This is a genomic window from Rhizobium sp. 01T437, from assembly GCF_056398505.1.
The window spans coordinates 395,964-442,500 of the sequence record NZ_JBFTPM010000004.1; the positions used below are offsets into that span (position 1 = coordinate 395,964).

Below are 46,537 nucleotides of genomic sequence, written 5' to 3' on the forward strand. Positions count from 1 at the left end.
TCGCGTCCTGCGCGGAGGGTTATTCCTTTCCGACCAATCTCGATCGCGACCCGCCACTCGGCGGCCTCGCGCCGAAGACACAGGCCCAGCTGATGCACGAGGCGCTCGCCGAAAACTGGAGCGACCACACATTCACCAAGGCACTTGCCGAACAGGCAGCCAGGAAGCTGAGCTGACACTGCCATCACAACACCATCATCCCAGAGCCCCTTACCGCCGGTAAGGGGCCATTCGCATATCATCAGGAGGAAAAGACACATGAGCACGGATTACGCCCGCCTCGACGGCAAGATCGCCATCGTCACCGGCGGCACACAGGGCCTCGGGGCCACCATCGCCCGCCTCTTTGCCGAACGCGGCGCCAAGGGCATCGTCATCTGCGGCCGCAACGAAGCCAAGGGCAAGGCGAAAGCCGAGGAGATTTCGTCAAAGACGGGCGCGAAGGCAGTCTACGTCAAGGCCGATCTCGGCAAGGTCGAGGATGCGCAAAATGTCGTCCATGTCTGCGATCAGACCTTCGGCCGCGTCGACGCGCTGGTCAATGCCGCTGCCATCACCGACCGCGGGACGATCCTCGATACCAGCCCCGAACTCTTCGACGCCATGTTTGCCATCAATGTCCGCGCGCCCTTCTTCCTGATGCAGGAAACAGTAAAAGTCATGCGCCGCGAGAAGATCGAAGGCACCATCGTCAATATCGGCTCCATGTCCGCCAAGGCCGGCCAGCCCTTCATCGCCGCCTATTGCGCCTCCAAGGGTGCGCTGGAAACGCTGACCAAGAACACCGCCTATGCGCTGTTGCGCAATCGCATTCGCGTCAATGGCCTCAACATCGGCTGGATGGCGTCCGAGGGCGAGGACCGCATCCAGAGAGAGTTTCACAAGGCTTCGGATGACTGGCTCGCCAAGGCCGCCGTAAGTCAGCCTTTCGGCCGGCTTGTCGACCCGGAAGAAGTGGCTCGGGCCTGCGCCTATCTCTCGTCAGCCGAATCCGGCCTCATGACCGGCTCCGTCATCTGCTTCGATCAGTCGATCTGGGGCGCCTATGACGGTTCGCCGCATCCTGTTGCCGCGCTTTGAAAATTCACGAGCAATTCCAGCAAAACTGTGCAGCGGCTTTGCGTTCGGAGTTGCGTAAAAACACCCATAGCCCGACGCTTTCTGCCGTCGGGCTATGGCAGATTCAATCGTTTGCCGCTACGAAGATGCAATATCGATCTGGGAGGAATCGGGCATGGCTGGCAGCGAGCTTTATGACGTCAGAGACGAGCGCTTCGGGGCGCTGATCGCCGGTAGCGCGGTACTGGAAGAACTGTACAGAGGCTGCCGCTGGGCCGAGGGACCGGTCTGGTTTTCCGATCTGAACTGCCTGATCTGGAGCGATATTCCGAACGAGCGCRTGATGCGCTGGGTGCCGGATGGAACAGTCTCTGTCTTCCGCTCGCCTTCTAACTACGTCAACGGCAATACCCGTGACCGGCAGGGCCGTCTCGTTTCCTGCGAGCACGGCGGACGCCGTGTGACCCGCACGGAGCCTGATGGACGCATTACCGTTCTCGCCGACAGCTATAACGGCAAGCGGCTGAATTCGCCGAACGACGTCGTGGTCAAATCCGACGGGTCGATCTGGTTCACAGATCCAAGCTACGGCATCATGTCGGATTACGAAGGCCACAAATCCCCGGAAGAGCAGGAAAGCCGCAACGTCTACCGCATCGACGCCGCAACCGGCGAGATCGAAGCCGTCGTGACCGATTTCATCCAGCCGAACGGCCTTGCCTTCTCGCCGGACGAACGCCAACTCTTCATCGCCGATTCCGGCTCCTCCAATCATGAAGTCCCGCGCCATATCCGCGTCTTCGATGTCGTGGATAGCCGCAAGCTGACGAACAGCCGCTATTTCTGCTCCATCGACAGCGGCGTGCCGGATGGTTTCCGTTTTGACGTCTCGGGAAATCTCTGGACGAGCGCGGCCGATGGCGTGCACTGCTTTGCGCCAGATGGAACCCTGATCGGCAAGATCAAGGTGCCGCAGACCGTCTCCAACATCACCTTCGGCGGCCCGAAGAAGAACCGCCTCTTCATTACCGCAACGCAATCGCTCTACTCGATCTATACGACGACGAACGGCGCGCAGTACCCGTAAGCCTATCCCTTGCGGGCGGCAGCCCTGAGACCCTGCTGGAAAACCTGCTTCATCTCGGCAAAACCGTCAAAGCCGAGATGACGCGCGAAGCGGATGACGCTGGTCTGCGACACATTGCAGCGCTCGGCAATCTTCTGGCTGCTTTCGAAGGCGAAGACATCGGGCCGCTCGGCGGCGAGCCGTGCCAGCGCATCGAGCCGCTGCGGCAGATCGCGATGGATGGAAACCCAGAATGCCTTGCTGAAAAAGGCATCTCCATCCGCCCTCATCGAAACAGTCTGCATTTCTGCCTCCATCGTTTACCCCTCGCGGAGGCCGAAGCCATCATGACCCCAGCCCCCGCGGAGGAACTGTTTAAGCCTTCACCTTGCCCGGCCGGCCATGCAGCGGCTCCTTGCGGTGCCAGTTTTCGAGGATGCGTCCGTCCGTATGCTTCTGCTGTGCCCAGCGGATGCCGTTCGAGATGACCTTGTGCACGGTCTTGTCGTGATAGATTGGATAGGTCTCATGGCCGGGGCTGAAGAAGAAGATGCGCCCGCGACCGCGCTGGAAGGTGCAGCCGCTGCGGAACACCTCGCCGCCGGAATACCAGGAGATGAAGACCAACTCGTCCGGCTGCGGAATATCGAAGGGCTCGCCATACATTTCCGAGGCGTTGATCTCGAAATAGGGCGGCAGGCCTTCGGCAATCGGATGCGAGGGATTGACCACCCACACACGCTCGAGGTCGCCTTCCGGCGTTTCGCGCCAGGAGAGGTTGGCATTGGTGCCCATCAGCCGGCGGAAGAGCTTGGAGTGGTGGCCGGAATGCAGCACCAGCAGGCCCATGCCTTTCAACACCCGCTGCTGTACACGGTCGATCAGCCCGTCGCTGACCTCTTCGTGCGCCATATGCCCCCACCACAGCAGCACGTCGGTATCGTTGAGCACCGAATCCGGCAGGCCTTCATCCGGATCGTCGAGCGTGCCGCGGCGGATCTCGAAATCGGGATGGGCGATACCGGCGGCGATCGCGCCGTCGATACGGTCGGGATAGATATCCTGAACTTCCTTATGGACCTGCTCGTGGCGTCCTTCGTTCCAGATCGTGACCTTGATTGTCATGTCATTCCTCAATGTGTTTCAAGCAGTTGCCGAACGGATAACCCGGCCGGCGGAATCGAACAGATGGCAGCCGGCGCGCTCCGCCGTCAGCGACACGCGATCGCCGGGACGGATGGTCATGTCGCCTTCTGTGCGCACGACGATCGGCTGCTGCTGCGAACCGACCGTCAGATAGGTCTCGACGCCGAGCCGCTCGACGATGACGACCTCGGCCGAAAAATCGCCCTGCCCTTGCTGTGCGAGCTTCAGATGCTCCGGCCGGATGCCGAGCTTCGCCTCGCCCTGCGGCACGGAACCGTTGGCATCGGAGAGATCGATGGCGAGGCCGAGCGGGCTTTCCAGATGCACCTTGCCGGCATCCCGGCGCGTCGCCGTCATCGGCAGCACATTCATTTTCGGCGAGCCGATAAAGGTCGCGACGAACTCGTTTTCCGGCTGGTGATACAGCTCCATCGGCGCGCCCTGCTGGGCGACGACGCCCTTGTTGAGCACCACGATGCGGTCGGCCATCGTCATCGCCTCGACCTGATCGTGCGTGACATAGACGACGGTTGCCTTCAGCTCGCGATGCAGGCGCTGCAGCTCGGCGCGCATCTGCACGCGCAGCGCCGAATCGAGGTTCGACAGCGGCTCGTCAAACAGGATCAGCGACGGCTTCTTGATGATGGCGCGGCCGATCGCCACGCGCTGACGCTGGCCGCCGGAAAGCGCTCCCGGCTTGCGACCGAGGTAGTCCGTCAGCTGTAAAATCTCGGCGACGCCTTCCACCTGCTTCTTGATATCCGCTTCCGGCACCTTCTTAAGGCTGAGCGAAAAGCCGATATTCTCCGCGACCGTCATATGCGGATAAAGCGCATAGGACTGGAACACCATGGCGATGCCGCGTTTATCCGGCGGCACGTCGTTGATGCGCTGGCCGTTCAGCACCAGATCACCCTCGTCGATGCCTTCGAGGCCGGCGATCATGCGCAGGAGCGTGGACTTGCCGCAGCCGGAGGGGCCGACGAACACGGCGAATTCGCCGTCTTCCACCGTGATGTCGACGCCCTTGATGACTTCCAGCGCGCCGTAGAATTTGCGAACGTTTCTGAGATTGATCATTCGTTTCTCTTTCTTGATCTCAGCCCTTCACACCGCCCGAGAAGGTCTGGACGAGGAAGCGCCGCGCAAAGCCGAAGGCGACGACGGCAGGCAGCAGGTAAATGAAGGCGAGAGCCGTCAGCAGGCCGTAATCGATCTCGTTGATGCGCAGGAAGGCGCGGAAGAGACCGAGCGGCAGCGTCTGCAACTCCGGCGACGACAGGAAGATCAGCGGCAGCAGGAAATCGCCCCAGGCCGACATGAAGGCAAAGAGGCCGGCAGCCGCAAGCCCCGGCATAGCAAGCGGGATCAGCACGCGGCGGATGCGTTGCATCATCGTCGCCCCGTCCATGACGGCCGCTTCCTCATAGTCGCGCGGCAAGCCGTCGAAGAAGGTCTTCATGATCCAGAGCCCCAGCGGCAACTGCATGGTCGCAAGCACCAGCATGATACCGAGATAGCCGTCGATGAAGCCCGTCCAGCGCATGATGTCGCGGGCATAGCTGCCGAAGATAGGCCGCAGGATTGCAGCTTCCGCATTGTTGAGCGTCAGCAAAAACTTGTAGAGCGGCACGACGAGTGCAGTAGGCGGCAACACGCGGATCAAAAGGATCGCGTAGAGGAAAGGCAGCTTCCACCAGGCCCGCGTGCGCGACAGCGCATAGCCGCCGAGCCCCGCCAGAACCATGACGATAAGGGTCGCGCCGCCGACAACGAAGAGCGAGTTGAACAGCCATTTCGCCCCGTCCTCCTTGGTGAAGACCCGCACATAGTTTGCGAACGTCCACTGCTCCGGCCAGCGCAGGAAGAGCTGTGCATTACCGTCGAAGGAGGCAAGCAGCACCCAGAAGAAGGGCACGGCGCAGAAGATCGAGATGATCGACAACGTCACATAGGCAAGCAGGTCGGAGCGGGTCTTGTTGGCCCCTTCGCTCGGGGAAATAACGGCCATGTCAGACCTCCACTTTCATGGCGCGCACATAGCCGATGCCGAGGATCAGCGAGATGAGGAGCGCGACGACCGCGACCGCAGCGCCGTAACCGAGCTGGAAGGCCGTAAACGACTGGTTATAGATGTAGATGCTGACGACCTCCGTCGCTCCGCCAGGCCCACCGCGCGTCAGCGCATAGACGAGACCGAAGACAGCGATTGTGGAGACGGCCGAGATCAGCATGTAGAGCAGGATCGTCGGCATCATCAGCGGCAGGGTGATGCGGCGGAACATCTGCGAGGGTGTCGCGCCATCCATGCGCGCCGCTTCGTAGATCTCCGAGGGAATAGTGCTGAGGCCGGCCGTCAGCAGGATCATCGCTGTCGCGATGCCGCGCCAGGTATTGACGATGATGATCATCGACAGCGGGAAAGCATTCAGCCAGTCGGCAGGATCAATGCCGAAGAAGGCGACGATGCGCGACAGCGTGGCATGCTCGCCGCCAGCCAGCATCGAGATCCACATAAAGCCGGCAACGACCTCAGGTGCCGCGTTCGGCAGCAGGATAATTGAGGAGAAAAACTGCCGGAACCGAATCGGCCGGCGCAAGGCCATCGCCGAAATCAGCCCGAGCACGAACTGCCCGATGACGGCCGAACCCATGACGAAGACGAAGGTGACAAACAGCGAATTCCAGAACTTCGCATCGTTGAGGAGCCGCGTGTAATTGCGGATACCGACGAAACGCGGCCGCAGCGCCGCAGCACCCGTCAGTGCCTCGTTGGTGAAGCTCAGATAGACGGAATAGAGGGCGGGATAGATCACAAAGGCCAGAAGCAGGATCAGCGACGGCAGCAGAACCAGCAGGAGTTGGCGCTCGGTTCGCTTTTCATGAGAGTTTCGGGCCATTGAAGCTCACAACCTTATCGAATGAATCCGGCTTATCGAATGAAAGCGGGAAGACGCGGCGCTAATGCCGCGTCCCCGTCTTGGGCGGGAAAAGAAGGCCGTGGCTTACTTGACCATGTCGTCGCCGAGCGTTTCCTTGACGTAGTCGACAAGGATCTTCTGGGCGCCGGCTGCATCTGTTTCCTTGCGCAGCAGGGCTTCGGTGGCGCGCGCCACACCCTCGGCAACCGTGCCGAAGCCGGAAGCCTGCTTCAGGAAGACGCCGTTTCCGGCAGCAGCATGGATCGGAACCAGTTCCGTCAGCTTCTGGAATTCAGGATCCTTGGCAGCATCCTTGCTGGCCGGAATGTTGCCGATGCGCGCGGCATAGGAAACCTGCGTTTCGACCGAGCCGATTTCCATCAGCGCCTTCTTGGCAAGTTCCACATTGGCCGACTTGGAGTTGACAGCCCACGGAGCAGCGAGATTGGCAAGCACATACTGGCCGCCGCTCTGGCCCGGAACCGTCCAGGTGCCGACGATCTTGGTCACGTCAGGGATCGGGTTCTTGCTCTCGCGACCCCAGTCGAAGATGTAGCACCAGGAGCCGCAGGTGGTGGCGGCAAGCTTGCCGGCCGGGAACATCTCGTACTTCGGCACGACCCAGGGCTCCGGTCCGAGCAGCGGCTGTACCGGCATCAGATCCTTGTCGATCAGCGTCTTGTAGACGTTGAAGACATCCTTCACGCCTTCGCCATTCAGATCGAGCTTGCCGTCGGCATCGACCAACTGCGGCGTCTTGGAGCCGACGAGCAGGTGCTGGAAGCCTTCGTCGAAGGCGCCGCTGCCCCAGGAAACGCCGGCCGGGAAGAGCAGGCCGTAAGAACCGGTCTTCTGCTTGACCTCGGCGGCGCGGTCGAGGAGTTCCTGCCAGGTCTTCGGCTGCTCGGTGGAAATGCCGGCCTTTTCGAGAACGTCCTTGCGGAAATAGATTTCCTGGATGCCGAGCATGAACGGCATCACATAGGTTTCACCGTCAGGGCTGACGGCGAGCTGCTTGGCGACGTCGTAGAAATTGGCATAGCCGTCCCAGGCCTTGAACTCGGCGGTAACGGGCGCGAGGTAACCGGCTTCCACCATGTCGGCAACGGCAGCCGTCGTCGGGATAGAGAAGAGGTCGGGCGCATTGCCGGCACCGAGCTCGGTCAGAAGCTTGGTGAGATAGTCCTTGTCCGGCGCCGGATATTCGACGACCTCGACCGTCACGCCGTATTTTTTCTCGATCCGCTCGACGGTCGACTTCATGGCGTCGATGCCGGCCTGACCGTGATTGGCAATGCGAATTGTTTCAGCATGAGCCAGCGTCGAAACCGCGCTGAGCAGGATGGCGCACAAGCCACCGATAACCGTCTTCTTCAACGGAAGTCCTCCCTTTAATTAGAGCCACGGCGCCCTCCAGCACCGGTGAGGAAAATGTACACGCATTCTGAATGCTGACAAGATGATTTTTAAATCGCTGACCGGCATAAAACTATATAGTTGATTTTGCTGCTTTATTTATGGCTTGCATCAAATGTATCGTTTGTGTAATCGTTTGCACAACGATATCAGGGAGGATTTCGATGTCTCAGAAATTGCGCCTCGGCGTCATCGGCGCCGGCTTGAAAGCGGCTGAATATGCAGAGAGCTGGGCAAGGATGCCGGAAATTGAATTCGTGGCGCTTGCCGACACTAGCGAAACCTCCCGCAAGCGCCTGATTGACGTCTGCACGGCGGCCGGTGCGCCGGAGCCGAAGGGCTTCGCCGATTACCGGGATCTGCTCACAAAATGCCGCGACGAACTCGACATCATCTATATCTCCACCCCTCACGCTTCTCATGCCGAGCAGGCGACGGCCGTCGCCGAAGCCGGCCTCGACCTCTTCCTCGAAAAGCCGATGGTGACCACCGTTGCCGAGGCACAAACGCTGATCGCGGCACAGAAGAAGAGCGGCGTCACCATCGTCACCGCCTTCCAGGGCGGCCTCTCGCCGCTCGTGCTCGACACCCGCAAACGCGCGCTGTCGGGTGAATTCGGCGACCTCATCGCCATCTCAGGCATGATCTGGGAAAGCTGGTCTTCGAACTATGAGGGCCACTGGAAGCAGCAGCCTGAAATCTCCGGCGGCGGCTTCATGTTCGATACCGGCGCGCACATGATGAACACCGTCTGCCTGCTTGCCAATTCCGATTTCGACAGCGTTTCCGCCTATATGAACAACCACGGAAAGAAGGTGGATATTGCCACCGCTGTCTCCGCCCGCCTGAAGAATGGCGCGCTCGCGACGCTGACAGCCGCCGGCGAAGGCCCTCCCGGCTGCGCCTCCTACATCACCTTCTTTTATTCGAAGGCGATCGTGCGCATCGACGCCTGGGGCGGCTGGCGCGAAATCAGCGTCGGACGCACCAGCGAACCGCGCGAGGAAGCCGAGATTCTCGGCAATCCGATGAAGAATTTCCTCGCCATCCGTGCCGGAACGATGGAAAACTCCGGCTCCGTTGAAATGGGTCTCAGATTCGCTAGGCTCTGGGATGCAATCAAGGAATCGGCAGCAGCCGACGGCACCCCCGTCAGGATTGCCGGATAGGCGCAAAAATAATGAGCGGAACGAACAGACGGCGGATCACCTCGAAGGAACTGGCGAAACTCGCCGGTGTGTCCTCCGCGACGATTTCGAGGGCTTTCTCGCCGGATTCGCGGATCGGCAGCGCCACGCGCGACCGCATCCTCGCCGTTGCCCGTGAATATGGCTACCAGCCGAATGCGATCGCCCGCTCTCTGAACAACCAGCGTTCGCGCCTCGTCGCCCTCGTCGTCAACGCCATCGGCAACCCCTGCGAGGCCGAGGAGCAGCAGCTCCTCGTCCATCGCCTGCAGGCCCGTCAGCTCCTGCCCATCATTCTCTGCTGCGCCGATCATTCGGATCGCCTGCAGTTGATGCGGCTCGCCTCCACCTATCAGGTCGATCACGTCGTCATCTTCTCCGACATGGTATCGATGCAGGACGCCGTCGACATCTTCCATACCACGAAGCCGATTATCGTTTCCTTCGAGCCGCTTGAGAACGAGGATGTTTCCAACATCCGCATCGATGGCGCCGTCGGCGCCGGCGAGATCATCGACAAGATCGTCGGCGACGGCAAACGGCGCTTCGCCTATCTCTCCGGCACCAAGTCGAGCTGGATCGACAAGCTGCGCCGCAAGTGGTTTGCCGACGCTCTGGCGCGTCACGGCCTTGCCTTCGAAGCGGAAGCCTTCGGCGATTATTCCTACGATTCCGGCTTCAAGGAGGCCGTTCTCTTGCTGCACCGTTCCAAGGTCGATGCCATCATCTGCGGCAACGATGTGATGGCGATCGGCGCGCGCGACGCTGCCCGCCGCGTGCTCGGAAAGAATACGCCTGAGGATATTGCCATCGTCGGCCAGGATGGCATTGCCATGGCCGCCTGGGACTGCAACGACCTGACGACGCTGAGCCTTGACCACGTGGCCTTTATGGACGCGGTCGTCGAGGTGATCGAACGCCATGAGGCCGGCGACGAAGGTCCGCACAGCATTACGCTTGCCTGCACACCCCGCTGGGGTTCGACCGCCTGAGGGGCGACTCCAGTCATTCGCATCGAGGAGGAATATCGATGATCACCCTTTCACGCGCCGCTGCCAGGCGCCGCCTCTCCCCTGCCGCCTGCCGGGGAGCCTGAGATGCGTTCCGTCGTTTCCCTCAATGAATCCTGGAGCTTCCACGAAGGTTTTGGCGAGCGCCTGACCGAGGCTTTCGACGGCGACCATATGGTCAGCCTGCCGCACACGGCTGTCGAGCTGCCCTTCAACTATTTCGACGAGAAACGCTATCAGCGCGCCTTCACCTATCAGAAGGTGCTGCGCTGGCTGCCGGAATTCGAAGGCCGCGAAGTCTCCATCCTCTTCGATGGTGCCATGGCCGACAGCGTCGTCTATCTGAACGGCGAAGAGATCATTGCTCATAAGGACGGCTATACGCCCTTCGAAGCCCGCCTGACCGGCAAACTGATCAAGGGCGAGAACCTGATCACGGTCAAGATCGACGGCAATGAGAACCCCGCCATCCCGCCCTTCGGCGGTCGCATCGACTACCTCACCTATGCCGGCATCTATCGCGACGTCTGGCTGAAGGTCACCGACAAGGTCTCCATCCGCAATCTCAAGATCGAGACACATGACGTTCTGTCCGACATGAAGTCGGCGACGGTCCGCATTGATGTCGCCAATCCACAGAGCCTGACCTATGCCGCGACCATTACGGCCTCGCTGAAGGGTGCCGATGGTATCGTGCTCGCAAGTGCTGCCGGTGAAACGATCGGCTCCGTGACGACGCTCTCGTTCGGCGGACTGACGGGCATAGAACTGTGGGACCTGTCAAACCCGGCGCTCTACGAAATTGTCGTCGATCTCAGAACCGAACATGGCTCGGACAGGGCATCCGCCCATTTTGGCTTCCGCACAGCCAAATTCACGCCGGAAGGTTTCCTGCTCAACGGCCGGCCCGTGAAGCTTCAGGGCCTCAACCGCCATCAGGCTTACCCCTATATCGGTTACGCAGCCGGCCGCTCCGCACAGGAGCGTGACGCCGACATCATGAAAAAAGTGCTTAAGTGCAATATCGTGCGTACTTCGCACTATCCGCAGTCGAAATGGTTCCTCGACCAGTGCGACCGCATCGGCCTGCTCGTCTTCGAAGAAATCCCCGGCTGGCAGCATATCGGCGATCTCGATTGGCAGAGGGAGTCCATCGAAAACGTTCGCCGCATGATCGAGCGCGACTGGAATCATCCCTCGATCATCATCTGGGGCGTGCGCATCAACGAGTCGCTCGACAGCCACGACTTCTATACCGCGACCAACCGGCTGGCCCATGAGCTCGATTCCACGCGCCAGACCGGCGGCGTTCGCTACCTGACCGAAAGCGAGCTTCTGGAAGACGTCTATACGATGAACGACTTCATCCTCGGCAATGAGGAATTGCCGGGCGCCAATCGCCCACGCACGGCGCTTCGCAGGCAGCAGGAAAATACCGGCCTCTCCTACAAGGTCCCCTACATCATCACCGAGTTCAACGGCCACATGCATCCCACCAAGATGTATGATGCCGAGCAGCGCCAGGCCGAGCATGTGCGCCGCCATCTGGAAGTGCTGAACGCTGCTTACGGCGACCCCGATATTTCGGGCGCGATCGGCTGGTGCATGTTCGACTACAACACCCACAAGGATTTCGGCTCCGGCGACCGCATCTGCTATCACGGCGTCATGGACATGTTCCGCGAACCGAAATTCGCGGCCTACGCCTATGCCAGCCAGTGCGACCCTTCGGATGAGATCATCATGAAGCCGGTCACCTTCTGGGCGCGCGGCGAACGCAGCATCGGCGGTGTGCTGCCGCTGATCATCCTGACCAACTGTGACGAGGTTGAGCTGAAATACGGCTCGCTGACGAAGCGCATCGGTCCGGATCGCGAGAACTATCCGCACTTGCCGCATCCGCCCGTCGTGCTCGACCACCGCCATTTCACCCAGGATGAACTCGGCCGCTGGGGGCTGGAATGGATCGACGGTGAATTCACCGGCTTCATCAATGGCGAGCCCGTGGCCAGACTGACGCTGGCAGCCGATCCGCTGCCGACCACACTGGAAGTCGCGCCCGACAGCACCACGCTGAAGGCCCGCGAACGCGACACGACCCGCGTCGTCATCCGCGCGCTCGACCAGCGCGGCCAGCGCCTGCCCTTCCTGAACGATGCTGTAACGCTGACCGTCAAAGGCCCTGCAAAGATTGTCGGCCCGACGACCGTACCGCTCCAGGGCGGCACGACGGGCTTCTGGCTGGAAGCAACCGGCTTGACAGGGGAAATCACGGTCGAAGCGACATCGAGCCACTTCGCACCGGTAACACTCTCGGTGGCGGCCGTCTGACGGCCGACAGAGCATTTCCGTTTTTCTTCGAATACGGAAATGCTCTATCTCTTTGTTTTCACGCAATTCCGGACCAAAACCGCTGCACACTTTTGCTGGAATTGCTCTATGCAATCCTGAGCTGGCTGGCGGGATCGAAGAACACCGCCTTGTCGAGATTGAAGGCAAGGCGGGTGTTCTGACCAGGCAGAATGCCGGTATCGGCCCCAAGGCGCGCCACCACCGACTTGCCGCCGAGCTTGGTGACGGCAAACGTATCCGAACCCGCCGGTTCCACGACTTCGATGGCGCAGTCGCCATGAACGACCGACTTCGCCTTGCGGTCGGCCCCGTCAGGGTCCGTCAATGCTTCGGGACGAATGCCGAAGATCACCTGCTTGCCCGCATAACCGGTCAGGCTGTTACTGCCAGAATTGACCGGTAGCTTCAACGGCTCGGCATTGGGACGCTCCAGCGAGACCTGCAACCCGCCGTCGCCGTTTTCGACGGTCGCGTTGAGCAGGTTCATCGCAGGCGAGCCCATGAAGTCTGCCACGAAGACATTGGACGGGCTGTTGTAGATTTCCGCCGGCGTACCGAACTGCTGCAGCACGCCGTCCTTCAGCACGGCGATCTTCGTCGCCAGTGTCATCGCCTCGATCTGGTCATGGGTGACGTAGACGATCGTCGTTCCCATGCGCTGGTGCAGGCGCTTGATTTCGGTGCGCATGTCGACGCGCAGCTTCGCATCCAGGTTGGAGAGCGGCTCGTCGAACAGGAACACTTGCGGATTGCGCACCAGCGCACGGCCCATCGCCACGCGCTGCCGCTGGCCACCGGAAAGCTGCGAAGGCTTTCGATCCAGGAGATGGCCGATCTGCAGCATGTCGGAGACCTGCTTGATCGCCTTCTCGCGCTCATCCTTCGGCACACCGCGAATTTCCATGCCGAAGGCGATATTGCCGGCAACGGTCATGTTCGGATAAAGCGCGTAGCTCTGGAACACCATGGCGATATCGCGCTTGGACGGGTGCAAGCCGTTGATGGAGCGGCCATCGATGCGGATCTCACCCGAAGTGATCGCTTCCAGCCCGGCGATGGTGTTGAGCAGCGTGGACTTACCGCAGCCGGACGGGCCGACCAGCACCAGGAAGCCACCCTTTTCGAGTTCCAGGTCGATCCCCTTGAGAATGTCGACGGCGCCGAAGCGCTTTTTGAGACCGGAAATTTCAAGGAAAGCCATGGATCACCCTTTGACGGCGCCCGCCATCAGACCGCGCACGAAATAGCGGCCGGCGAGGATATAGACGATGAGCGTAGGAACGGCCGCGATCATCGCCGCAGCCATGTTGACATTATATTCGACCACGCCGGTCGAGGTATTGACGACATTATTGAGCGCCACCGTCATCGGCATGGAGTCACCCGTACCGGCATAGGCCGAGGCGAAGAGGAAGTCGTTCCAGATATTGGTGAACTGGTAGATGACCGTCACCACGATGATCGGCAGCGAATTCGGCAGCATGATACGGCGAAAGATCTGAAAGAAGCTCGCGCCATCGACCTGCGCGGCCTTCACGAGTTCAGTCGGAAAGGCCTCATAGAAATTACGGAAGAACAGCGTCGTGAAGCCGAGACCATAGACAACGTGCACGAAAACGAGGTTCACAGTCGGATTGCCGAAACCGAAGCTGAAACCGGTCGCGTTCTGAAGCGTCATACCGAAACGGCCGAGCGTACCGAGAATGGTCGCCATCGGCAGCAGCACCGACTGGAACGGAATGAAGCAGGCAAAGAGCATCAACCCAAAGACCAGCGTATGGCCGGGAAAACGCCATTTGGTCAGCACGTAACCATTGAGCGCACCCATGATGGTCGAGATGGCAACCGCCGGCACGACCATCTTGATCGAGTTCCAGAAATAGCCCTTGATACCGGCGCAGGTGAGGCCGACGCAGGCTTCGCCCCAGGCCTTGAACCAGGGATCGAGCGTCGGTGCCTGCGGCAGAGCCAGCATATTGCCGTTCTGGATCTCATCCATGGTCTTGAACGAGGTCGTCAGCATCACGAAGAGCGGCATCAAATAGAGAACAGCGAAGATCAGCAGCAGGCCGTAGATGATGACGCGGCCGACCCAGCGGCCGCTATTGCCGCCTTGCGCGGTCGCGATATCGGGAGAGGTAACGCTGCTCATCGCGCCTTCTCCTTCAGTTCGGAATAGAGATAGGGCACGATGATCGCCGAGATGGTCATCAGCATGATGATGGCGCTTGCGGAACCGACAGCCATTTCATTTCGCTTGAAGGTATATTCGTACATGAAGTTGGACGGCAGCCAAGCCGAGCCGCCGGGGCCGCCTGAGGTCAGTGCCACGACGAGGTCGTAGGACTTGATCGCCATATGGGCGAGCACRATGAAGGCCGACAGGAAAATCGGCCGCAGCATCGGAATGACGATGCGCCGGTACATCTGGAAGGGCGATGCGCCGTCAATCTGCGCAGCCTTCATGATTTCGCCGTCGATGCCACGCAGGCCCGCGAGGAACATCGCCATGACGAAGCCGGAGGCCTGCCAGACACCGGCGATGACGACGGTGTAGATGACGAAATCCTTGTTCTTGATCCAGTCGAAATGGAAGCTCGTCCAGCCGAAATGATGCAGCGTCTGCTCAAGCCCAAGGCCCGGATCGAGGAACCACTTCCAGGCAACACCCGTCACGATGAAGGACAGCGCCATCGGATAGAGGAAGATCGGACGCAAGATGCCTTCGCCGCGGATTTTCTGGTCGAGAAGGATCGCGAGCAATAGGCCGAGCGCCAGGCAGATGAAGATGTAGAGGAAACCAAAGATCCCCATATTGGTGATCGATGTGTACCAGGAGGACGGCGGATCGCTTTCGAAGGTCCAGCGCCAGAGCCGCTGATAAGCGCGCGCGCCCGTAATTGCATAAGACGGAAAGGTCTTGGAATTGGTGAAGGAGAGATAAGCCGTCCAGACGATGAAGCCATAGACGAAGATCACCGTGATCAGAAAGCTCGGCGCCAATACGATCTTGGGCAGCGCATCCTGCAGCCGGCCGCGAATGGACGTGCGGGTTGAAGATTTCGATGTCAGGACCGGATCGGTGGTCGCAACTGTGCTCATGTGATCATCTCCTCCCCGCATCGCAGGGGCTGCGGCCTCCCCGCAAGAGTGCGGGAAAGCCTTGATCGATTGGAAGATTAGCGAGCGTCGTCGATCGCCTGGACGAGCTGCTTGACGGCTTCGTCGGAGGTCTTGATCTGACCATGGACGAACTTCGAGACAACGTCCTTATAGGCGTTGGCGATAGCCGGCGGTGCGCCATAGCCCTGTGCCAGTGAGCCGAACAGGGTGCCGCCCTCGTTAGCAGCCTTCAGATCGGCAATACCCTTCTTGCCGCAGGCGTCGAAAGCCGTATCCGGAACGTCGGTACGGGCCGGAACCGAACCTTTGACGACGTTGAAGGCGGACTGGAAGCTCTTCGACAGCGTTGCCGTGGCGAGCGCGACCTGAGCGGCCTTGCGGTCGTCAGGAACGTTGAACATGCCGAACATGTCCGAGTTGTAGATCACGCTGCCGTCGGTGCCCGGAAAGCGGTAGCACAGGAAGTCGGTGTTCGGGGTCTTCTTGGCGGCTACGAATTCGCCCTTCGCCCAGTCACCCATGACCTGCACGAGTGCATCGCCCTTGATAACCATGGCCGTCGCCAGGTTCCAGTCACGGCCCGAGAAGTTCGGATCGACATACTGGATGATCTTGGCGAGGTTATCGAACGACTTCTTCATCGTGTCGGACTTCAGGGAGGCCTCGTCGAGGTCGTTGAAAGCCTTCTTGTAGAATTCCGGACCACCGGTGGACAGCACGATGGAGTCGAACATCGTGGCTTCCTGCCAGTTCTGACCGCCGAGAGCGAGCGGGATGACGCCGGCTGCCTTAGCCTTGTCGAGTAGGGCGATCAGGTCGTCGAAGGTCTTCGGTTGCTTGCCGCCGATCTTGTCCATGACGGACTTGTTGATCCACAGCCAGTTGACGGAGTGGACGTTGACAGGTGCTGCGACCCACTTGCCGTCATAGACGGAAAACTTCTGCAGCGCTGCCGGAACAGACTTGTCCCAGCCTTCCTTCTTCGCCGTCTCGGTCAGGTCGCCCATGACGCCTGCCTGGGCATAGTCGAGAACGGTATAGCCGAGCATCTGAGAAGCGGTCGGATAGGTACCTGCGGCAACCATCGCCTTCAGCGCGGTCATGGCTGCGTCGCCGCCACCGCCCGCAACCGGCACGTCCTTCCAGGCAAAGCCTTCCTTAGCGAGGTCCTGCTTCAGCACGTTGAGCGCCGCGGCTTCACCGCCGGACGTCCACCAGTGCAGCATCTGAACTTCCTTGACGTCAGCGGCGTGAGCGCTGCCGAAACCAGCCATCATCACGACAGCAAGAGCTGCCGAGCTCAAAAACTTGCGCATGAATATCCTCCCGTTCGTAAGTGGCGGCGAGATCCACCTCGGCCGCCCCGATGTCTTCCGCCGTGAGGGCGGCCAAACACCACACTACACCGCACCTCCCAGCGCGGTTAACAATTTAAAACGTTATAAACACGGTCACGTCAAGTCCTTCCTCGACTCCCGAGAAAAATATGATTAGTCCGATAAATATTGATTTTATTTGCCTTTTTTCTGATCGCCTAAGAAACTGTAAAAATTTAAATCGTTTGCATTGATTGATTGCGTGCCGGTTTCATCGTGTTATTGTAGCCGCGATCCAGCACGGAATGTCCCCAGTGACCGAATCGTCCCAACTGCAACGCGGTGAAAATCCGGATGGTGCGCAAAAGCGCGGCAAGCCGACCTTGCGCACCATCGCGACATTGACCGGTCTTGCGGTGACGACGGTTTCGCGCGCACTCAGCGACGCACCGCAAATATCAGTCGAAACGCGCGAGCGCGTCCATCGCATTGCCCGCGAGATCGGTTACCTGCCGGACCGCGCTGCCCAGCGTCTCAAGACAGGACGCACCAACGTCATCAGCATTCTTCTCGACCCGCATCAGGAAGTGGTCGGCTTCGGCACGGCCATTATGTACGGCATCGCCAAGGTGCTGAAAGAGACATCCTATCACCTCGTCGTCGCCCCGAACTTCCTGTCGACGACCGATCTCGAAGCGGCGGAATATATCGTTCGCAACAATTTCGCCGACGGCCTGATCTTCACGCGGACGGAACCCTTCGACGCAAGGGTGCGGATGCTGCAGGAAGTCGGCTTTCCCTTTGTCTGTCATGGCCGCACCGAGTTTTCGACACCGCACCCTTACGTCGATTACGACAATTATGCCTTCGCCTACGAAGCCACCCGGCGCCTGATCGCCAAGGGCAGGAAAAAGGTCACAGTCGTCATGCCGCCGAAGCGGCTGACCTTCAGCCAGCACATCCTTCATGGCTTCATGACCGCCGTGCGCGAGGCCGGCGTCGCCTACGAGATATCGGAAGCAGTCACGCTCGATTCACCGGCCAACGAGATCAGGGATTTCTTCCGCGCCCGCGCCGCAGCCCCCGATGTTCCCGATGGCTTTGTCTGCCCGGGCGAGGTTTCCGCGCTGGCGCTTGTCAGTGCCATGGGTGATGCGGGCCACGTCCTGGCCGAGGACTATGACATCGTCGCCAAGGAAACCTCACATCTCATCACCCATCTTCAGCCGAAGATCGAAACCATCTATGAAGATTTGGTGGAAGCTGGCGAACATCTCGGCCAGATGCTTCTTCAGCGCATCAGCAATCCGGCAGCGGAGAGCCAGAGCCTGCTCTTACCACCGCAGATCAATTTTCCGGTGGCTTAGAGCCTTTCGGGAAAGGCTCTAAGCCACGTCACGACCGTTTATCGGCTTCTCGCGGAAGGCGAAGACTTCGACGGGCTCCCCGAGCCCGCGCAGCGGAAAGGTGCCGAGATTGTCCATCTCTTCCGTGCAGGTCGCCATCTCAACGAAAGCGCGCGACAGAAGCACCGGCCGCTTGACCTCCTTGGTCAAGGTTTCAAGCCGCGAAGCGACATTGACTGCCGGGCCTATGACGGTGAAATCCAGCCGCCGACGCGAACCGATATTGCCGTACATGACGTCACCGACGTGGACGCCGACGCCGTATCGCAGGGGATCACGTCCCAAACGCTGATGTTGCTCATTCAGTTTCGCCATCGCCTCCTGCCCTTCACGGATCGCCGTCAGCAGATCCTCGCATGCCGAAGGCTTCGACAGCGGGAAGATAGCAAGCAGTCCGTCACCCATGAATTTCAGGATTTCGCCTCCATGCCGCTCGATCGGATCGGACATGGCATCGAAATAGTCGTTGAGCAACTGGATCACGTCATCGCGCGGCCAGAGATCGGAGATCGCCGTGAAATCGCGCAGGTCGCAGATCATGATCGCCGCGCCGACGGTCGTGCCGCTGCCGCGGGTGATGACGCCGGAGAGAATCTGTTCGCTCGCATGCGGCCCGACATAAGTCTGCAGCAGCGTGCGCGCCATGATGTTCTTGAGCCGGATCTCGCTGACGAGAGTGAGAGCCGGCAGCAGATCGCGCAGGAAATCCACGTGTTCGCCGGTAAAACCGCCTGGCCTATTGGTGGAGAACGTAACGACGTGGCGCTTGTCGAACGTATGATCGATCGGCCAGGCGATATATTCGGAATAGCCGTCGTCGCGCAGTTCCTGGTAGAAGGGATAGTCGTCGCCCTCCCATAAATCCTCAAGGTTCTTCCGCACCTCGTTGGCGCCTTTGTGGATCTCGTTGACCGGGCTATTGAGGAATTGCGGCGTGGTTTCCACCCCGTAAGCAAAGGTGTCGATCTTCGCCTCTTCCATGCCTTCCACCCACAGGATGCGAGCGCCGATCCATTGCGGATGGTTCGTGCGGAAATGCAAGCTCGACCGGTTCACCGGCACGCCGGCTGCCAGCAGCCGCTTGCACATCTCCACCAGGATATTGTCGATGAAACGCTCGTTGCGGGTCTCGTTGATCAGCCAATCGAGAATTCGGCGCCTGCGGATTGGCCAGACGCCTTCGGCAGCTTCACTTGCCGGATCAGTCGCTTCGAAAGAGGGCCTCATAAAAACTCCCGCTACGCCACATTCAACGAATACACCGCGCTGAATGTGGGCGATAGCGGACCGAATGATAAGAGGCTTCGTAAAGATAAACCTCAGAAATCCCAGTCTTCGTCCTCGGTCGCCACCGCCTTGCCGATGACGTAGGACGAGCCGGAGCCGGAGAAGAAGTCGTGATTCTCATCGGCATTCGGTGAAAGGGCAGACAGGGTCGCCGGATTGACCTTGCAGGCTTCGGCCGGGAACAGCGCCTCATAACCGAGGTTCATCAGCGCCTTGTTGGCATTGTAGTGCAGGAACTTCTTGACGTCCTCAGTCAAACCAACGCCGTCATAAAGCGCTTCGGTATATTTCGCTTCGTTGTCGTAGAGCTCGAGCAGCAGGTCGAAGGCAAAGTCCTTGATCTCCTGGCGGCGCTCTTCGGAGAGTTTTTCAAGTCCGCGCTGGAACTTGTAGCCGATATARTAGCCGTGCACGGCCTCGTCGCGGATGATSAGGCGGATCAKGTCGGCCGTGTTYGTSAGCTTGGCCCGGCTCGACCAGTACATCGGCAGATAGAAGCCAGAATAGAAGAGGAAGCTTTCGAGGAAGACGCTTGCGACCTTCTTCTTCAAGGGATCGCCGGACGCATAATGCTCCATGATCAGCGCCGACTTCTTCTGCAGGAATTCGTTTTCTTCCGACCAGCGATAAGCGTCATCGACGTCAGGCGTCAGGCAGAGCGTCGAGAAGATCGAGGAATAGGAGCGCGCATGCACCGCCTCCATGAAGGAGATGTTGGAAAGCACCGCCTCCTCGTGTGGCGTTACCGCATCCGCCATCAGCTTGACGGAGCCGACACCGTTCTGGATCGTGTCGAGCAGCGTCAGCCCGGTGAAGACGCGGATCGTCAGCTGCTGCTCGGCCGGCGTCAGTGTCCCCCAGGAGGGAATATCGTTCGACAGCGGCACCTTTTCCGGCAGCCAGAAATTGCCGGTCAGCCGATTCCAGACTTCGAGATCCTTGTCGTCCTCGATGCGGTTCCAGTTGATGGCGCGCACGCGGCTGACCGGTTTGAATTGCATGTTCATCATTATCTCCGGTCGGTTAGAGCGTGCAGGAAACGCAACCCTGCACCTCGGTGCCGGACAGCGCCATCTGGCGAAGGCGGACGTAATAGATCGTCTTGATGCCCTTCTTCCAGGCGTGGATCTGGGCGCGGTTGATGTCGCGCGTGGTTGCCGTATCGCGGAAGAACAGCGTCAGCGACAGGCCCTGGTCGACATGCTGAGTGGCCGCCGCATAGGTGTCGATGATCTTATCAGGCCCGATCTCGTAGGCATCCTGATAGTAGTCGAGATTGTCGTTGGTCATGAACGGCGCCGGATAGTAGACGCGGCCGATCTTGCCTTCCTTGCGGATCTCGATCTTCGAAACGATCGGATGGATCGAGGAGGTCGAGTGGTTGATGTAGGAGATGGAGCCCGTCGGCGGCACCGCCTGCAGGTTCTGATTATAGAGGCCCGAAGCCATCACGGCCTTCTTCAACTCCAGCCAGTCTTCCTGTGTCGGGATATGAATGCCGGCATCATCGAACAGCGCCTGAACCTTCGCGGTAGCCGGCTTCCATTCCTGGTCCGTATATTTGTCGAAATAGTCGCCCGAGGCATATTTCGAATTCTCGAAACCCTTGAAGCTCGCTCCACGCTCCACCGCCAGACGATTGGAGGCGCGGATCGCGTGATAGGTCACCGTATAGAAATAGATATTGGTGAAATCGATGCCTTCTTCCGAACCGTAATGGATGCGCTCGCGGGCGAGGTACCCATGCAGGTTCATCTGTCCCAAGCCGATCGCGTGGCTATCATCATTGCCCTTCTCGATCGACGGCACCGACGAGATATGGCTCATGTCGGAAACGGCCGTCAGCGCGCGGATCGAGGTCTCGATCGTCTTGCCGAAATCGGACGAATCCATCGCCATGGCGATGTTCAGTGAGCCGAGATTGCACGAGATATCCTTGCCCATCGTCTTGTAGGAAAGGTCGTCATTGAAGATGCTGGCTTCGCTGACCTGCAGGATTTCAGAGCAGAGATTGCTCATGCTGATGCGGCCGGCGATCGGATTTGCCCGGTTCACCGTGTCTTCGAACATGATGTAGGGATAGCCGCTCTCGAACTGGATTTCGGCAATCACCTGGAAGAATTCGCGCGCCTTGATCTTCTTCTTGGTGATACGGGCATCCGCCACCATCTCGCGGTACTTTTCCGTCACCGAGATTTCGGTGAAGGGCACGCCATAGACCCGCTCCACGTCATAGGGCGAGAAGAGGTACATATCCTCATTGTTTTTGGCGAGCTCGAAGGTGATGTCGGGCACGACGACGCCGAGCGACAGCGTCTTGATGCGGATCTTCTCGTCGGCATTTTCGCGCTTGGTATCGAGGAAGCGCATGATGTCAGGGTGATGGGCGTTGAGATAAACGGCACCCGCACCCTGCCGAGCACCGAGCTGGTTGGCGTAGGAGAACGAGTCTTCGAGCAGCTTCATGACGGGGATGATGCCGGAAGACTGGTTTTCGATCTGCTTGATCGGCGCACCGGCCTCGCGGATGTTCGTCAGCGACAGCGCCACACCGCCGCCGCGCTTGGAAAGCTGCAGCGCCGAATTGATGGAACGGCCGATCGATTCCATATTGTCTTCGACACGCAGCAGGAAGCAGGAAACGAGCTCGCCGCGCTGCTTCTTGCCGGCATTGAGGAAGGTCGGCGTTGCCGGCTGGAAACGGCCGGTGATGATCTCTTCGACCAGATCGCGGGCAAGCTGCTCATTGCCTTCGGCAAGAGCCAGCGCCACCATGCAGATACGATCCTCGTAGCGCTCCAGATAGCGTTTACCGTCGAAGGTCTTAAGCGTGTAGCTGGTGTAATATTTGAAGGCGCCGAGGAAGGTCGGGAAACGAAACTTCTTGGCATAGGCTTCGTCGAACAGGTCGCGGACGAAATTGAAGGAATACTGGTCGAGCACTTCCTGCTCGTAATAGCCTTCGGTCACCAGATAATCGAGTTTCTCCCTGAGATTATGGAAGAACACCGTGTTCTGGTTCACATGCTGCAGGAAATACTGCTTGGCCGCAAAGCGATCCTTGTCGAGCTGGATCTTGCCTTGCTCATCGTAGAGGTTCAGCATTGCGTTCAGCGCGTGATAATCCAGCGCGTCTGCTGCCTTTAGCGGTTTTGCGCCCGCATCCCGCGTCAGATTTGTTCCCGTGTCCAAAATCGTCCCATCCCGTCTTTGACATTGGCGACATCCTCAGCAGTCCCCAAAAGCTCGAACCGGTAGAGGTACGGCACCTGGCACTTCTGCGAGATCACGTCGCCGGCAAGCCCGTAGGTCTCGCCGAAATTGCTGTTGCCCGCTGCGATCACGCCGCGGATGTTGGAGCGGTTTTCCGCATCGTTGAGGAAACGGATTACCTGCTTGGGCACGGCTCCCTTTACGATCCCGGGGCCGCCGTCGCCGCAATAGGTGGGCGAGATCAGCACATAGGGTTCGTGAATGAGGACGTCTTCAGCGCCGAGGGGAATGCGCGCCGCACGCAGTCCCAGCTTCTCGACGAAACGATGGGTATTTTCGGACCGGCTGGAATAATAGACGATCAGGCCCATCGCTCTTCTCCGATCAGGAGAGTGCGCTGATCATATCGGGACGGAAACCCGCCCAGTGGCTGTCGCCGGCAACGACGACCGGAACCTGCATGTAGCCCATGCCGCGCACACGATCGAGCGCATCGGCATCTTCGGAAATGTCGATGATCTGATAGTCGACGCCCAGACGGTCGAGGGCGCGGTAGGTAGCGGTGCACTGTACGCAGGCAGGCTTGCTGTAAACGGTAACGCTCATCATGTTCCTCGTGATTTCAATGGATTCCGGACGCAATACTGGGATCGGGCGCCTTGCGGCGTCCGAGGCAACGCTTGATATTGATCTGGCAAGGTTGGCGCTTTACACGCCGAATTCGACCCCTCGCGGGATTTGCGCGGGCAGCGGCTTTGATATTCTCGACATAACTTCAACCCCGAAGTTCTCATGCGGACGTTCGGGGGCAGCGCAACAGCTGCGGATTTCATCCGCCTCATACATACGCGACCTTCCGGACACCCCGCCCGTGGACATCTAGTTCAAGGCAGGTCTCCTGGCTCGCGGGTCGAAGCACCCTGCCCCCAGCCTTCCCAAAGCTTCATGCCTCAGTGACCTGAAATCGGACAGTTGCTCGCCGCTTACAGTTGCGGGGGCAGCTCCGGCCTTGTTTTGCCCTCATGGCAAAACGCACCGTATTCCCATCTTAGCCTGCGATCCCTAGCGAATCGAAGGAACCTTGAACACTAGATATAGTACGCGAATCCCGGTTTGCGTCAACGGATGGTTTGTGCATCGCGTTACGGCATGTTTGAAATCACTGCATTCCTGTGAAAAACGTGGTTAACGAATGCTTAAAGAAAGCAGGCTGTGGAGAAGGCGCTAATGAAGAGAGCCGGCCTATAGCCGGCTCTCTGATTTTCGAGTCCAGGTTCAGGCCCGAATCGTCGATGCGGCATGTCGTAATATTCGGGCGGCAGCGACCATGTTGACAAGCGCCGGGCGAACCTCTTCCCACCTGCGTGTCTTCAATCCGCAATCCGGATTGATCCAGAGCTGCCCGTCCGTCAGACGCTCGCGCGCCAGCGCCAGAAGCTCCGTCATCTCCGCGACATCGGGAACGCGCGGCGAATGGATGTCGTAGACGCCGGGGCCGATCTCGTTCGGATATTTGTAGCTGCGGAAGGCCTCCAGCAGTTCCATCTTCGAACGTGACGTCTCGATGGAGATCACATCGGCATCCATCGCCGCGATGGCATCGATGATCTGGTTGAACTCCGAATAGCACATATGCGTATGGATCTGCGTTTCGTCTGCCACGCCGGAGGCGCATAGGCGGAAACTCTCGACGGCCCAGTCGAGATAGGTCTTCCAGTCGGCCTTGCGCAGCGGCAGGCCTTCGCGGAGCGCCGCCTCGTCGATCTGGATCATCGCCGCACCGGCCCTCTCGAGATCGAGCACCTCGTCGCGGATCGCCAGCGCGATCTGCCGGCTGACATCGGCACGAGAGAGATCGTCGCGCACGAAGGACCAGTTGAGGATCGTCACCGGCCCGGTCAGCATGCCCTTCACGGGCTTCTCCGTCAGCGACTGCGCATAGCGCCACCACTCCACTGTCATCGGCTTCGGCCGGGAGACGTCGCCGAAGATAACAGGCGGTCGGACATAACGGGAGCCATAGCTCTGCACCCAGGCATGCTGCGTGAAGGCGAAGCCGGAAAGCTGCTCACCGAAATACTGCACCATGTCGTTGCGTTCGAATTCACCGTGGACGAGCACGTCCAGGCCGATCTCCTCCTGCCAGCGGATCGCCGCTTCGGTCTCCTTTTTCAGGAAGGCATCGTAGTCCGCCTCGCTGATCGTGCCCTTGGCGAAAGCGGAGCGGGACTTTCGAACATCTGATGTCTGCGGGAAGGAGCCGATCGTCGTCGTCGGGAACAGCGGCAGGCGAAGCTTACGCTCCTGCAGTCCGGTCCGCTCGGCAAAATCGCTGCTGCGTGTCTTCATCGCCTCGTCGATCGCGGCAACCCGCTGTCTGACCTTCAGATCATGTACGCGCGTAGATGCGGCGCGCGATGCAACGGCCCGCGAGGCTGCCGCAATCACCTGAGAGGCCTTGCCGGCATCGCCGAGCGCTGCGAGCTCATCGAGCTTCTGGGCAGCGAAGGCGAGCCATGATTTCAGCTCACCATCCAGCCCGCTCTCCAGTTCCAAATCGATCGGCACGTGCAGCAACGAACAGGACGGCGCGATCTGTAGCCGGTCCGCACCAAAGTGCTCGACAAGCGGCTCGATCCTTTTCCGGATCGCCACAAGGTCTGCCTTCCAGATATTGCGCCCGTCAATGACGCCAAGCGAAAATGTCAGATCGCTGGGTGTCTTGAGAAGGGCATCGATCTGCTGTGAAGCGCGAACGAGATCGACATGCAGGCCGGCAACCGGCAGCGAGAGCGCCGTCGGCAGATTGTCGCCGATCTCGCCGAAATAGGTGGCGAGCATGATCTTCAGGTCGGGCACCAATTCATGCAGCGCACGGTAGGTATGCTGCAGTGCTGCCTGCTCTTCCTGTGAAAGATCGAGCCCGAAGCAAGGTTCGTCGATCTGCACCCAGTCGGCACCGGCTGCACGAAGTTCTGCCAGTACTTTTGCATAAACAGGTAACAAGCGTGCAAGCAGGTCGAGCGGCGCAAAACCTTCTTCGCTTCCCTTGGCGAGTTTCAGGAAGGTGACCGGACCCAGGATGACTGGCCGGGTGTCGATGCCAAGTGTCTTGGCCTCGATGAAGGCATCAAGTGGCTTGTTCGCCGTCAGGGCGAAGGTCTGATCCGGGCCGAGTTCCGGCACCATGTAGTGGTAGTTCGTGTCGAACCATTTTGTCATTTCCAGCGCCGGCACGCCATGCCCGTGATGGTGCTGATGGCCGCAATCGGCATGCGCCTCTTCGCCGGTGGAGCCGCGCGCCATCGCGAAATAGGTGTCGAGAGAAACTTGCCCGCCCTTCCAGCCATAGGCGGCGGGAATGGCACCGACCATGACCGCCGTATCGAGCACATGGTCGTAAAATGAGAAATCGTTGGAAGGGATGATATCGATCCCCTTCTGCTTCTGCAGGAGCCAGCTTTCCGCCCGCAGCCGCTTGCCGACATCGAGAAGCGCGCCGGCATCGGATTTGCCGGCCCAGTAACTTTCCAATGCGAATTTGAGTTCGCGATGCTTTCCGATCCTGGGAAAGCCGAGATTTGCAGTCTTGATAGTCATTTTCCTTACCCCGAAGGTTATGGGCAAGGCTGCGGCACGACGCATCGACGAGATCCGGCCATGGGAATGCCGTCTCGCGCAAAGCGGCACACCGGGACACCCCGCCCGTGGACGTTATCTATCGCGGCAGGTCTCCTGGCTTGCGGGTCATCGACATCGTCCAGTCTTCCCGGGCGTCTTCCCAGTGACGTCGAAGGACGGTGTCTCTCCGCTTACAGTTGCGGGGGCAGCTTCGGTCTTGGCAATGGCCGCACCGAATTCCCTCTTAGCTTGGGATCAACAGATCCCAAGAACCAACGATGGGGCAAGCATGCACCTGCCGCATCGCAACGTCAAGATGATATAAAGAAATCTTTATGTCTTTATCTGAAGAAGCCGAAGCGCATTCATCGTCACCAGCACGGTCGCACCCGTATCGGCGAGGATCGCCGGCCACAGGCCGGTAATGCCGATGATGGTGGTGACCAGGAACACGGCCTTCAGCCCGAGCGCGATGGTGATGTTCTGGAAGATATTGCGCATCGTCCGCTTCGAAAGGTCGATCATCCGGGCTACGTCGCCGACACGCCCATGAAGCACAGCCGCATCCGCCGTTTCCAGCGCCACGTCGGTGCCTCCACCCATGGCGATGCCGACATCGGCAGCGGCAAGTGCCGGCGCGTCATTAATGCCGTCACCCACCTTGGCAACGAACAGACCTTCCTTCTTCAGTTCGCCAACAATGCGCTGTTTGTCCTGCGGCAGGAGTTCGCCGCGCCAGTCGATGCCGAGATCGCCGGCAACGGCTGCCGCCGTGCGCTTGTTGTCGCCGGTCAGCATGATGGCGCGCACGCCCGCTGCCTTCAGCGTTGCAAGCCCGCTCTTTGCGTCTTCACGAGGCTCGTCGCGCATAGCAATGAGACCGGCAGCGACACCATTGACGAGCAGTACCGAGACGCTCTTGCCCGCGCCGTTCAGCACCGCGACCTGTTCGTCCTGTTCCGCATTCAGCGCCCCGCGCTCGCGCGCAGCCGGCGGTGACAGGAGATCGAGCGTCTCCCCACCCACCTTGCCGGTCATGCCCTTGCCGGGCAGCGCTTCGACTTCGAAAGCTGGCGGCACGGGTACGCCATCGGCCTTGGCGCGATTAAGGATCGCAAGCGCCAGCGGATGGCTGGAGCCTTGCTCCAGAACAGCAGCGCGCGAAAGCACTTCTGCCTCGGTGCGTCCATAGGAAATGACATCGGTGACTTGCGGCTTGCCCTCGGTCAACGTGCCGGTCTTGTCGAAGGCAACGGCCGTCACCTTACCGAGCGATTCCAAAACCGCTCCGCCCTTCATCAGCAGACCGCGGCGCGCACCCGCCGAAAGCGAGGCGGCAATCGCCGCCGGCGTGGAAATGACCAGCGCACAGGGGCAGCCGATCAGCAGGATTGCGAGACCCTTGTAGACCCATTCGCCCCATGCCCCGCCCATCAGCAGCGGCGGCAAAACGGCGACCAGAGCCGCCACGACGACGACACCAGGCGTATAGTAGCGGGAGAAGCGGTCGATGAAACGCTCCGTCGGCGCCTTCGATTCCTGTGCCTCCTCCACCAGCTTGACGACGCGGGCAATCGTATTGTCCTCGGCAGCGGCCGTGACACGCACACGCAATGCGGCATCGCCATTGACCGTGCCGGCGAAAACCGTCTCGCCTGCCCCCTTACGCACCGGCGTGCTTTCGCCCGTCACCGGCGCCTCATCGATAGCGCTCTCACCAGAAACAATTGTACCGTCGGCGGAAATCCGGTCTCCCGGCCGCACGAGAATGACGGAACCGACGGAAAGCGTCTCGGCCGGTACTTCCTTCACCTCGCCACCCGTCTCGAGCAGAGCGTTCTTCGGCACCAGCGTCGTCAGTGACTGGATGCTGGCGCGCGCCTTGCCGGCAGCCACTCCTTCCAGCAACTCGCCGACGAGGAACAGGAAGACGACCGTCGCCGCCTCTTCGCCAGCATTGATGATGACGGCGCCGACAGCGGCAATCGTCATCAGCATTTCGATCGAAAAGGGCGTGCCGGAAAGTGCGGCCATCACCGCACGGCGCGCGATCGGCACCAGCCCGACCAGCATGGCAACGATGAAGGCATAGGAAGCGATCGATGGCACCAGATGGCCGAGCACATAGGCGGCAACGAGTGCGAGGCCGGAAAGGATCGTCAACCGGCCCTTCTTGCTCTGCCACCAGGGACCGGTCATCGGCCCATGATCATGGCCGTGCAGCCCCTCGACCTCCTCGGCGCCGTGCGAATGATCGAGACCGGAATGATCATGACCAGCATGATCGTGATGGTCGTGATCATGATGCTCATGCCCATGGTGATTATGGTCGTGATGCGCATGATCATGGCCGGTCTTGCTCTCGCGAGCAGGTGCGTTGCCCGTGAGCGGAGCAACCGAATAGCCGAGGCCGGTCACCCTCTTCTCGATCGCTTTGAGATCGCTGCTGCCATCGTGGCGCACCGTCATCGTACCTGCTGTCACCGACACGGAGACGTCTTCGACTCCGAGCACGCGCCTGACGGCCGTATCGATTTTCGTTGCGCAGGCGGCGCAATCCATGCCGCCAACCCGGTACCGTGCCTGTGCTGCTTCGCTCATGATTTCGATCCTTGCTTGTAAGCAGTATCGTTCCTACATCCTCTAGCGACTAGAGGTGCAAGAGGAAAATCATGAAAAAGATCACCATCGGTGAGGCTGCCCGCCAGAGCGGCGTCAAGGTCCCGACGATCCGCTATTATGAGGGCATCGGCCTGCTGTCGGCGCCGAGCCGCAGCGAGGGCAATCAGCGCTCCTACGAACCATCAGACCTCAACCGCCTCGCCTTCATCCACCACGCCCGCGAACTCGGCTTCGAGATCGATGCAATCCGCACATTGCTGCAGCTGCAGGACGACCCTTACCAGTCCTGCGCATCCGCCGATGCCATCGCCAAGGCTCGCCTGATCGAGGTTGAACAGCGCATCCGCAGCCTCAACGCCCTGAAGGCCGAGCTGGAACAGATGGTCGAAGGCTGTGGCCATGGCCGCGTCGATCAATGCCGGGTCATCGAGGTGTTGGCCGATCACGGCAAGTGCGTGCATCCGCATCATTAGAGCGCCGTGCGCCCGTTCGGACGCACAAAGGACGCTCTACTCTTTGAATCGACGCATCGGGCTTTCCGAAAATCGAATCCGATTTTCGGGCCGATGCCGTAGGGCTTGCGCTCGTTGACCGCCCGCGCCAAGAAGGCGCTATGAAACAAAAGACAATCGCGATCATCGGCGGTGGCCCCGCCGGCCTTTCGGCAGCCGAAGTTTTGTCGGCAAGCGGTCATGCCGTTTCCGTCTATGACGCGATGCCGACCTTCGCCCGCAAATTCCTGCTCGCCGGCAAGTCCGGCCTCAACATCACCCATTCCGAAGACTACGAGCGCTTCGCTACCCGCTTTGGCGGTGCCAATCCCCATCTGCGCTCCGCCCTCGACGCCTTCACCCCGGCCGATATCCGCGCCTGGGCGGCCGGCCTTGGCACCGAGACCTTCGTCGGCTCCTCCGGCCGGGTCTTTCCCGAGGTCATGAAAGCCTCGCCGTTGCTGCGCGCCTGGCTCGCCCGTCTGGAAGCCCGCGGCGTCAGCTTCTTCACCCGCCACCGATGGATCGGCTTTGCAGAAGGCGGCCATGTTTTCGAAACACCCGACAGCAGCAAGACCATTTCCTGCGACGCAACACTGCTCGCACTCGGCGGTGCCAGCTATCCGCGTCTCGGCTCGGATGCCGGTTGGGTGCCGCTACTCTCCGAACGCGGCATAGTGATCGCGCCGTTTCGCCCCGCCAATTGCGGTTTCGATGTCGCCTGGAGCGAACTCTTCCATGATCGCTTCGCCGGAGAGCCTCTGAAATCGGTGACGGCAACATCAGGCACCGGGACATTTCCGGGCGAATTCGTCATTAGCAAACACGGCATCGAAGGCAGCCTCGTCTATGCCCACTCGGCCGCTTTGCGTGACGACCTGTTGCAGCATGGCAAGGCAACCCTCTCGATCGACCTAGCTCCTGGCCGCACGCTCGAACGCCTGTCTCGTGATCTCGTTCGGCAGGATACCAAGACAAGTTTCTCCAACCGCCTGCGCAAGGCCGCCGGCCTCGACGGCGTAAAGGCAGCACTTCTGCGCGAGCTCATGCCTGAGACCGATCGCAACGATCCGCACAAACTCGCCGCCGCCATCAAGGCCCTGCCTGTTCCATTGCTGCGCCCACGCCCCATCGCCGAGGCCATATCCTCTGCCGGCGGCATTACCTTCAGCGAAATCGACGAGACCTATATGCTGAAACATCTCCCTGGCACATTTGCAGCCGGAGAGATGCTGGATTGGGAGGCGCCAACGGGCGGCTATCTGCTGACCGCCTGTTTCGCCACGGGCCGAGCAGCAGCGAGAGGCGTCGAGGGCTGGTTCAGCCGAAGGTGAAGGCGAAAGCCTGCACGCCGGGATCGAGGAAATGGATCTCGAACGTGTGGTCGCCGACCGGCCCGGTCTCACGCACCAGCTGGTAGAGCCGCTGGCAGCGTGCTGCGCAGGAAAGGCTGGCCGGTACGGGCGAAAACGAAGGGCAGCACCGGCAGGATGCAGGGGCTGACAATCGTCAGCACCCCACCGAGATAGGCAAGGACGAAGAGAAGCATCGGGGTAATCCGTCAATCAGGCAGAAGCCGGGTGGAATGTCATGGCCACGCCGTTCATGCAGTAGCGTAGGCCGGTCGGCTTCGGCCCGTCATTGAAGACGTGGCCGAGATGCCCGCCGCAGCGGCCGCAATGAACGGCATCGCGCACCATGCCAAAGGTGGTGTCGCGCGTCGTGCCGACGACCTTGTCGTCAAGCGGCGCCCAGAAGCTCGGCCAGCCCGTTCCGCTGTCGAATTTCGTGGTCGAGGAAAAGGCCTCCTGATCGCAGCCCGCACAGGCGAAATTGCCCTTGCGTTCTTCGTGCAGCAACGGGCTTGTGAAGGGATATTCCGTTCCCTCCTGCCGCAGCACCGAATATTGATCCGGCGTCAGAAGCTTGCGCCACTCTTCGTCGGTATGGGTAACGGCGAAGCTCTCCTCCGCCATGGCGTGGCTGCCAAAACCGAAGCGCAGGGCAAAGGCGCCAAGTCCGGCTGTGGTCAGCAGCAATCGTCTGTTCATCATCGCTTTGCTCTCCTAGTCAGCAGCTGCGACAGGTTCTCTTGTCTGGTAGACAACGCCAGGTGAGACTTATTCCCGGCATAGCGATTTTTCTTTCGTTGTTGCCTACTGAGGAAACTACGAAGCCGCGCTGCGATCTGTTTCACTGTCACCAGCGCAAACACTGAAATGTGAAGTCCGCGATATCAGCAGCCGGCGCCCGCCGGCCGCTATATCCATTGAAATACGGCGCTACTCCGCAAAATCAGCCTCGGGCAAGCAGCCGGCTGGTCATATTATCGCGATCACGATGCTCGGGCGGACAGCGCAACTGTCTCAGAAATGCGACACTCACCACCAGGCAAATTCCATTCACGCAATCTGCCGTCATGCCGGCCTGATTGCAAAGCTGCCATATTTACATCAGAATATGCGCAAGTTCTGGGAGGAGCCTCTATGCACGAACAATCCGCGCATGCGGAGCATGTCTATACGTGCGCCCAGCAAAATTCCGCTGCGGCCAGCTCTCCAATCGTGGCTTCCTGGCGGCGCTGCATGACAATGTACCAACTGGCGCCAGAAGATAAGCGCGTGCCGCTACGCCTCACCGAGCAGGAATTTGGCCTGGCGCGGGAGCAATCCGAACAGTTGATCGCCGATGCCCGGGAGGAACTCGACCGGCTCTTTGCAACCGTCGGCAAGGCCGGCTGCTGCCTTCTGCTGACGGATCGCGATGGCATTGCGCTTGAGCGCCGCGGCGCCGCCGGCAATGACAAGGAGTTCCACGATCTCGGCCTCTGGACCGGTTCCGTTTGGACCGAAGCCAGCATCGGCACCAACGGCATCGGCACGGCACTCGCCGATGACCGCGCCGTCGCCGTTTTCCGTGACCAGCATTTTTATTGCTCCAACATCAAGCTGAGCTGCACCACTGCGCCGATCCGCGATCACCGCGGCCTGCTGGCCGCTGCGCTGGACATTTCCACCTGCCGCGACGACGTCAATGAGATGACGCTCAGCATCCTGTCGCAAGCCGTGCGTGATGCGGCGATGCGCATCGAGCTCAACCTCTTCCGTTCCGCCTTTGCAGGTGCCCGCTTCGTCATGGTGCCGGCCGGCGTCAATTCCGCCAACGCGCTGCTCGCCGTCGACCGGCATGATCTCGTTCTCGGCGCTACGCGTGCCGCCCGCCTTGCACTCAAGCTTGACGACAGGCACATCGCCGCCGGCATTCCGGCTTCCGATGCACTGCATGAAGGCCGCGTTTCACAGGAAGAAGAGATGGCCGAAGCCGAGAAGGCGGCGCTGCTGCGCGCGCTATCGCGCACGCACGGCAATGTCTCTCAGGCCGCTTCAGCCCTTGGCATCAGCCGCGCCACGCTGCACCGGAAGATGAAGAAGCTCGACCTGCACTGAGACGGACCGAAAGGTTCAATCACGTTTTCGTGGCGCTCTAGGAACCTGTCGCAACTCTGCGACACTGTGCACTGCGGTATTGGCGAGCCGCCCTGTTCCGTCAGGCGAAAGCGACACAGATTTCCTCCCATGGTTCGATCCGGAACCGTTCATCAAGGGAGGATGACATGCTTCATCAGAAAATCGTCGAGTCGCCGTACAAGCTGAGATACGGCAACTACATCGGTGGCGAATGGCGTGAGCCGATCGGCGGCAAGTATTTCGACAACGTCACGCCCGTCACCGGCGGCAAGCTCTGCGAAATCCCGCGCTCGGATGAAAAGGACATCAACGCCGCGCTCGATGCCGCCCATGCCGCCAAGGAAAAATGGGGCCGTACATCGACCACCGAGCGCTCCAACATCCTCATGAAGGTCGCCCAGCGCATGGAAGACAAGCTGGAGCTTCTGGCCCAGGCCGAAACCTGGGACAATGGCAAGCCGATCCGTGAAACCATGGCGGCCGACATTCCGCTCGCTATCGACCACTTCCGCTATTTCGCCTCCTGCATCCGCGCACAGGAAGGCACGATCGGCGAAATCGACCATGATACCGTGGCCTATCACTTCCATGAGCCGCTCGGCGTCGTCGGCCAGATCATTCCCTGGAACTTCCCGATCCTGATGGCGACATGGAAGCTGGCCCCGGCACTCGCCGCCGGCAACTGCGTCGTCATCAAGCCCGCCGAACAGACACCTGCCTCGCTGCTACTCTGGGCAGAACTCGTCGGCGATCTCCTGCCGCCCGGCGTGCTCAACATCGTCAATGGCTTCGGTCTCGAAGCCGGCAAACCGCTCGCCTCCAGCCCGCGCATCGCCAAGATCGCCTTCACCGGCGAGACGACGACGGGCCGCCTCATCATGCAATATGCCAGCCAGAACCTCATTCCGGTCACGCTGGAACTCGGCGGCAAGTCGCCCAACATCTTCTTTGCCGATGTGGCGGCCGAAGACGACGATTTCTTCGACAAGGCGCTCGAAGGTTTCGCCATGTTCGCGCTGAACCAGGGCGAAGTCTGCACCTGCCCGAGCCGCGCTCTCATCCAGGAATCGATCTATGACCGCTTCATGGAACGGGCCGTCAAACGCGTCGAAGCCATCACGCAGGGCAACCCGCTCGATCCGGCAACGATGATCGGTGCACAGGCCTCAACCGAGCAGATGGAAAAGATCCTCGCCTATCTCGATATCGGCAAGCAGGAAGGCGCACAGGTGCTAGCAGGCGGCTCCCGCAACGATCTCGGCGGCGAGTTGTCTGAGGGCTATTACATCAAGCCGACTATCTTCAAGGGCCACAACAAGATGCGTGTGTTCCAGGAAGAAATCTTCGGCCCGGTCGTCTCGGTCACCACCTTCAAGGATGAGAAGGAAGCGCTCGAGATCGCCAACGACACGCTCTACGGCCTCGGCGCCGGTGTCTGGACCCGCGACGGCAACCGCGCCTATCGCTTCGGCCGGGAAATCCAGGCCGGCCGCGTCTGGACCAATTGCTACCATGCCTACCCCGCCCATGCGGCCTTCGGTGGCTACAAGCAGTCCGGCATCGGCCGTGAAACGCACAAGATGATGCTCGATCACTATCAGCAGACCAAGAACATGCTGGTCAGCTACAGCCCGAAGAAGCTCGGCTTCTTCTGAGAAGCAGTCGATCATGCTATTATCGCGCCTCCTCCCTTCACGGGGAGGAGGCATTGTCTTGGAGGAGGCAATCATGGAACAAATGGTCAATGGCGAACCGCGCGTGCTCGCAACCGATGCAGCGCTCGACCTCATCAAGGAAATCCAGCGGGATTATCCAGAGATCCTCTTTCATCAGTCCGGCGGCTGCTGCGATGGCTCCTCACCCATGTGCTACCCCACGGACGATTTCATTGTCGGCGACCAGGACGTGAAACTCGGTGAAATCGGCGGCGTGCCCGTCTATATCAGCGCCAGCCAGTTCGAGGCCTGGAAGCATACCCAGCTCATCATCGACGTCGTGCCAGGCCGCGGCGGCATGTTTTCGCTCGATAACGGCCGCGAGAAACGCTTCCTCACCCGTTCGCGCATGTTCGGCGGCGGTGAGGCCTGCGCCATCCCGGATGTGAAAGCCCATGCGACCATCTGATCGGGAATTCCGTGTAGTATTCCCTTAGTACCCGCGGCCCGCGATCCTTTGTTAAAGTCCATCTGTTGGTTTTTACGGGAGGAAGAAATGCCAGCGTCCAAGATCCTGATGATTACAGGCGATTTCACGGAAGATTATGAAACCATGGTGCCGTTCCAGACGCTGCTTGCCTGCGGCTATACGGTCCATGCCGTCTGCCCCGGCAAAACGGCCGGCCAGACGGTCGCCACCGCCATCCACGATTTCGAAGGCGACCAGACCTATTCGGAAAAGCGTGGTCATAACTTCGCACTGAACGCCACATTCGAAAGCATTCGCGCCGAGGATTACGATGCGCTCGTCATTCCGGGCGGCCGTGCGCCGGAGTATCTGCGCCTCAACCCCGAGGTCATCAAGGCTGTCAGGCATTTCTTCGATGCCGATAAGCCGGTCGCCGCGATCTGCCACGGCGCCCAGCTTTTGGCCGCTGCCGGCGTGCTGAAGGGCCGCACCTGCTCAGCCTATCCCGCCTGCCGCCCGGAAGTCGAACTTGCCGGTGGTACCTATGCCGATATCGCCATTACCGATGCCGTCTCCGACGGCAATCTCGTTACAGCACCGGCATGGCCGGCCCACCCCTCGTGGCTGCGCCAGTTCATGACGGTGCTTGATGCGGCAAAGACCCTGGAGACCAATGCCGCCTGAGTGGACCCGCGGGAGGAACGTGATGTGTGAACTGTTCATCAAGGCCGATGCGCGGCTCTGGGAAAGCACCACCCGGTCGTTGCGCATCGACGGCATGGTTACCAGCGTGAGGCTGGAGAATTTCTTCTGGTCAAAGCTGGAGGAAATTGCCACCCGCGACGGCATGAACGTGGTCCAGCTGATCACCAGGCTGCACCATGAGTCGATCGATGCCGGCCATGATCTCGGCAACTTCACCTCGTTCCTCCGCGTCTGCTGCGCCCGCTATCTGGATCTCCAGCTCGCCGGCGACATTCCCGCCGATCTCTCGAGGCCGATTGCCGGCCTCAACGCCCCGGAAATTCTGGGGCGAGAGAAGCGGAAATATCATTGAATCGTCCCGAACCTGAGCCGATGATTTTTAGATAGGCGGAATGCCCTTCTGCGTGAGACAATCGCTCACAGCCGCCGCCAAGCCGTACCGCTCGGTTTGCCCACGCGGCGGAGAGAGCGGAGAGGAAAATGGCAGCGCGCTTAGTCTTAGTGCGAGTATACTCCGTGACCGGTAGTGGTCCCGATGACTGACAGTTCCGCATTACGCACCACCAATATGGCGGGCATCGTCCGCGAGGAATGGTTCTTTGGCGTGAGCGTCGCGACCAGCCTCGCCTTCCTTGCTTTCTCTGAGACAATCTTCGAGAAACTATCTCAACCTTTCTGGTTCATCCTTATTTTCCTGTGGCTTTTTGGCGTCGTGCTCGGGTCAGCCCTGTCGGTCGTTCGCCATGCCGAACATCTGGCAGAGCAGCTTCGGGAGCCCTACGGGACCCTCATCCTGACCCTTGCGATTACCTCGATCGAAGTGATGGCGATCTCGGCTGTCATGCTGCATGGGGAAAATAATCCGACGCTCGCCCGCGACACGCTGTTTGCCGTCGTCATGATCATCCTGAACGGCATGGTTGGCCTGTCGCTGCTCTTTGGCGCCTGGCGGCGGGAAGATCAGCAGCACAATCTGCATGGCGCCAATGCCTATCTCGGCGTCATCGTGCCGCTCGCGACCCTCAGCCTCGTCATGCCGACTTTTCTCGCCGGCCCGGATGGTCCGCACCCCTCAGCCCCGCGGCAAATGTTTCTCGGCATCGTCTCAATTGGTCTCTACAGCATATTCCTGCTGTTGCAGACCGGCCGCCATCAGCGCTACTTCGCCGAAGACGGCAACCACCATGAACAGCACATCGTCAACATGCGGCACCATCGGGCGGTATGGCATCACGCCGTTCTGCTGCTTGCCTACATGGGACCGGTCGTCTTCCTGGTGGAACAGCTTGCCAAGCCAATCGACTACGTCATCGAAACCCTGCACGCTCCGACAGCCTTTGGAGGTGTGGTCATGGCGGTGCTTGTCGCGACACCCGAGGCGATCAGCGCCGTGCGCGCCTCCGTCGCCAACCATCTGCAGCGTTCCATCAACATCTTTCTCGGCTCGGTCCTGTCGACGATTGGCCTGACTGTGCCGGCCATGCTGGCAATCAGCCGCCTCTACGGGCACCCGGTCACGCTAGGGCTTCAAGGGCCGGATCTCGTCATGTTCGTGCTGACGATCGCCGTCAGTATCATTACCTTTTCAAGTGGCCGCACCAATCTCATGCAGGGTGCCGTTCACCTGATGCTGTTCGTGGCTTACGTGCTGCTCATCACTCAGCAGTGAATGCAAATATGTGCAGACTGAGCCGTTGTACGGACTACGCGGCCATCAATCGTTTAGGCACAGCTAAATTGCATGCCAGAAGCTATTGCAATTTCAGGCGACCCCGCGACATAGTACCACATGCCTGAAACACCCGGCGGCTTATGGGGGCCGCCGCGAAGGCACGCATGAAGACCGGGGCACATAGATCGTCGGGGCGGAAGCAATGCGTGAGGGATTGCATCGGGGTCTGCAGATTTTTGTAACGCTCATCGGCATGGCAGCGCTCTCTGCATGCGATGGAAGCAGCAATACCTACGTCCCGCCTCCGCCGCCAGCCGTTCGCGTCGCCCAGCCGGTCCAGGAGCCAATCACCCTCTATTTCGATCTGACCGGCAATACCGCACCGCTGAACTCGGTCGATATCGAAGCGCGCGTCCAGGGCTATCTTCAATCGATCGATTATCAGGATGGCACGACGGTGACGAAAGGCACCAAGCTCTTCGGCATCGAGCGCGATACCTATCAGGCGCAGCTCGACCAGGCAAAGGCATCGCTCGCCTCGCAACAGGCGTCCCAGGTCGGCGCCAAGCAGGAATATGACCGTCAGGTCAATCTTATGAAGCAACAGGTCACCACGCAGACAGCCGTTGACAGCGCCAAGGCGACGCTGGATGAAGCGAACGCGTCAATCCTCAACGCCCAGGCCAATCTCGAACTCGCGACGATCAACCTCGGCTATACCGAAGTGCTTGCCCCCTTCGACGGCACGGCGACCAACCACCTCGTCGATATCGGCACACTCGTCGGCATCTCAGGCCCGACCAAACTTGCGAGCATCGTCCAGACGGATCCGATCTATGCCTATTTCAACGTCAGCGAAACCCAGGTGTTGCTGATCAAGGATATGTTGAGAAAGCAGGGACGCACCTTCAAGCAGACGGACCTGCCGAGCATCCCTGCCGAACTTGGCCTGCAATCCGAGGAAGGCTATCCCCACAAGGGACATCTGGACTACGTCTCGCCGCAGCTCGATGCATCGACCGGCACGCTTCAGGTGCGAGCTCTGTTCGACAACAAGGACAAGGCCATGCTGCCCGGCCTCTTCGTGCGCGTTCGCGTGCCTATCGGCCACAATGAAAAGGCGCTGCTCGTACGCGACGATGCGATCGCCACCAACCAGCTCGGCAGCTACCTGCTCGTTCTCGGCAAGGACGACATGATCGAACAGAAACAGGTGAAGACAGGCCAGCGCAAGGGGGGCCTCCGCGTCATCGAATCCGGTCTCGATCCGGCCGACTGGGTCGTCATCCAGGGCATCCAGCAGGCAATCCCGGGCAGCAAGGTTGCGCCCGAGAAAATCGATATGAACGCGCAGCCGGCCGCAGCCGGCGCCGATGCAAAGGCTACGACGACGACGCAGTAAATCAGCCACCACGCTTCATCTGAACGTCCAAGGACAACAGCATGATCTCGCGCTTCTTCATCGAACGGCCGGTGCTCGCCAATGTTCTGGCATTGGTCTTTGTTCTCATCGGCGCGGTGGCCCTCTTCCAACTTCCGGTGGCGCAATATCCGAATGTCGTTCCGCCGACAGTGCAGGTGACGACCCGCTTTCCGGGCGCCAGCGCCAAGACGCTCGTCGATACGGTTGCATTGCCGATCGAGCAACAGGTCAACGGCGTGCAGGACATGCTCTACATGCAGTCCACCAGCGCAAGCGACGGCACCTACTCATTGACCGTGACCTTCGCCATCGGCACCGATCCCGATCAGGCACAGGTCCTGGTGCAAAACCGTGTTGCGATCGCCATGTCGTCGCTTCCGCAGTCGGTGCAGGTTCAGGGCGTCTGCACCCAGAAGAAATCGACAGCGATCCTCGGCTTCGTCAGCCTGACTTCGCCGGACGGCCGTTATGACAGCCTGTTCCTCTCCAACTACGCCGTCATCAACCTGCAGAACGAACTTGCCCGCCTCCCCGGCGTCGGCAATGTCACGGTCTTCGGCGCCGGCCAATATGCCATGCGCATCTGGATGGATCCGAACCTGCTGCAGGCCCGCGGGCTGACGCCGCAGGATATCGTCAATGTCGTGCAGCAACAGAGCCAGGAGGTCACGGCCGGTCAGATCGGCATTCCGCCGGTTCCCCAAGGGCAGACATTCCAATACACGCTGAACATCAATGGCCGGCTGAATGATGCCGTCGACTACGAGAACATCATCGTCAAAGTCGATGGCACGGACGGCGGCCGGGTAACGCGCATCCGCGATATAGGCCGGGTAGAATTGGGTGCGCAGACCTATAGCCAGACCTTCATGCAAAATGGCCGACCGGCTGCGGGCATCGGTATCTCCCAATTGCCGGAAGCAAACGCCATTGCTGTGGCCCAGGCAGTCGATGTGAAGATGGCGGAACTGGCGAGGGCCTTCCCGCCGGGCCTCGAATATCATCTCCCCTTCGACACGACGAAATTCGTCAAGGCGTCGATCAACGAAGTCTATGTCACGCTGATCGAGGCAGGCGTTCTCGTTCTCATCGTCATTCTGCTGTTTCTGCAGGACTGGCGAGCCATGCTCGTACCGGCAACCACTGTTCCTGTCACCATCATCGGCGCCTTTGCGGCGATGGCGGCCATGGGCTTTACCGTCAACCTCTCCACTCTGTTCGCAATCGTCCTTGCCATCGGGATCGTCGTCGATGACGCCATCGTCATTGTCGAAGGTGTCGCGAGACATATCGAGGCGGGCATGTCCGGCAGGCAGGCAGCCGAAAAGGCGATGGAAGAACTGCTCGGCCCCGTCATCGGCATTACGCTGGTGCTGATGGCCGTTTTCATTCCAGCCGCCTTCCTGCCGGGGCTGACGGGCCAGCTTTATCGCCAGTTTGCTCTCGTGATCGCCGCCACGGCGCTGATCAGCGCCATCAACGCCGTGACGCTGAAACCGACGCAATGCGCCCTCTGGCTGCGCACCCCGGTGCCTCCCGAGAAGCGGAACTTCGTCTATCGCGGCTTCAACCGGATCTACGGCTGGGGCGAACACGGATACGTCCGGCTGATCGGCTCGATGACTCGCCACGCCGCGGCCATGGTTATTCTGGCGCTGGCGCTGATGGGCGTCGCCGTCTGGGGGCTGACACGCGTGCCGACTGCATTCCTGCCGATTGAGGACCAGGGCTACGTCCTGATCGGCGCGCAACTGCCGGATGGTGCCTCCAAGGAGCGCACCGACTCTGTCATGGCGGAGGTCGGCAAGATCGCCCAAGCGACACCAGGCGTCGATCAGGTACTGACGATCAGTGGGATATCCGTTCTCGACAACAATGCCAGCCTGCAGAATGCCGGCGTTGCATATGTCGTGCTGAAGGACTGGGACGAAAGGCTAAAGGAAAAGGGTCAGGATCTCCTGTCCATCTACCAGCATCTGAACGGCGCGCTGCAAAACGTACTGGTCGCGAAAACCCTGGTCATCGTGCCGCCCCCCATCCAGGGCGTCGGCAATGCCAGCGGCTTCACGATGCAAGTAGAGCTCAAGAATGGTGTTTCCGACTATGCACTGTTGCAGTCCCTTACCGATACGATTGTGAAAAATGGCGAAGCCCAGTCATCGCTGCAAAGGCTGAGCACGTCGTTCCGCTCGAACGTGCCGCAACTGGAGGTCGTGGTCGACCGTATCAAGGCCGAGACGTTGGGCGTCACGGTCGGACAGGTTTTCTCCGCGCTGTCGGGCTACGTCGGATCGAGCTACGTGACACAGTTCAACAAGTTTGGCCGCACGTTCCAGGTCTATGCCCAGGCATCTCCGGAATTCCGCGTCAGTCCTGACGATATCCGCAATCTGGAGGTCAAGGCTGGCGATGGCACGATGGTGCCGCTCGGAACCGTTGTCGATATCAAGCCGATGCAAGGCCCCTCACTGATCAGCCTCTACAACCTCTACCCCTCAGCAACCATCGTTGGCGGACCTGCCGCCGGCTTCAGCTCCGGCCAGGCACTCGACGTCATGGAGCAGATCGCCGACCAGACCTTGCCGACAGGAACCGGCTATGAGTGGACGGCGCTCTCCTATCAGGAAAAGGCGGTCGGCGGACAGATCTACTATATCTTCGCGCTCGGCATGCTGCTCGTCTACTTCGTGCTTGCGGGTCAATATGAAAGCTGGATCCTGCCGCTTGCCGTGCTGCTGGCCGTACCGCTCGCCCTCCTCGGCACCGTCGGCGCGCTGATGGCGGCGGGTGTCGCCAACAACCTCTACACCCAGATCGGCTTGATCCTTTTGATCGCGCTGGCATCGAAGAATGCCATCCTGATCGTCGAATATGCCCGTGAAAAGCGTGAGGAAGGCATGGAGATACTCGATGCCGCGGTAGAGGCGGCCCGCCTGCGCTTCCGCCCGATCCTCATGACATCCTTCGCCTTCATTCTCGGCGTTCTGCCGCTCGTCCTGGCAACGGGAGCCGGCGCATCCGCCCGCAAGTCGATCGGCATATCGGTCTTCAGCGGCATGATCGCATCGACCTGCCTTGCCGTGCTGTTCGTTCCTTCCTTCTACGTCGTGCTGCAGCGCCTTGAGGAGTTCAGAAGGCGCCGCAGCAAAGCTCGTGCGGTCGCAGATGCGGAGATGAAGGCGCAATAGAGCAATTCCAGCAAAAGTGTGCAGCGGTTTTTCGTCCGGAATTGCGTAAAAACAAAGAGATAGAGCAGTTCCGGAATCGCCGAAAAACGGAAATGCTCTAGCCTCGCATGAGAGCCTATTGCACGATCACCTGCACATAAACGCCGCCGCTCTTGGCATAGTACATGCCGCCGCAGCGGTAATAATAGCCGCCATAATAAGGGCCGTAGATACAGCCGGGAGGCAGGACTGCAATGGTCGTCGCCGTTCTCCGGACAACCCGACGCGTCGTCCGGCGGGCAACGCCGGCATAGGAGAGCGGCGTCAGAGGCCGACCGATGACGGCACCCGCCGGTGTGGCGAAGCCGATCGACACCGGCAGCGGACCTTGCCCTTCCGTGCGAAAATCCGTGAAAGTCACTACGGCGGCAAGGCAGAGGGCGAAAAAGAGCTTGCTGCGGGTCATTGCATCTCTCCTCTAACGGCAGGCGCCGGAAGCTCATCGATCGATTGAAGTTCGCTCAGATCGACGGTCTTGGCATTGTCCGGGATCTCGATGTTGTAGGAGGTGGCGGCAACATCCGCGCCGCTTTTGAAGTCGCTGATCTCGAGCGTGTATTGCGGTGCCTGGACGACGTGTTTGCTGGTGATCACATAGCGCCGCGGTATCGGCTGCGGTCCCGTCTGTATCCAAATCTGCCAGTCGAGTTCCGGCGTACGGAAGGCCAGATATTCGCATTCCACGCCATCCACGAAGGCGCTGGAAATGTGCTTCGCCTCGGTCACGTCAGTCATCAGGATATCGTAGACATGCGCCGACAAAAGATCGGCGCCCGGCGCCTCGACGCCAGCATCGGCGAGCCTGTCGATCAGATCATCGAGCGAGCCCTTACCGTCGATCTTCGCGTAAGCGTCGAGGTTCTTGCCATGCACGGTCAGCGTTGAACCGTCGAAGCTGACATCGATATCGGCAAAGCCGCCGGTTCTCGTAACGCGCAGTTTGTCAGGCCGGGTGATATTGGCCGTACCCGAGCTGACGAATTGCAGCTTCTCGAAGTCCGGCGTCACCGCCTCGAGTGAGGACTGGTAGTTGAAGGATATTGTCTTCTGCGCCACCAGAAAATCGGACATGGCCTTCAGAAGATCTTTTGCATCATCCGCCCATGCATGGGTTGGCAGAACGAGGCCGGCGACAACAGCGGAATAGCTCAATATTCGTTTCAATCGCGATAGATGAGAAGTCGATGACATGGCAACTGCCTTTCATTTGTGTCGTCATTGAATTCATCGAATGCGGAGATTTCGGATCATGCTGTGACGATCGCGGAATGGCTGTGCGGAACCATCAGGAGAATGCCTGACGCTCAGACATTCCCAACGAAACCGGATACGAATTGGAAGGCCGCTACAGCCCCGAGGTCAGCACCCTGTGGCAGGCTGGCGATACGCGCTGTAGATTGTCCCGGAGGCACGAGATGACCCGCCCCCCGCCGATCGGCACCATTCGGCAAAAAGCTCGGAAGTCAGGCCCGCAGGTCTCGCGCACGATCATCATTTCCTCGCGCGGAGAGAAGACAGGCATGGCAGCTGTTGCAGCACCTGCACCGGCTGCGGGCGCGCCTGCTGCACCGATGGCCGCAACGGCCTGCTGGCAAGGTGCCGACAGGCGGGCGCTATGCTGCTGCAGGCAGGAGAGTGCCGCAGCACCTCCCGGGGTCACTCCGGAGCATTGCGCCATGAAATCGGAACGGCAGGCTGACTTGACGGCATCGCGCTGCGCCTCGGTCGGTTGAGCCGCCGTCTGAGCACCGGCTGCCGGTGCCGGTGCCGACGTCGCCGCCCCTGTCGTAGCAGGCGCCGTTTGAGATGGTTCTGCAGATGTCGATTTCGGCTTGGCGGTGATCGCTGACACCGCCTTGCGGCAGGCGGCGGAAAGAGTGGAATCATGTTGCTGCAGGCAGGTCAGCGCCTCGACGCCGCCCGGCTGCACGCCGGAGCATTGCGCGATGAAATCGGAACGGCATGCCGCCCTGACCTCGTTGCGTTGCTCGTCGGTAGGTGTCTGGGCAACGGCAATTCCGGTTAGAAGACCGGCTGCGCAGAAGATGCTTGAGATCGATAGCCCGAACGAAAACCAACGCCCCCCGCGCCGTATTGCCGATCGAGAAGATGCATATTTTCGCATTGTTCCCCTCCCTGGAAAGTTCATCGATTTACGGCATGAAAACAAATACTCCGGCTGAACGAGACAGCAGACCTGGAAAGACCAACAGAAATCTGTGCGTGGAAACTTAAAGCAGCACGCGAAATTACTTTAGCACATTCGAAATTGTGATAGTAGAGTTGAATATTCGGATAAGGATTAGCCCACTATGCTTACGACGGACCAAAGCACCGGCGGCATTGGCGTTGGTATTTTGTAGAGCTGGAATTGCTTAGGAAGGTTTTTGTTTGGGGATTTGGTTGATTTCCCGTCCCGCTTATCGGCTTTGCCTTGTGCATGCCGCTTGTGAGGGGCGAGGTCCTGGGCTGATTGGCAATAAAAAAGCCCTCATGTGTGCGGGCTTGTTTTGGTTGCGGGGGCAGGATTTGAACCTGCGGCCTTCAGGTTATGAGCCTGACGAGCTACCGGGCTGCTCCACCCCGCGTCCAGCGCAAATCCCGTTGGGATTTGTCGCGGCTACGCAAAGCGCTTGGGCTTTGCGGATCTCAGCCGAGCGGCCGTGTTCGGAAAGGGAACGGGTGCAGCCACCCCGCCATGACCACCAGGTCAGCGAAGCGCAACTTGTGTTGAGAAGCTGGTGGATGTTTTCACATCCTTTTTTATTTGAACACGTCTTCAAGCATCATCGATCCGGACGAACGCTTTGGCGTTCGCCGGGGGATGAGCATAGTCAATGAGAACGATCAAGCCAATCGAGCTATTAGTACCGGTAAGCTTCATGCGTTGCCGCACTTCCACACCCGGCCTATCAACGTGGTCGTCTTCCACGGCTCTGATAGGGAATACTCGTTTCCAGGTGGGTTTCCCGCTTAGATGCCTTCAGCGGTTATCCCGTCCATATATAGCTACCCTGCTATGCCCTTGGCAGGACAACAGGTCCACCAGAGATATGTCCATCCCGGTCCTCTCGTACTAGGGACAGATCCTGTCAATATTCCTACACCCACGGCAGATAGGGACCGAACTGTCTCACGACGTTCTGAACCCAGCTCACGTACCGCTTTAATTGGCGAACAGCCAAACCCTTGGGACCTGCTCCAGCCCCAGGATGCGATGAGCCGACATCGAGGTGCCAAACAACCCCGTCGATATGGACTCTTGGGGGTCATCAGCCTGTTATCCCCGGCGTACCTTTTATCCGTTGAGCGATGGCCCTTCCACGCGGGACCACCGGATCACTATGACCGACTTTCGTCTCTGCTCGACTTGTCAGTCTCGCAGTCAGGCGGGCTTATGCCATTGCACTCGACGACCGATTTCCGACCGGTCTGAGCCCACCATCGCGCGCCTCCGTTACTCTTTCGGAGGCGACCGCCCCAGTCAAACTACCCACCATACACTGTCCCGGACCCGGATAACGGGCCGCGGTTAGACATCCATGACGATAAGGGTGGTATTTCAAGGATGGCTCCACAGAAACTGGCGTCCCTGCTTCAAAGCCTACCACCTATCCTACACATGCCGACACGAATGCCAGTGTAAAGCTATAGTAAAGGTGCACGGGGTCTTTCCGTCTGACCGCAGGAACCCCGCATCTTCACGGGGAATTCAATTTCACTGAGTCTATGTTGGAGACAGCGGGGAAGTCGTTACGCCATTCGTGCAGGTCGGAACTTACCCGACAAGGAATTTCGCTACCTTAGGACCGTTATAGTTACGGCCGCCGTTTACTGGGGCTTCGATTCAAAGCTTGCACCTCTCCTCTTAACCTTCCAGCACCGGGCAGGCGTCAGACCCTATACGTCGTCTTGCGACTTCGCAGAGCCCTGTGTTTTTGATAAACAGTCGCTACCCCCTGGTCTGTGCCACCCCACAATAGTTGCCTACTATGGGGTCACGCTTCTTCCGAAGTTACGCGTGCAATTTGCCGAGTTCCTTCAACATAGTTCTCTCAAGCGCCTTGGTATACTCTACCTGACCACCTGTGTCGGTTTCGGGTACGGTCTATACGGTGGAGCTATTTCCTGGAACCGCTCCGCTGCCCATCCAATCCAATCAGAATGAACAACTTGTGCGATCCGTCACTTCCACCAGGCCCACGAATATTAACGTGGTTCCCATCGACTACGCGTGTCCGCCTCGTCTTAGGGGCCGGCTAACCCTGCTCAGATTAACTTTAAGCAGGAACCCTTGGTCTTTCGGCGAGAGGGTCTCTCACCCTCTTTATCGTTACTCATGTCAACATTCGCACTTCCGATACCTCCAGGAGCCCTCACAGGTCTCCCTTCATCAGCTTACGGAACGCTCCGCTACCACTCCTCAAAGAGGAATCCTCAGCTTCGGTGCATGGCTTTAGCCCCGTTACATTTTCGGCGCAAAGACCCTTATTTAGACCAGTGAGCTGTTACGCTTTCTTTAAATGATGGCTGCTTCTAAGCCAACATCCTGGTTGTTTTGGGATCCTCACATCCTTTCCCACTTAGCCATGACTTGGGGACCTTAGCTGGAGGTTAGGGTTGTTGCCCTTTTCACGACGGACGTTAGCACCCGCCGTGTGTCTGCCTGGTAGTACTTCCCGG

Annotated in this window: 40 protein-coding genes, 1 tRNA gene, 1 rRNA gene and 2 riboswitches (2 of these 44 only partly in view); of the genes, 17 read left to right on the forward strand and 25 right to left on the reverse strand. The window is 59.7% G+C overall.

Going from position 1 to position 46,537, the window contains the following annotated elements; genetic code table 11:
• The 3 genes from AC1DM5_RS10470 to AC1DM5_RS10480 form a co-directional block, all read left to right on the forward strand.
• Nucleotides 1–176, forward strand: the final stretch of a protein-coding gene (locus AC1DM5_RS10470) for a phytanoyl-CoA dioxygenase family protein (protein ID WP_477818114.1). It extends 1,012 nt beyond the left edge of the window; the window shows 176 of its 1,188 coding nt (coding positions 1,013–1,188); the start codon falls outside the window, past its left edge; it ends in the stop codon at nucleotides 174–176.
• Between the two features lie 82 nt (nucleotides 177–258).
• Nucleotides 259–1,080: an SDR family oxidoreductase gene (locus tag AC1DM5_RS10475; RefSeq protein WP_477818113.1), complete on the forward strand. Its 822-nt coding sequence runs from the start codon at nucleotides 259–261 to the stop codon at nucleotides 1,078–1,080.
• 154 nt (nucleotides 1,081–1,234) lie between these two features.
• Nucleotides 1,235–2,146 (forward strand): SMP-30/gluconolactonase/LRE family protein, encoded by a 912-nt coding sequence (locus AC1DM5_RS10480; protein ID WP_477974955.1) that lies wholly within the window; start codon nucleotides 1,235–1,237, stop codon nucleotides 2,144–2,146.
• A 2-nt stretch (nucleotides 2,147–2,148) separates the two neighbouring features.
• Here the strand turns inward: AC1DM5_RS10480 and AC1DM5_RS10485 are convergent, their stop codons facing one another.
• The 6 genes from AC1DM5_RS10485 to AC1DM5_RS10510 all read right to left on the reverse strand — a co-directional run bounded on the left by AC1DM5_RS10485 (nucleotide 2,149) and on the right by AC1DM5_RS10510 (nucleotide 7,569).
• Nucleotides 2,149–2,430, reverse strand: a complete 282-nt coding sequence (locus tag AC1DM5_RS10485) for a MurR/RpiR family transcriptional regulator (protein WP_477818111.1) — start codon at nucleotides 2,428–2,430, stop codon at nucleotides 2,149–2,151.
• A gap of 70 nt (nucleotides 2,431–2,500) precedes the next feature.
• Nucleotides 2,501–3,250, reverse strand: a complete 750-nt coding sequence (locus AC1DM5_RS10490; protein WP_477818110.1) for a ThuA domain-containing protein — start codon at nucleotides 3,248–3,250, stop codon at nucleotides 2,501–2,503.
• Between the two features lie 18 nt (nucleotides 3,251–3,268).
• Nucleotides 3,269–4,351 carry an ABC transporter ATP-binding protein gene (locus AC1DM5_RS10495; protein WP_477818109.1) on the reverse strand — a complete coding sequence of 361 codons (1,083 nt, stop codon included), beginning with the start codon at nucleotides 4,349–4,351 and terminating at the stop codon, nucleotides 3,269–3,271.
• Nucleotides 4,352–4,370: 19 nt separating this feature from the next.
• On the reverse strand, nucleotides 4,371–5,282 hold the full coding sequence (locus tag AC1DM5_RS10500) for a carbohydrate ABC transporter permease (protein ID WP_477818108.1): 912 nt from the start codon (nucleotides 5,280–5,282) through the stop codon (nucleotides 4,371–4,373).
• Between the two features lies 1 nt (nucleotide 5,283).
• Entirely contained in the window at nucleotides 5,284–6,171 is an 888-nt protein-coding gene (locus AC1DM5_RS10505; RefSeq protein ID WP_477818107.1) for a carbohydrate ABC transporter permease, read from the reverse strand.
• Nucleotides 6,172–6,276: 105 nt separating this feature from the next.
• The gene (locus AC1DM5_RS10510) at nucleotides 6,277–7,569 is read right to left on the reverse strand and encodes an ABC transporter substrate-binding protein (RefSeq protein ID WP_477818106.1); all 1,293 of its coding nucleotides are present in this window, start codon (nucleotides 7,567–7,569) and stop codon (nucleotides 6,277–6,279) included.
• A gap of 203 nt (nucleotides 7,570–7,772) precedes the next feature.
• Here AC1DM5_RS10510 and AC1DM5_RS10515 point away from each other — a divergent pair, with 203 nt between their 5' ends.
• From AC1DM5_RS10515 to AC1DM5_RS10525, 3 genes are all read left to right on the forward strand, one after another.
• Nucleotides 7,773–8,777 (forward strand): Gfo/Idh/MocA family protein, encoded by a 1,005-nt coding sequence (locus tag AC1DM5_RS10515; protein WP_477818105.1) that lies wholly within the window; start codon nucleotides 7,773–7,775, stop codon nucleotides 8,775–8,777.
• 11 nt (nucleotides 8,778–8,788) lie between these two features.
• Nucleotides 8,789–9,787 (forward strand): LacI family DNA-binding transcriptional regulator, encoded by a 999-nt coding sequence (locus tag AC1DM5_RS10520; RefSeq protein WP_007820370.1) that lies wholly within the window; start codon nucleotides 8,789–8,791, stop codon nucleotides 9,785–9,787.
• 105 nt (nucleotides 9,788–9,892) lie between these two features.
• Nucleotides 9,893–12,136 carry a glycoside hydrolase family 2 protein gene (locus tag AC1DM5_RS10525; RefSeq protein WP_477818104.1) on the forward strand — a complete coding sequence of 748 codons (2,244 nt, stop codon included), beginning with the start codon at nucleotides 9,893–9,895 and terminating at the stop codon, nucleotides 12,134–12,136.
• A gap of 106 nt (nucleotides 12,137–12,242) precedes the next feature.
• On the opposite strand, the gene AC1DM5_RS10530 is transcribed toward AC1DM5_RS10525, so the two are convergent.
• The 4 genes from AC1DM5_RS10530 to AC1DM5_RS10545 all read right to left on the reverse strand — a co-directional run bounded on the left by AC1DM5_RS10530 (nucleotide 12,243) and on the right by AC1DM5_RS10545 (nucleotide 16,596).
• Nucleotides 12,243–13,358: an ABC transporter ATP-binding protein gene (locus AC1DM5_RS10530; RefSeq protein ID WP_477818103.1), complete on the reverse strand. Its 1,116-nt coding sequence runs from the start codon at nucleotides 13,356–13,358 to the stop codon at nucleotides 12,243–12,245.
• A gap of 3 nt (nucleotides 13,359–13,361) precedes the next feature.
• The gene (locus AC1DM5_RS10535) at nucleotides 13,362–14,309 is read right to left on the reverse strand and encodes a carbohydrate ABC transporter permease (protein ID WP_477818102.1); all 948 of its coding nucleotides are present in this window, start codon (nucleotides 14,307–14,309) and stop codon (nucleotides 13,362–13,364) included.
• Complete coding sequence (locus tag AC1DM5_RS10540; RefSeq protein WP_477818101.1) at nucleotides 14,306–15,259, reverse strand: carbohydrate ABC transporter permease; 954 nt, start codon at nucleotides 15,257–15,259, stop codon at nucleotides 14,306–14,308. The genes AC1DM5_RS10535 and AC1DM5_RS10540 overlap by 4 nt, the downstream gene beginning before the upstream one ends.
• Nucleotides 15,260–15,336: 77 nt before the next feature.
• A complete protein-coding gene (locus tag AC1DM5_RS10545) occupies nucleotides 15,337–16,596 on the reverse strand; it encodes an ABC transporter substrate-binding protein (protein WP_477818100.1) in 1,260 nt (419 codons plus the stop codon).
• 314 nt (nucleotides 16,597–16,910) lie between these two features.
• Between AC1DM5_RS10545 and AC1DM5_RS10550 the strand changes: the two genes are divergently transcribed.
• Entirely contained in the window at nucleotides 16,911–17,963 is a 1,053-nt protein-coding gene (locus AC1DM5_RS10550; protein WP_477974956.1) for a LacI family transcriptional regulator, read from the forward strand.
• Nucleotides 17,964–17,981: 18 nt separating this feature from the next.
• Here AC1DM5_RS10550 and AC1DM5_RS10555 read toward each other — a convergent pair whose 3' ends face one another.
• The 7 genes from AC1DM5_RS10555 to AC1DM5_RS10585 form a co-directional block, all read right to left on the reverse strand.
• A complete protein-coding gene (locus AC1DM5_RS10555) occupies nucleotides 17,982–19,229 on the reverse strand; it encodes an adenylate/guanylate cyclase domain-containing protein (protein WP_477818098.1) in 1,248 nt (415 codons plus the stop codon).
• Nucleotides 19,230–19,321: 92 nt separating this feature from the next.
• Nucleotides 19,322–20,296, reverse strand: a complete 975-nt coding sequence (nrdF, locus tag AC1DM5_RS10560) for a class 1b ribonucleoside-diphosphate reductase subunit beta (protein WP_477974958.1) — start codon at nucleotides 20,294–20,296, stop codon at nucleotides 19,322–19,324.
• Nucleotides 20,297–20,312: 16 nt separating this feature from the next.
• The gene (nrdE, locus tag AC1DM5_RS10565) at nucleotides 20,313–22,481 is read right to left on the reverse strand and encodes a class 1b ribonucleoside-diphosphate reductase subunit alpha (RefSeq protein ID WP_477818096.1); all 2,169 of its coding nucleotides are present in this window, start codon (nucleotides 22,479–22,481) and stop codon (nucleotides 20,313–20,315) included.
• Nucleotides 22,460–22,873, reverse strand: a complete 414-nt coding sequence (nrdI, locus tag AC1DM5_RS10570; RefSeq protein WP_477818095.1) for a class Ib ribonucleoside-diphosphate reductase assembly flavoprotein NrdI — start codon at nucleotides 22,871–22,873, stop codon at nucleotides 22,460–22,462. The genes nrdE and nrdI overlap by 22 nt, the downstream gene beginning before the upstream one ends.
• 13 nt (nucleotides 22,874–22,886) lie before the next feature.
• Nucleotides 22,887–23,108: a glutaredoxin-like protein NrdH gene (gene nrdH / locus AC1DM5_RS10575; protein WP_037103253.1), complete on the reverse strand. Its 222-nt coding sequence runs from the start codon at nucleotides 23,106–23,108 to the stop codon at nucleotides 22,887–22,889.
• A gap of 265 nt (nucleotides 23,109–23,373) precedes the next feature.
• Nucleotides 23,374–23,601, reverse strand: a riboswitch (cobalamin riboswitch).
• Nucleotides 23,602–23,777: 176 nt separating this feature from the next.
• Nucleotides 23,778–26,102, reverse strand: a complete 2,325-nt coding sequence (gene metE / locus AC1DM5_RS10580; RefSeq protein ID WP_477818094.1) for a 5-methyltetrahydropteroyltriglutamate--homocysteine S-methyltransferase — start codon at nucleotides 26,100–26,102, stop codon at nucleotides 23,778–23,780.
• Between the two features lie 108 nt (nucleotides 26,103–26,210).
• Nucleotides 26,211–26,416, reverse strand: a riboswitch (cobalamin riboswitch).
• A 40-nt stretch (nucleotides 26,417–26,456) separates the two neighbouring features.
• Nucleotides 26,457–28,724, reverse strand: coding sequence for a heavy metal translocating P-type ATPase (locus tag AC1DM5_RS10585; RefSeq protein WP_477974960.1), 2,268 nt, complete (start codon nucleotides 28,722–28,724; stop codon nucleotides 26,457–26,459).
• Between the two features lie 71 nt (nucleotides 28,725–28,795).
• Here AC1DM5_RS10585 and AC1DM5_RS10590 point away from each other — a divergent pair, with 71 nt between their 5' ends.
• Both AC1DM5_RS10590 and AC1DM5_RS10595 read left to right on the forward strand, forming a co-directional pair.
• On the forward strand, nucleotides 28,796–29,218 hold the full coding sequence (locus AC1DM5_RS10590) for a MerR family transcriptional regulator (protein WP_477818092.1): 423 nt from the start codon (nucleotides 28,796–28,798) through the stop codon (nucleotides 29,216–29,218).
• A 140-nt stretch (nucleotides 29,219–29,358) separates the two neighbouring features.
• Nucleotides 29,359–30,570: a TIGR03862 family flavoprotein gene (locus AC1DM5_RS10595; protein ID WP_477818091.1), complete on the forward strand. Its 1,212-nt coding sequence runs from the start codon at nucleotides 29,359–29,361 to the stop codon at nucleotides 30,568–30,570.
• On the opposite strand, the gene AC1DM5_RS10600 is transcribed toward AC1DM5_RS10595, so the two are convergent.
• From AC1DM5_RS10600 to msrB, 3 genes are read right to left on the reverse strand one after another with little or no spacing between them, the layout of a single operon-like run.
• Nucleotides 30,557–30,646: a hypothetical protein gene (locus tag AC1DM5_RS10600; RefSeq protein ID WP_477818090.1), complete on the reverse strand. Its 90-nt coding sequence runs from the start codon at nucleotides 30,644–30,646 to the stop codon at nucleotides 30,557–30,559. The two genes, AC1DM5_RS10595 and AC1DM5_RS10600, sit on opposite strands and share 14 nt — an antisense overlap.
• The gene (locus tag AC1DM5_RS10605) at nucleotides 30,639–30,785 is read right to left on the reverse strand and encodes a hypothetical protein (RefSeq protein ID WP_477818401.1); all 147 of its coding nucleotides are present in this window, start codon (nucleotides 30,783–30,785) and stop codon (nucleotides 30,639–30,641) included. The genes AC1DM5_RS10600 and AC1DM5_RS10605 overlap by 8 nt, the downstream gene beginning before the upstream one ends.
• A 16-nt stretch (nucleotides 30,786–30,801) precedes the next feature.
• Nucleotides 30,802–31,290 (reverse strand): peptide-methionine (R)-S-oxide reductase MsrB, encoded by a 489-nt coding sequence (msrB, locus tag AC1DM5_RS10610; protein WP_477818089.1) that lies wholly within the window; start codon nucleotides 31,288–31,290, stop codon nucleotides 30,802–30,804.
• 432 nt (nucleotides 31,291–31,722) lie between these two features.
• Between msrB and AC1DM5_RS10615 the strand changes: the two genes are divergently transcribed.
• The 8 genes from AC1DM5_RS10615 to AC1DM5_RS10650 all read left to right on the forward strand — a co-directional run bounded on the left by AC1DM5_RS10615 (nucleotide 31,723) and on the right by AC1DM5_RS10650 (nucleotide 41,815).
• Nucleotides 31,723–32,682 (forward strand): helix-turn-helix domain-containing protein, encoded by a 960-nt coding sequence (locus AC1DM5_RS10615; protein WP_477818088.1) that lies wholly within the window; start codon nucleotides 31,723–31,725, stop codon nucleotides 32,680–32,682.
• Between the two features lie 167 nt (nucleotides 32,683–32,849).
• Nucleotides 32,850–34,358 carry an aldehyde dehydrogenase gene (gene adh / locus AC1DM5_RS10620; protein ID WP_477818087.1) on the forward strand — a complete coding sequence of 503 codons (1,509 nt, stop codon included), beginning with the start codon at nucleotides 32,850–32,852 and terminating at the stop codon, nucleotides 34,356–34,358.
• Between the two features lie 73 nt (nucleotides 34,359–34,431).
• A complete protein-coding gene (locus AC1DM5_RS10625) occupies nucleotides 34,432–34,827 on the forward strand; it encodes a DUF779 domain-containing protein (RefSeq protein WP_477818086.1) in 396 nt (131 codons plus the stop codon).
• 87 nt (nucleotides 34,828–34,914) lie between these two features.
• Nucleotides 34,915–35,511 (forward strand): DJ-1/PfpI family protein, encoded by a 597-nt coding sequence (locus tag AC1DM5_RS10630; protein WP_477818085.1) that lies wholly within the window; start codon nucleotides 34,915–34,917, stop codon nucleotides 35,509–35,511.
• Between the two features lie 22 nt (nucleotides 35,512–35,533).
• Nucleotides 35,534–35,884, forward strand: coding sequence for a ribbon-helix-helix domain-containing protein (locus AC1DM5_RS10635; RefSeq protein ID WP_007820318.1), 351 nt, complete (start codon nucleotides 35,534–35,536; stop codon nucleotides 35,882–35,884).
• A gap of 183 nt (nucleotides 35,885–36,067) precedes the next feature.
• Nucleotides 36,068–37,201, forward strand: coding sequence for a calcium:cation antiporter (locus AC1DM5_RS10640; protein WP_477818084.1), 1,134 nt, complete (start codon nucleotides 36,068–36,070; stop codon nucleotides 37,199–37,201).
• Between the two features lie 205 nt (nucleotides 37,202–37,406).
• Nucleotides 37,407–38,606: an efflux RND transporter periplasmic adaptor subunit gene (locus tag AC1DM5_RS10645; protein WP_477818083.1), complete on the forward strand. Its 1,200-nt coding sequence runs from the start codon at nucleotides 37,407–37,409 to the stop codon at nucleotides 38,604–38,606.
• A 41-nt stretch (nucleotides 38,607–38,647) separates the two neighbouring features.
• Nucleotides 38,648–41,815, forward strand: a complete 3,168-nt coding sequence (locus AC1DM5_RS10650) for an efflux RND transporter permease subunit (RefSeq protein ID WP_477974962.1) — start codon at nucleotides 38,648–38,650, stop codon at nucleotides 41,813–41,815.
• Between the two features lie 115 nt (nucleotides 41,816–41,930).
• Here the strand turns inward: AC1DM5_RS10650 and AC1DM5_RS10655 are convergent, their stop codons facing one another.
• The 5 genes from AC1DM5_RS10655 to AC1DM5_RS10675 form a co-directional block, all read right to left on the reverse strand.
• The gene (locus tag AC1DM5_RS10655) at nucleotides 41,931–42,260 is read right to left on the reverse strand and encodes a hypothetical protein (protein WP_477818081.1); all 330 of its coding nucleotides are present in this window, start codon (nucleotides 42,258–42,260) and stop codon (nucleotides 41,931–41,933) included.
• Nucleotides 42,257–43,045: a DUF2092 domain-containing protein gene (locus AC1DM5_RS10660; protein WP_477818080.1), complete on the reverse strand. Its 789-nt coding sequence runs from the start codon at nucleotides 43,043–43,045 to the stop codon at nucleotides 42,257–42,259. Before AC1DM5_RS10660 ends, AC1DM5_RS10655 begins: the two co-directional genes overlap by 4 nt.
• 154 nt (nucleotides 43,046–43,199) lie before the next feature.
• Nucleotides 43,200–43,979 carry a cysteine rich repeat-containing protein gene (locus tag AC1DM5_RS10665; RefSeq protein ID WP_477818079.1) on the reverse strand — a complete coding sequence of 260 codons (780 nt, stop codon included), beginning with the start codon at nucleotides 43,977–43,979 and terminating at the stop codon, nucleotides 43,200–43,202.
• A 386-nt stretch (nucleotides 43,980–44,365) separates the two neighbouring features.
• Nucleotides 44,366–44,442, reverse strand: a tRNA-Met gene (locus tag AC1DM5_RS10670).
• 255 nt (nucleotides 44,443–44,697) lie between these two features.
• Nucleotides 44,698–46,537, reverse strand: a 23S ribosomal RNA gene (locus AC1DM5_RS10675); it runs 959 nt beyond the window's last position.

What these genes read in the sequence shown, in the direction of transcription:
- AC1DM5_RS10475 (WP_477818113.1), top strand. Translation starts at nt 259, where the DNA reads ATGAGCACGGATTACGCCCGCCTCGACGGCAAGATCGCCATCGTCACC.
- AC1DM5_RS10485 (WP_477818111.1), bottom strand. Translation starts at nt 2,430, where the DNA reads ATGCAGACTGTTTCGATGAGGGCGGATGGAGATGCCTTTTTCAGCAAG.
- AC1DM5_RS10490 (WP_477818110.1), bottom strand. Translation starts at nt 3,250, where the DNA reads ATGACAATCAAGGTCACGATCTGGAACGAAGGACGCCACGAGCAGGTC.
- AC1DM5_RS10495 (WP_477818109.1), bottom strand. Translation starts at nt 4,351, where the DNA reads ATGATCAATCTCAGAAACGTTCGCAAATTCTACGGCGCGCTGGAAGTC.
- AC1DM5_RS10500 (WP_477818108.1), bottom strand. Translation starts at nt 5,282, where the DNA reads ATGGCCGTTATTTCCCCGAGCGAAGGGGCCAACAAGACCCGCTCCGAC.
- AC1DM5_RS10505 (WP_477818107.1), bottom strand. Translation starts at nt 6,171, where the DNA reads ATGGCCCGAAACTCTCATGAAAAGCGAACCGAGCGCCAACTCCTGCTG.
- AC1DM5_RS10515 (WP_477818105.1), top strand. Translation starts at nt 7,773, where the DNA reads ATGTCTCAGAAATTGCGCCTCGGCGTCATCGGCGCCGGCTTGAAAGCG.
- AC1DM5_RS10520 (WP_007820370.1), top strand. Translation starts at nt 8,789, where the DNA reads ATGAGCGGAACGAACAGACGGCGGATCACCTCGAAGGAACTGGCGAAA.
- AC1DM5_RS10525 (WP_477818104.1), top strand. Translation starts at nt 9,893, where the DNA reads ATGCGTTCCGTCGTTTCCCTCAATGAATCCTGGAGCTTCCACGAAGGT.
- AC1DM5_RS10530 (WP_477818103.1), bottom strand. Translation starts at nt 13,358, where the DNA reads ATGGCTTTCCTTGAAATTTCCGGTCTCAAAAAGCGCTTCGGCGCCGTC.
- AC1DM5_RS10535 (WP_477818102.1), bottom strand. Translation starts at nt 14,309, where the DNA reads ATGAGCAGCGTTACCTCTCCCGATATCGCGACCGCGCAAGGCGGCAAT.
- AC1DM5_RS10545 (WP_477818100.1), bottom strand. Translation starts at nt 16,596, where the DNA reads ATGCGCAAGTTTTTGAGCTCGGCAGCTCTTGCTGTCGTGATGATGGCT.
- AC1DM5_RS10555 (WP_477818098.1), bottom strand. Translation starts at nt 19,229, where the DNA reads ATGAGGCCCTCTTTCGAAGCGACTGATCCGGCAAGTGAAGCTGCCGAA.
- nrdI (WP_477818095.1), bottom strand. Translation starts at nt 22,873, where the DNA reads ATGGGCCTGATCGTCTATTATTCCAGCCGGTCCGAAAATACCCATCGT.
- nrdH (WP_037103253.1), bottom strand. Translation starts at nt 23,108, where the DNA reads ATGAGCGTTACCGTTTACAGCAAGCCTGCCTGCGTACAGTGCACCGCT.
- metE (WP_477818094.1), bottom strand. Translation starts at nt 26,102, where the DNA reads ATGACTATCAAGACTGCAAATCTCGGCTTTCCCAGGATCGGAAAGCAT.
- AC1DM5_RS10585 (WP_477974960.1), bottom strand. Translation starts at nt 28,724, where the DNA reads ATGAGCGAAGCAGCACAGGCACGGTACCGGGTTGGCGGCATGGATTGC.
- AC1DM5_RS10590 (WP_477818092.1), top strand. Translation starts at nt 28,796, where the DNA reads ATGAAAAAGATCACCATCGGTGAGGCTGCCCGCCAGAGCGGCGTCAAG.
- AC1DM5_RS10595 (WP_477818091.1), top strand. Translation starts at nt 29,359, where the DNA reads ATGAAACAAAAGACAATCGCGATCATCGGCGGTGGCCCCGCCGGCCTT.
- AC1DM5_RS10605 (WP_477818401.1), bottom strand. Translation starts at nt 30,785, where the DNA reads ATGCTTCTCTTCGTCCTTGCCTATCTCGGTGGGGTGCTGACGATTGTC.
- msrB (WP_477818089.1), bottom strand. Translation starts at nt 31,290, where the DNA reads ATGATGAACAGACGATTGCTGCTGACCACAGCCGGACTTGGCGCCTTT.
- AC1DM5_RS10615 (WP_477818088.1), top strand. Translation starts at nt 31,723, where the DNA reads ATGCACGAACAATCCGCGCATGCGGAGCATGTCTATACGTGCGCCCAG.
- adh (WP_477818087.1), top strand. Translation starts at nt 32,850, where the DNA reads ATGCTTCATCAGAAAATCGTCGAGTCGCCGTACAAGCTGAGATACGGC.
- AC1DM5_RS10625 (WP_477818086.1), top strand. Translation starts at nt 34,432, where the DNA reads ATGGAACAAATGGTCAATGGCGAACCGCGCGTGCTCGCAACCGATGCA.
- AC1DM5_RS10630 (WP_477818085.1), top strand. Translation starts at nt 34,915, where the DNA reads ATGCCAGCGTCCAAGATCCTGATGATTACAGGCGATTTCACGGAAGAT.
- AC1DM5_RS10635 (WP_007820318.1), top strand. Translation starts at nt 35,534, where the DNA reads ATGTGTGAACTGTTCATCAAGGCCGATGCGCGGCTCTGGGAAAGCACC.
- AC1DM5_RS10640 (WP_477818084.1), top strand. Translation starts at nt 36,068, where the DNA reads ATGACTGACAGTTCCGCATTACGCACCACCAATATGGCGGGCATCGTC.
- AC1DM5_RS10645 (WP_477818083.1), top strand. Translation starts at nt 37,407, where the DNA reads ATGCGTGAGGGATTGCATCGGGGTCTGCAGATTTTTGTAACGCTCATC.
- AC1DM5_RS10650 (WP_477974962.1), top strand. Translation starts at nt 38,648, where the DNA reads ATGATCTCGCGCTTCTTCATCGAACGGCCGGTGCTCGCCAATGTTCTG.
- AC1DM5_RS10655 (WP_477818081.1), bottom strand. Translation starts at nt 42,260, where the DNA reads ATGACCCGCAGCAAGCTCTTTTTCGCCCTCTGCCTTGCCGCCGTAGTG.
- AC1DM5_RS10660 (WP_477818080.1), bottom strand. Translation starts at nt 43,045, where the DNA reads ATGTCATCGACTTCTCATCTATCGCGATTGAAACGAATATTGAGCTAT.
- AC1DM5_RS10665 (WP_477818079.1), bottom strand. Translation starts at nt 43,979, where the DNA reads ATGCGAAAATATGCATCTTCTCGATCGGCAATACGGCGCGGGGGGCGT.